This window comes from Nitrosomonas eutropha (assembly GCF_900116685.1).
GTDB lineage: Bacteria > Pseudomonadota > Gammaproteobacteria > Burkholderiales > Nitrosomonadaceae > Nitrosomonas > Nitrosomonas eutropha_A.
Map to the genome: position 1 here is coordinate 1 of NZ_FPBL01000004.1, position 57,384 is coordinate 57,384.

The window sequence follows — 57,384 nt, forward strand, 5'->3', positions numbered from 1 at the left end:
CGATCGTCAACATTACCAGCAGTAAGTTGCAGACGGATCAGTTCACCTTTGGAGTTGATGATAGCGTGGAGCTTGAATCCATAGAACCAGCCCATCGAAGTCTTGCCATGTCTGGCGCTGTCGGCGAAGATCCGATGGCGGGCAATGCGCCGGTTATCGCAAACGGCGATTGCAGTAGCATCAGCGATGGAAATCCCGTCACATTGGTCTTTGAGCATCTCGAACAAGGCTGTCAGAGGAGCTACACAACGAGGCAGAAGTTCCACACAGCGTTGATAACTTGGCAGCTTCGGAAACTCAGCCTGCAAGTGACGGCACACATAAACCAGGTAAAAACTCTTGAACTGGCGAAAGCGCAATTGATGGAATAAAACAGTTAAGGTCATTAACTCCGATAAACTCAACTTGCTGCGGCGTTTGCGCTTTTTTACTCCTGTTTCCAGAAGATGACGCTCTAAAGCAGGCTCGAACTAGTGGCAAAAATCATCTATGAGGCAAAAAAGTTCGGTTAAACTGTCCATGAGCGTCTCCCGGATGCGATTGATTTGTTTGTGGAAACATAATCTTACGCAAAAAGGCAGGCGCTCACCTCCTCTTTCCTTATCCCGAACTCAGGTTACCTTAGTGTGGTGATGTACTCAGATACCGCCTTCATCTCTTGCTCGCTCATGCGCGAAACAATCATCTGCATGGCACTGTTCGTATCATTATTGCGCGTTCCCAGACGAAATGCTTGTAGTTGGGACAGAGTATAGGCGGCATGCTGACCATCTATTCTTGGATAATGCGGTGGAATACCTTGCCCATTGGGAGAATGGCAGCTGGAGCATGCAGGAATAAAGTTTTCTAGATTTCCACCCTGATAAAGTTTTTTTCCTTCCTCTATCAGAGAAGTGTCACCAACTGTTCCAGGCTGTGGCTTTTGTTGTGAATAGTAAGCAGCAAGGTTTTCGATGTCACTCTCGCTTAATGTTGCCACCATGGGAGCCATAATCATATTGTCACGTGCGGCAGTTTTTCCTTCTGCTGCCTTGAAATCATGCAATTGCTTGGCAGTATATCCCGGCTCTTGCCCCGCAAGAACGGGGTAAATAGGAATAGTACTGTTACCATCAGCATTGTGACAGCCTGCACATATTCCGGCTGCAATTTCTTTGCCTTTCTCAACATCGCCCGCAGCTGGGGATTCGGCAAATACAAAGCTGGAAAATGTGAGTGCGATTGCTGCTACAGTAGTTCCAATGAGTTTCATGATCGTTATAGGCTATAAAGGTTAGTTGCTGATAAAAGAGACAAATATATATGTATTCTAACAAGATTTGTTGACTGCAGTAAACGCTGCTGTTGTTTACTTATAAATATATAAGATGAAAAAACTTTTTCTTATTTTATTGCTGGCAAATATAGGTGCTGCTTTTTATTTTTACAGTCTGCCGAATAGTAATTTCTCTGCACAGAAGTCATTGATTCATCCAGAAAAAATAGAGCTATTGCCAACCAGGGTTGCATGTCTTAAATGGGGAAGCCTGCCAGAACCTGTTGCTAGATTGGCCAGAGTGGAAATTTCTAAATGGGAAGCGGGGAAAGATCTTGTCACTGAGATTTCCCAAGGGGAAATTACTATTCATTGGATGCATATTCCACCATTACGAAACGCACGTGAGACTGCGAAGCAGATCGAACAACTGGAAAAATTGGAGGTTCCTCATTTGCATATTCAGGAAAATACAGATAACCCGTGGCATAATGCAATTTCATTGGCAATCCTGACGGATAACTCCGATGCGGTGGCGTTGACAGAAGACATGAAAAACAAGGGTGTGGAACATGTATTGGATAGTGAACAAACTCTGGAACAATTTGAGTTTGTAATTCGCAGTCCAACTAAACAGATCACTGAAAATATTCAGCAGTTGATTCGTCAGTTCCCGGGTACACAGCTTGAAGTTACCGAATGTGATCGCTTATGAAAGCTGGCAGCATAGTCATAGTATTTCTCAAGCAGCAAAATCAATGAATTGTTTATCTGCGGCTTTTTTCAGATTTCCTCAATATTTATCATGATTATCGGAGCAAGTTGGAGTGGGTGTGGTAGTTCATATTAAAACAGCGCAGGAAATTGAAACCATGCGTATTGCCGGGCGACTGGCATCAGAGGTGCTGGATTATATCGAACCCTATGTGGTACCCGGTGTAACGACAAGTGAGCTGGATAAGCTTTGCCATCATTATATGGTCGATGTACAGAAAACGATACCGGCTCCCCTTAATTACGCACCGCCTGGTTACAGTCCTTATCCGAAATCTATCTGTACCTCTGTGAATCACCAGGTTTGTCACGGTGTGCCGGGAGATAAAAAGCTTAAGGACGGAGATATTGTCAATCTCGACATAACGGTCATTTATGAAGGCTACCATGGTGATACCAGCCGTATGTATTACGCAGGTGAGCCTCCCATTCAGGCCAGGCGGTTATGCGAGTTCACCTATGAGGCAATGTGGCGTGGAATCGAGGAGGTGCGTCCGGGCAAGCATTTAGGAGATATTGGCCACGCGATCCAGCGTTTGGCAGAAAAAACTGGTTACGGCATCGTCAGAGAATTTTGTGGGCATGGCATTGGTGCAAAATTTCATGAAGATCCCCAAGTATTGCACTATGGCCGTGCGGGTACGGGAATCGAACTTAAACCTGGCATGATTTTTACAATCGAACCCATGATCAATGCAGGAAAAGCCGCCATCAAGCAACTTCCGGATGGATGGACAGTGATTACCAAGGATCGCAGCCTGTCTGCGCAATGGGAGCATACGATACTGGTTACCGACAATGGTTACGAAGTGCTGACCGTATCAGCGGGATCCCCCGCCAAACCTGACTACCATTTTTCAGTCTGATGACATTATCCGATAGCATGCTGAAATTACATTATTTCAGTGTGAAAAATAAGTGATTGATATGCCACGATACAATCATCGTACGCCTGCACAAATGCGCCCGGTCAAAATAACTCGCCGCTATATCCGGCATGCCGAGGGTTCGGTATTGATCGAATATGGCGAAACCATGGTCATTTGTACTGCCAGCGTCATTGAAAAAATCCCACCTTTTCTCAAGGGAGCCGGGCAGGGCTGGTTGACGGCAGAATACGGCATGTTGCCGCGTTCTACAGGTGAAAGAATGCAGCGTGAAGCGGCTAGAGGCAAGCAATCCGGACGCACCATGGAAATTCAGCGCCTGATCGGGAGAGCATTGCGTTCTGTACTGGATCTGGAAGAACTTGGCGAACGCACAATTCAGATTGACTGTGATGTGATCCAGGCCGATGGAGGGACTCGTACCGCCAGCATTACCGGGGCATTTGTTGCGTTGTGCGATGCAGTTGGATATTTGCGTGCAGAAAAAATGATTTCAAAAAATCCAATCCAGGATCACGTTGCCGCTGTTTCAGTTGGCATACTGAAAGGCCAACCCCTGCTGGATCTGGATTATGCGGAAGATTCCAGTTGCGATACTGATCTGAATATCGTCATGACCGGCAATCTGGGGTTAGTGGAAGTTCAAGGTACTGCGGAGAAGGTCGTTTTCAGTCGTCAGGAACTGGATGTCATGCTTGATATGGCACAACAGGGGCTGCAAGAGCTGTTTGACCTGCAACGTAAAGCACTTGAAACCGCTGCTTCCTGACAATAAAAGTAACTGCACCATGCAGCCATCCCTGAACAGGATTGTTATCGCCAGCAATAATACCGGGAAGCTTGCTGAAATCAGAAAACTGCTGGCTCCTCTTGGTGTTGAAGTGGTTACACAAGCATCGCTCGGCGTAACTGAAGCGGATGAGCCTCATATGACGTTCGTGGAAAATGCGCTGGCCAAAGCACGGCATGCGAGTTTGGCAACCGGATTACCCGCGCTGGCAGATGATTCCGGGATATGTGTTAATGCTTTGCAAGGTGCGCCCGGTGTATTGTCTGCTCGTTATGCGGGTGAACCTCGCTCGGATGAACGTAACAATCGTAAACTGGTTGAAGCGCTGCATGGCCAATTCGATCACCGAGCCTATTATTACTGTGTGATTATCCTGCTGCGTCATGGGAGAGATCCGCAACCTGTCATTATCGAGGATACCTGGCATGGAGAAATCACTGCTGAGCCGAGAGGTCAGGGTGGATTTGGTTATGATCCCCATTTTTTTCTGCCCGAACTGGGTAAAACTGCCGCCGAGCTTCCCATGGAAGAGAAAAACCGGATCAGTCATCGTGGCAAGGCGCTTGCCAGGCTGGTGCAAATATTGGCTACTGGCGGAGAATGAAAAAACACCAGTTTAGTTGATATAACGTGTTTGCGATCGATTCGATCGACATGAAAAAAACAATCCCGATTTTATCCCTGCCTGATTCAAAATCACCTCATCTGGCTGAGCTTCCTCCTTTGGGGCTGTACATTCATCTGCCCTGGTGCGTCAGAAAATGCCCTTATTGTGACTTCAATTCGCACGCAATCAATCCGGATAGCACGCCGCTCCCGGAGGTTGAATATGTTGCAGCGCTCAAGCGTGATCTGGAGCTGTCACTGCCACAGATCTGGGGGCGGCCTGTTACCAGTGTATTTTTAGGTGGCGGAACCCCAAGCCTGTTCAGTGGTGCCTCGATCGATGCGATTCTTTCGTATGCGCGTATGCTGTTGTCTTTTACTCCCGAGACTGAAATTACACTGGAAGCTAATCCGGGAACGCTGGAAGCACAAAAGTTTGCAGATTTCCGATCTGCCGGCATTAATCGACTGTCCATCGGCATTCAAAGTTTCAATCCCAAGCATTTGCAGGCATTGGGGCGTATCCATGATGATGCCGAAGCTTCTCGTGCGGTTGAACAAGCACTACAGCATTTCAGCAATATCAATCTGGATTTAATGTATGCACTGCCGGATCAGACCTGGGATGAAGCATTGCAGGATATTGAAACAGCTTGCGGCTGGGGCGTGCCGCATATCTCTGCTTATCACCTGACGCTTGAACCCAATACTCTGTTTTATCGCCAACCACCGAAACTGCCAGATGATGATACATCAGCTGATATGCAGATTATGGTCGAGCGTGTGCTTGCAGAAAAAGGCTACCAGCATTACGAGACTTCCGCATTTGCACAGCCCGGGAGGATGTGTGTGCATAACATGAACTACTGGCAATATGGCGATTATCTGGGGATCGGGGCCGGGGCGCATAGCAAAATCAGCTTTCGTGAAAAAATTATCCGGCAGATGCGCCACAAGCATCCTCGTCGTTATCTGGAGGGGACCGCATCCGGCAATGCCTGTCTTGAAAATATGCTCGCCACAGAACAGGAAGTTGGGCCGCAAGACCGGATTTTTGAGTTCATGATGAATGCACTGCGATTGACAGACGGTTTTGATCCCGGATTGTTTCATACTCGCACTGGCTTGACAGTTGCCTCAATTCAGCAGCAACTGACCACTGCCGAGCAACGAGGGTTGATTGAATGGCAGCACGATTGCATCCGGCCGACGGCTGACGGACAACGATTTTTGAATGATTTGCTGGAGATTTTTCTACCAGAATCCAGGCAAACGACAACTTCCTGAACTTGAAATAATGGAAGGCAAATCGGAATGAAGGATTCAATTTCAAGACGTGCCTTTCTGAAAAAATCAGGTGCACTGGGGACACTTACTGCTCTGGACTGGATGCTGCCGACTTATGTCCGATCTAATTCCTTAAGTGTTGTTACGCCCGTTACGCAGCTGAGTGGAGATGTAATTAATCTCACTATCGCCAGAACGCCATTTCGTATCGACAATCGCATCGCAACCGCTACGGCTATCAATGGTACCGTTCCAGGGCCTTTACTTCGTTTGCACGAAGGGCAGGATGTTACCCTGAATGTAACTAATCACTTGGACGAAACCTCTTCAATACATTGGCACGGCATTCTCCTGCCACCTGAAATGGATGGCGTGCCTGGTGTCAGTTTTCCGGGTATTGAGCCGGGAACAACCTTTTCCTATCGCTTCACAATCAGGCAGTACGGCACGTACTGGTTTCACAGTCATTCAGGTGGCCAGGAGCAGGCAGGCGTGTATGCACCGATGATTATTGATCCGCTTGAACCGGACCCGATCCAGTACGATCGCGAATATGTGATTATGCTTTCGGACTGGAGCTTTTCTTCAGTGGATGCAATGATTGAAAAGCTCAAAAAGCGACCCGGCTACTTCAATTTTCAGAAACGCACAGTGGGTGATTTTATCCAGGACGTCATGCAGGATGGCTGGCTTCCAGCACTGGATAATTACTTGATGTGGGCCCGGATGCGAATGGATCCAACGGATCTGGCAGATGTAACCGGCCATGCCTACACCTACCTCATGAATGGGTTGACTCCGGCAGCAAACTGGACAGGGCTTTTTCATCCTGGGGAACGCATACGGCTACGTTTTATTCAGGTAGGGGTGATGACTTTTCAGGACATCCGTATCCCCGGACTTGGGATGACCGTAGTGCAAGCGGATGGCCAGAATATACAGCCTGTCGAAGTGGATGAATTCCGCATTGGCCCGGCTGAAACCTATGATGTCATCGTTGAACCCAAAGAAGATCACGCTTATACGATCTTTGCAGAAACACTGGATCGCAGCGGTTTCGCGCGCGGCACCCTGGCTCCACATCCTGGAATGACTGCGGAAATTCCACCGCAACGTCCCCGCCCGCTTCGCACCATGGCAGATATGGGCATGCAGCACATAAACGGCATGGATCATGACAACCACGCGCCTAGCCATACAACCAGAAATGTGCCGAAAACAGGAATACAACACGACCCGAACATGCGTGGAGAGCATGATGGGCATGATCAGCTCGCATACCTTGATACCAGACCAGTCAGGCATGGTGCTGACGATCATGGTTCTGGTAACCAGTCCATTCCAGATTTCACACAGGACCGCTTGGACGAACCAGGTATCGGGTTGGGAAATGATGGCCGCCGGGTGCTGGTCTACACCGACTTGAAGAGCCTCAAGCCCTATCCTGACCAGCGCGAGCCGGAGCGTGAACTGGAAATTCACCTGACCGGCCATATGGAACGCTTTATGTGGTCATTCGATGGCGAAAAATATTCTGATGCAAAAGAATCAATCCTCTTTCGCTATGGGGAGCGGCTGCGCTGGATTTTTGTTAACGATACGATGATGGAGCATACGATGCATCTGCATGGTACGTGGATGTATCTGGAAAATGGTGCTGGCGCATATCTGCCACGCAAGCACACGGTTCTTGTCAAACCTGCCGAACGTGTTTCCGTTGCCATTACTGCCGATGCACCCGGCCCCTGGGCTTTTCATTGTCACTTGCTCTTGCATATGGAAACGGGAATGTTCCGTGTGGTTGAGATCCTGGATGCAGTTCCCGGAACAGAACCGTGAAATTCTTTCTGCAACTTACGGTTGGCATTGTTGCGATCCTGTTCTCAGGTGCGGACAGCAGCCTGCCGGCAGCGCGTGCAGAAATGCTGTCAGATAAAGAAAAACAGACCTTATCCAGTCATCTGCTCCGATCCCAGGGTGAGTACCATCACCCGACCCATAGTGAGCAGAACTATGCGTTCCTGCGTGCTGATGTGCTTGAATACCGCCCGGGAGAGGATGGCAGCGATTTCCGCTGGGATGTACAGGGTTGGTACGGAGGAGACTTCAACCGTCTTTGGTTCAAAAGTGAAGGTGAACGAAATACGGCTTTCAAGGCGGATTACGACATCGACATGCAGCTTCTGTATAGTAGATTTGTCGGGAAATATTATGATTTCCAGGTTGGTGTGCGCGGGGAAGCGCAAACCTTCAGAGGAGGAAACGTAGCCCGTGCGCATGCAGTTATCGGATTTCAAGGGCTCGCTCCATACCGTTACGAAGTGGAATCCGCACTTTTTATCAGCCAAGCTGGAGATGTATCTGTGCGCTTTCAGACATCTCGTGATTTTTTGCTGACACAACGGTTGATTTTGCAAGGACGTTTTGAGACTCATGCAGCCGTGCAAAAGGTGGAGAAATTTACCACCGGCCGGGGGCTTAATAATATTGAACTGGGGTTGCGGCTGCGTTATGAAATCAGGCGAGAAATCGCACCTTATATCGGAATTTCATACGACCGCAGTTTTTTCAAGACGGCTGATCTTGTACGAGAAGAAGGGGGTGATTCCAGTCAGGTTCGCTTTATGGTCGGCGTGCAGTTGTGGTTCTAGTTATAGTTTTTATCAAATACCGTCAGAAAATACCGGTTTAACCTACCCATGTACCCGCAATAGCCAGACAGCGCAGCTCATCATTCCCAGGCTGACTGTCAGCATGAAGAGCGCGTGGCGGCGATATTTGTGGATCAGCGCTGTTTGCGGGTGAACCGATATGATAAACGGGCGCCTGCCATCTTCCGGGCTGGAAACCTGATGGATTTCCGGTTCGTGCAATAACTGTTGATGAAGGGTGCGAGCTTATGATCGGGCAGTCTCGCGCGCGATCTCCCATTCTGCCTGATCTATCTCGCCATCCCGATTGCTGTCAAAGCGTTCCAGTAATTGCTGTCTGTCCTGTTTCCAGTCACGGAGCAGATCACGCGCAATATTCTGCACCGATTGCTCGGTTGCCGGTGATCGCGTTTGCAGATGGCCGAGGATATACAATTGTTGCCCGGGCAGGATCAATCGCTCACTGTAGCGGTAACGGCTGGTCAGCGCGACAATGGCTGAAGCGCTATCCAGCACTCGGGTTCGCGTTGGCCATTCGGTATTACCGTGCCAGATCAGTTTCTCATTGCTGGTGATTTCTGCCCCTTCCGGATTAACCAGGCAGGTACCGGTACCATCATCCAGCATAAACGACTGGTCGCTGGTGTGCTGATACAGGATTTTCCATTCGGTGCGGGTGCGTTTCTGTTCCAGTATGGTCTCTTTGCGCTCGACCAGACTGTGATACCAGATACATTGATGGTTGGGTAGCGGAGCAAAAATGGGCTGGTTAGACGGAGATTTTCCCTTGCCTTCCAGTTCGATATAACCCTGATGTGCGGAACGCAAACATGCTGTGGGTGTATCTTTGATCAGATGCCAGCGCTTCCAGTCGCGTGCAAAATAGTAAAAACTGATTAACGCTGCCAGTACCAGGAAAAACAGCATGAATCTATATTCTTCCGGCGAAAGATTGGATAACAGGCCTTCCACGGCATTGTCAGATCAATTGAACAGCTTGTTCAGATCATGATCCTGTTTATCGATTTCAGCAAATTCCAGTAATAACCGTTCCTTAAACCCGAACCAGTGAGCAATAATGATTTCGGGAAATTGTTCGATGCGGATATTGTTGTTCTTAACCGCTTCATTGTAGTACTCACGCCGATCGGCGATACTATTTTCCAGGCTGGTGATGCGGGTTTGCAGATGCTGAAATTTCTCGCTGGCTCTGAGTTCAGGATAAGCTTCCGCCACGGCATACAGATTACCCAATCCCATTCTCAGCATTCCTTCCGCCGCACCCAGAGCAGGCAGATTACCTGCTTCACGCGCACTTGCAATGCTTGTACGTGCTTCCATTACCCGACTGAGAGTTTCCTGCTCAAATTGCATATAACGCTTGCAGGTTTCAACCAGCTTGGGCAGCTCATCATGGCGCTGCTTCAGCAGAACATCGATATTTGACCATGCTTGTGAAACCGTATGTTTCACATCCACCAGGCTGTTATAGATCATGACCCCGATCACCAGCAGAGTGGCGATAATTGCAAGAAGAATGTAGAGAAAAAGTACAAGATCCATGGATATTCCTTTGGCTGTCTCAAAGGATATATCAACGGCAGTTATTACAGGGATTGGAGTATTTGTCCTACCCGAGAAATTTATATTCGGGCCGGCAGCTAATAGCCTTTGTCAGTGGTCATGATCTTCTGCTTCGGGAACAGGCTCTACAAATTCTGTTCGTCCGCCAAATTCCCGACGTATTTCCTGTTCTTTGAAATCTTCTCGATTGGATTCATCTCCAAATTCCCTACGCGCGGCTTCCTCTTCAAATTCCATACGCTCATCTTGCATTTCGTTTCCTTGGATTGCCGATTGCGAAGCTGATTTGTTGTCAGCTTCTGTTCCAGAGGCTGCAATATGCGTTGATTGGGAAAGATTTGAATGTTGGGAAATGGGGAGGACATTTGTTGTACTTCCTTTGTTTGCTGGTATTTTCCAGTCAAATTCTGATGTATCAGCCGTGGCGGCAGCAGGAAATGAAAATACTGATGTCGATAAACCGGCTAAGCCAGCAATACAAATGATGGTAGCGATCTGTTTCATGATATATCCCCTTGACAAGTTGTTATGAAAAACAGTGTATACCTGTTACATAAATACAATATATGGGTATCACTAAAAGTATTTACTGCCTTGGAAATATTCCGAAAAGGATTGTTTAAACAGTTCTGGTGAATATCAGGTCGCGGATGGTGTGGCCGAGCTTTATGCCACGTTGCTCGAATTTGGTCAGTGGCCGGTATGCAGGGCGGGGGGCATAGTCAGTGGCGGCAGTATTGATGAGCCGCTGCTCGCTGCTTAAGACCTGCAGGCTATGAATGGCGTAGTCTTCCCAGTCGGTAGCGATATGCAGATAACCACCGGGTTTCAGCCGGTCACACAGCAGTGCGACAAAATCCGGCTGGATCAGGCGGCGCTTATGGTGACGTGCCTTGGGCCATGGATCCGGGAAAAAAATGTGGATCCCGTCCAATGATTCACCAGTAAGCATGTGTTGCAGAACCAGTTTGGCATCATGCGGAATAATCCGCAGATTGGTCAGGCTGCGTTTCTCGATACGATCGAGCAGGCTGCCAATTCCGGGCGCGTGAACTTCGATGGCCACAAAATCTTTTTCCGGATGCTGTGCAGCAATCTCGGCAGTGGTTTCCCCCATGCCTGATCCGATTTCCAGAATTTTTGGTGCGGTACGTCCAAAAATCGAATCGGGATCAATCGAATTTTCCGAGAACGAAATGCCGTAACGCGGCAGCAGGGATTCGTAGGCGTGCCGCTGTGCATGGGAAAAATACCCCTGGCGGAGCACATAGCTGCGAATAGGAGGGTGGGAAGGCAAAAATAGATTTCCTGAAGAAGCGTTGCTGCTGCTTAATTGTTAGTAGCAGAATGCGGCGATCCGGTAATCATGCCTTCTGACGGAGAGCTTGGCGTGGCCTGATAAATTTTCTTCGGCATACGCCCGGCCAACCAGGCTTCACGTCCTGCTTCAACCGCTTTGCGCATGGCTGAAGCCATCAGTATCGGGTTGCGGGCGCTGGCTACAGCCGTATTCATCAGTACACCATCACAGCCAAGCTCCATGGCAATGGCGGCATCCGATGCAGTGCCGACGCCGGCATCGACGATAACCGGTACTTTGGCCTTATCAATGATGATCTGCAAATTCCAGGGATTAAGGATGCCCATGCCAGAACCAATCAACGAAGCTAGCGGCATGATAGCGGCACAGCCGATGTCTTCCAGTTGCCTGGCAACGATGGGGTCATCCGATGTATAGACCATGACCTGGAAACCATCCTTGACTAGAATTCTGGCTGCTTCGAGCGTTGCCACCACATCTGGAAACAGCGTTTTTTGATCGCCCAGCACTTCCAGTTTGACTAACGCATGTCCATCAAGCAGCTCGCGCGCCAGGCGCAGCGTGCGAACAGCGTCTGCTGCCGTGTAACAGCCAGCAGTATTAGGCAGGAGCGTAAATTGTGAGGGGGGCAGTACATCCAGCAGATTGGGTTCATCGGGATTCTGCCCGATATTGGTACGACGTATGGCTACGGTAATAATTTGTGTGCCACTGGCATCAACTGCAGCACGAGTTTCGGTGAAATCCTTGTATTTTCCCGTTCCCAGCAGTAAACGGGAAGTATAATTTTTACCAGCAATGACGAGCGTGTCCATAAGTGTGTCAGTGGTTGTTTTGTATCAGTTGGGGACAGGATCAAAGCAAATTCTAATAATCAGCCTCCACCAACTGCCACAATAATTTCCAGTTGATCCCCATCATTGAGGATTTGTTCAGGAAAGCTGCTGCGGGGGATGATTTCACCGTTGCGTTCAATGGCTATGCGCTTGTTCTGCAGCGACAGGTATTCAACCAGTTGCTGTATATTCAGCGGGCCATCATAACTTTGTTGCTGTCCGTTGATTATGAGTTGCATAATATTTAAAAAGTACCCAAGGTAAGGTAGACTTTAAACCAAGCAATCCATTCTAGCATGCGGGTGTAGCTCAATGGTAGAGCAGAGGCTTCCCAAGCCTACGACGAGGGTTCGATTCCCTTCACCCGCTCATCCAGAGACTGACAGCGCACGTTAATTTTATCTGCCGGAATTATCCGATTACCGAGAGTGATTCTTTAACTATTACAAAAATTCAGAAAACCTGATGACTATTCGTTTAATCAGACAGATCCTGTACATTCTGTCTGCAGTTTTACTGCTGTTGCTTTATGGTACCGCCTGGGCGGAAAAATCTGCCGCCCCCCCGGATTCCCTGAAAATTCTTGGCTGGGTTGAGTTTATTCGCCTGGAACCTTGGGGAATCAAGATGCCTGCACGAGTCGATACCGGCGCTAATACTTCTTCCATGAGCGCTCGCGATATTGAGGTATTCAGAAAAAATGGCAAGCCATGGGTTAAATTTACCTTTGATTTCAGGAAGGGTTCCGGGAAACGCTCTGTCGAGATTGAGCGCCCACTGACCCGGATGCTTAAAATCAAACAGCACGATGGACCTTCTCAAGAACGCCCGGTGATTTCTATGGAAATCTGTCTGGCAGATGAGGTCCGGGAAGCCGAGTTTGATCTGATTGATCGTCGTGCCCTGAATTATCCGGTATTGCTCGGACGCAAGGCGCTGGCCGGTTATGCACTGGTTGATCCCGCGCGTGCCTATCTCACCAAGGCGGTGTGTGGTCACGTCAAGAAGAAAAAAAAGAGTGATGAACCAACTGATTCCAGGCAGCCTGAATGAGAAAACTGCATCTGTACTTGCTGGCCTTCATACTATGTTCCATAGGGCTGGGACTGGCCTATTACAAGGTTACTGTAATTGGTCTGCCTTTAACTGCTTCCGCACAGGCAGAGGTATGGGATATTGAAGCGCGTATCAGCTTTCGCGCCAAATCTGACAACGCGATCAAGGTAACCTTGCCACTACCGCTTAACCCTCCCGGTTATTCCATTCTTGATGAGGATTTTGTCAGTGCGGATTACGGGCTGGCAATCGAACAGGATAATACCGGTCGCGTTGCGCACTGGGCCAAACGAAGGGCACAGGGTAAGCAGTTACTGTTTTATCGGGTTGTATTATTTGAAAACGAGGATGCTGTACAAAAGCCGGATGTAGCGCCGGTTTATCCGAAGGCGCCGGAGTATCCGGAAAACCTGGCCCCGGTGATTCAAGGACTGTTGGATAAGGCGCGTCAGCAATCTGCTGATACCGTTTCTTTTTCGCAGCGTGTGATTGAACAGCTGAATGCAGTAGCTTCCATACCGGAGCTGAAATTGCTGTTGAAGCATATCAACCGGACACGTAACCTGGCAAAGAATCTGAGCTGGATACTGGCCGGTGCCCGTATTCCTTCCCGTATCGTTCGTGGTCTGCGCCTGCAGGACAACAAAGAATATTCGGAGTTGGAGCATTTCCTGCAGGTTTATGATGGCAAACAGTGGCGTTCACTGAATATCAAGGATGGACAGGAAGGATTGCCGCCAAATTTCATTGTGTGGCAGATTGACGATGACCGGGTTTTCTCAATTGAAGGCGCTACAGAATTGAGCATTCAATATACCGTTGCCAGTGCATTACAGGAAACCATCAATATTGCTGGCTCCCGTTCGGCGGAAAGAGGTTTCCATCTGATGGACTTTTCACTGTACTCGCTGCCTGTGCATGTTCAGAATGTGTACAAAGTGTTGTTGATGATACCGCTGGGCGCTTTGGTAGTGGTATTCATGCGCAATATCATCGGAATCCGGACGTTTGGCACATTTATGCCGGTCCTGATCGCACTGGCTTTCCGCGAAACAGAATTGTTATGGGGCGTGATTCTGTTCTGCCTGATTGTCGGTCTCGGATTGTTGCTGCGCGCCTATGTTGAGCAGTTGAAGCTGCTGCTGGTGCCTCGCCTTGCAGCGGTGCTGACCATGGTGGTGTTGCTGGTCGCTGGTGTTAGCGTAGTGATGCACAAGCTCGGGCTGGAAACCGGGTTATCCGTGGCCTTGTTCCCGATCGTTATCATGACGATGACAATCGAACGCATGTCACTGACCTGGGAAGAAGCCGGGCCGGCTGAAGCATTCAAGCAGGTGTCAGGTAGCCTGTTGGTGGCGATAATGGGTTATCTGGCCATGAATATCAATGAATTCCAGTACATGTTCTTTGCCTTTCCCGAACTGTTGCTGGTGGTGTTGGCTACAATCCTGCTGCTGGGGCGCTACTCGGGTTACCGGCTGATGGAACTCTGGCGTTTCCGTGCATTTGCGCGGAACAAGCCGTAATATCATGTTTGGAATCTGGGAAAGGCTCAAGCAGAGCGGAGTCGTTGGTATGAATCAGCGCAATGCTGATTTCATTCTGCGTTATAACAAGCGCTCGCTTTATCCGCTGGTGGATGACAAGTTGCGGACCAAATATCTGGCGGCAGCTTCCGGTATTGCGGTACCCGAGCTGTATGGCGTGATTGAAATCCAATATGATGTCAGCCGTGTTCCAGAGATCGTTAAAGGTCATGAAGACTTCGTGATCAAACCGGCGCATGGTTCGGGAGGCAGCGGTATTTGCGTTATTACCGGGCGTCTCAACAATCGTTACCGGCAGAATAATGGTGACCTGCTGACTGAGGAGGATATCGAATATCATATTTCCAATATACTCAGCGGCTTGTACAGCCTGGGTGGTCAGCCCGATCAGGCACTGATTGAATACCGGGTCAAGTTTGATCCGCTGTTTGAGGAAGTTTCCTATCGTGGCGTGCCGGATATTCGCACTATCGTCTTCAGAGGAATTCCGGTCGCCTCCATGGTACGTCTACCAACCCGTATGTCGGACGGCAAGGCCAATCTTCACCAGGGTGCAGTGGGTGCTGGTATCGATATGATGACCGGCCGTACCACCTATGCTATCTGGCAAAATTATCCGATTGAACAACACCCGGATACCGGCGTTGCCATCAGCGGACTCGAAATTCCTCACTGGCATAAATTGCTGACATTAGCAGCGCAATGCCATGAACTGGTCGGATTGGGCTATCTGGGGGTGGACGTTGTGCTCGATCGGGAATTGGGTCCGCTGGTACTGGAACTCAATGCACGCCCTGGTTTATCCATCCAGATTGCTAACCGCAGAGGTATGAGTCAGTTGCTGGAAAAAATCGCTAAATTGAAAGAAATTCCTGCCTTGGCATCAGATCGCGCCACACTGGGGCAACAATTGTTTCTAGAAAATCAGACCTGATCCTGTGAAGATTTGTCTTTACCCATTGAACATGTCTTGTTTCAGTAATTTGTTAGGGCTTTAAACACATATAACATAGCAATTAATGCCAAAGCGCCCCATATAAATACGGGCATAACAGGCAGCACTGTTTGCATTATCAGCGCTAACCGAAATTACAATACCGGACTAAACAATCTGGCGACAATGGTTCCGACACGAATGTACCATGGCCGCAGTCGGCCATGGCTCGAATTCATATTGTCGGAAACCGCAAAATCTTGTTCCAGCATTTGCGCTGCCTCCTGAACAAGATCGGGGTCTGCTACTGCCAGCATCAATTCGAAATTTAGGTGCAAAGAGCGATTGTCCAGATTAGTTGATCCGATCAGTACTAGATTGTCATCCGCCAGAACGCATTTCTGGTGCATAAACCCTTCGGAATAATAACGGTACACTGGAATACCCAGTGATTCGAGTTGTTGTTCATAGTAGAAACCAGCAAGGAACACGAGCCAAGCGTCAGCCTTTTCGGGAATCAGAATTCTCACATCGATGCCTCTTGCCCGAGCCATTGACAACGCCGTAATGCAGGAATCATCCGGAACCAAGTACGGAGAACTGATCCACAGCCGCTTTCGAGCACAGCTGGCAATGGTGGCGAACATCATGGTAGCGCGCATACGGTCATCTGCCGGGCCGGTCGCACACACTGCTGCCATTCCATACTGATCGCCCGAAATGACTCGTGCTTCGGCAGTCGTGCTCCAAACAGCTTCTGGCAGATTTTGTCGAGTGGCCCAGTAGTAGTCACTGGCGAATACGGCCTGAATTTTTCGGGCAACTGCTCCGTCAACATGAATTGCTGTGTCCCGCCAGCGAGGAGCCCAGGAGATACGACCAAGATATTCATCACCGACATTCAGGCCACCTACGATCGCTCGCTGTCCATCAATCACGACGAGTTTACGGTGGTTGCGAAAGTTCAACTGAAAACGATTGGCCCAACCCTGACGTGTATTGAAAGCCAATACGTCCACACCGGCATCGTGGACCCGCCGTAACCATGTTTTTGTCAGTTTCGCGCAGCCGATTTCGTCGTACAGCAGACGTACAGTGACTCCAGCTTGAGCACGCTTGCACAAAGCCTCCGCAAACTCACGGCCAATATCGTCATCTCGGATAATATAAAATTCGATATAGATATAGTTTCTTGCACTGCGGATTTGTTCAAGCAACGTGCTAAAAAACGCCTCACCATTAATCAGTAATTGAAAAGTGTTGTTATAGCTCAACGGTGTATCAAGAACGTCTGCCAGAATGTCCAACGGCGACTCGTCTGTTGCACTGCCAATGTTTCTTTCCGTCATTAATTCACGATGGACCGCTTCGACGGAGGCTTGATGCTGTTCACCCACTTGCCGAATGGCGTCTCGATAACCTGCAAACCGTTTCTGTCCGAACACCCAGTACAGCGGCAGCACCAGAATCGGCATCGCGACGAGCCCAACCGCCCACGCGACAGCTGCCTGGGATGTTCGAACTTTGTTTATCGCATGCCAGGCTGACGCAATGCCAAGCAGCTCAGTGGTTGTGACAAAGATCATAACCACGATAGTCTGCGATTCACTTAGCAGATTCAGGATGGCATCCATTCAGATTTAGTTCCTTACCTTTTATTGATTAGCGCCTGAAAGATTTCTGTTTACTCGGCAAATGTGTACTTATTGTGGGTATCACAATTGTTTTAATACAGAAAGATAAATGGCGATGGAGGTGTTCGGTTTATCGAGGTTGTGTTGTATAGCTCCAGAAGCAAGTTGATCTGTTTTTTGTACTGTACTCTGATTGGTCAAAAAGCAGTATTTATTAATCTTGCTCAGTCGACCATTACCAAATTTTGGGACTGATCCAGCTGTGTGAGGATAACCGTGACGGCCTGACTGAAGTTCTTCCCGTAGGCGACACAGCCAGTAAACTCATGTTCCTGACCTTGTGCGATATCGAGAAAAATGGAAGATATTATCTGTAACCTGGAAAAATTTATTTAGTTTCTTTATCAACTAGCTGCGATCTGCAGTGGCCACCAGTTGCCGAATGGCCAGTAACCGTATAGATAAATCCAGCCAGTTATCGCGACTTCGATACCGACAAAGTATGTCATCACGATAGTCATCCCCATGAGTTTAGTGTTGTCCTTGGTCATCTTCTGGTAGAACAGGTACCAGAGAATGCCGTATGTGACCCATTCAAAGGCCCATCCCAGGTCTCCATCTATAAAAGCCTTGATGGCATAAAGCACGGTCGTGAACGCAACCAGCAGACAGTAATACCCCAGGGCACGCTGGTCTTCAGCGCCACGAAGCGCGTTGATGCCGACCCACAGATAGGTCATGGCGAACAGTAAACCACTGGCAGACAGTGGGAAGTTGTTCTGCACCAGGCCAAAATAAAGTGCGCCAATGGCGGCGAGAATTCCAACCAGCAGGTTGAAAATCCCAACATCCTTGGTGTCCACCTTGCCCTGTAACCATATGGCGTTAACAATCAGAATAAATCCTATGAATAGCAGTGGTACGCCTAAAAAATGGCCGGTCATCTTTAATCCTTTTTAAGTTGAATTTCCTTACTGTTCTCGTTATTCCACCAGCCTGGCAGTGCCCAAGGTCTGGCCAAATTCGTTTGGCAGGGCGTCGTTGCCGCCGCAAATCATGAATCTACCACCCTGACGGGTCATATACACGATCTCCAATCTGTCGATCATTGTCAACAGTGATAAAACTGATACACCACCATTACATTTATATATTACTTATACGCTTGGTGCGATCCCTGCTTGTTCTTTACGATTCTTGCTGCCCATTGATTGTTGAGATGGCAGCTCTCACCGTTGATCGTCGCCACTGTTATTTTATTTCTACTATCCCTCCTTCCCGTGCCATTCCACTGATAACCCGCCCGGTAGGGTTGCGTACTTGTACCACTTCTCCTTCAGCAGCAGCGGTGAGTGCTTCGCCTTCTGTGCTGACGGCAAATCCTGCTCCGGTTGCGGTGAGTCGTACTTTCTGTCCACGTGTGATGACGTGTGGAGCGCGTAGCTGGTGTGTGCGTATCGGCTGGCCGGAAGCAAGAAAGGTTGCCGCGACCTTGCCGATTGCCTGATCGGGATCCGTGACTGCCCCGGCAGGAATGCGCACGAGATCGACTTCCTTGCTCACAATATCCTGTGCATCCACTAATTTGCCCATGTTGATGGGCTGTGCGGCGTGTATGGCACTGGCAATCACTTCGATTTCAACCGGCACATAAAGCGTCCAGGTAGCTTCATCCTGACAACGCACGCCAACTGAAAATTTTCCCCATAAGCGTCCGCCTGGTGGCAGAAAAGGCTGAAGCTGGTTACACGGATGCAATGCCTGGCGTGCATCTGGCTGGTTTGTCTTGATGATGACCTTGCCGGGCAGGTGAAGGGTTTCCATGCGTACAAAATCATTGACTAGCTTGAGTATTGCTTCTCCAGGTGAATTTCCGCTGGCGATTGCCGTTGTAGAGAGCAGAAGGCTGCATACAAGTATGATCAATAAGGGTTTTTTGTTCATGTCCGGTATGGTTGGCTATCGGGATAGATGATCAGGGCGGGCAGCTTTTGCCGTTGGCGGCAATTTTTGCCGCTTGTTCAACATGGTATCGCCGCAATCCCCTGGCTAACCTGGAAACTAAAAGGTGATCATGGATCAGTTTGATTGATTGGCCGAAAATAATGGCTTATTCAGTCTGGCACGGTTCCTGCTTATAATAATTATGACTACTTTGCAGGAGGAAAACATGATCAACAAACTGGATAATCTGCTCGGCTTTAATCAGAAGGCACTCGGGTTACGAGCGGCCCGGCAGGAGCTGTTATCGGGAAATATTGCTAATGCGGATACCCCAAGTTTTAAGGCGAAAGATTTCGATTTTTCCAAGGCAATGCAAAACGTTCAGTCGCCAAGGCAGGTACAAAATTCGCTGGCGACGACTTCATCAAGACATATTGGTTTGTCCGATTTCAGATCGATTACGTCCGTGCCGGAGCAGTATCGTGTTCCGCAGCAACCCAGCATAGACGGCAATACCGTTGATATGGATACCGAGCGTATGCAGTTTATGGATAACGCCATGCGCTATGACGCCGGACTGACATTTATCAGCGGCCAGTTCCGGACCCTGTTATCCGCTATCAGAGAAGGAAATTAACAGCCATGTCCCTGTTCAGTGTATTCAATGTCGCCGGTTCAGCCATGGCCGCCCAGTCACAGCGGCTGAATGTGGTGGCCAGTAATCTCGCCAATGCAGACAGTGCCACCAGTTCAACGGGCGAAGCCTATCGTTCCCGGCAAGTTGTGTTTCGTACCGTTGATGTCTCTGCGGATAAGGCAAAGGGCGTCAAAGTGGCGGGTGTTGTGCATGATCCCTCCCCCATGCGGGTGGTTCATGACCCGAAACATCCGATGGCGGATGAAAAGGGTTATGTCACCTTGCCCAATGTCAACGTGGTGGATGAAATGGTCAACATGATGTCGGCATCGCGCTCTTATCAGAACAGTGTTGACATGATGAACGTCACCAAGACGCTGCTGCAAAAAACACTATCAATTGGTCAATAAGGAGAGATGGACATGAGTCAGGTACAAAATAATTCCAGCGTATCCGAGCTGCTGGCTTCAAATGGCGGCAGTATCAAGACTGCCCGCAAGGGTGATGAGGATATGCAGGAGCGGTTTCTCAAGTTGCTGGTGACACAAATGCAGAATCAGGATCCGCTCAGCCCAATGGATAACGCGGAAGTGACCAGCCAGATGGCGCAGATCAGTACCGTGAGCGGTATCGACAAACTCAATAGTACGCTGGAAAAGCTGGTATCGGATTCCGATGCACGGCGTTCATTTGAAGCAGCCAACATGATTGGCCGCAGTGTGCTGATTCCGGGTGCTGATATGCAACTGGAGAACCATACCGGGATCGGCGGATTTGAGCTGACCGAACCGGCAGATAAGCTGGTCGTCACCATCAAGGATAGCGCCGGTATTGCCGTGCGCGACATTGATCTGGGCGCACAACCAGCGGGCGTTGGCACATTTGCCTGGGATGGCCTGGCAAACAATGGTAACGAAGCTGCCGGGGGGCAATACAGTTTCGCCCTGAAAGCCGTGCGCAGTAACCAGGAAGTAGCTGCTTCCACCTTGGCATTTGGTTCGGTCAGCAGTGCGCAGGCTGGCAAGGACGGCGCCCTGCTGGAAGTGGGCAGGCTGGGTTATGTCGGAATGGATGATATTAAAAAAATATTTTGATCGGGAGGTAAATCATGGGTTTTCAACATGGATTGAGTGGATTAAGAGCAGCTTCAGCCAAGCTGGACGTCACCGGTAACAATATCGCCAATGCCAACACGGTTGGCTTCAAGCAATCACAAGCGCAGTTTGCTGATGTTTACGCCAATGCGCTGGGAGGCGGCAGGAATCAGATCGGGATTGGTACTCAATTGATAGCCGTTGCACAGGAGCTTAGCCAAGGAAACGTGACCCCGACCGATAACCCACTGGATGTGGCGATTACCGGGAATGGTTTTTTCCGGATGAACAACAACGGTACGACCAGCTATACCCGGAACGGCCAGTTTCATCTGGACAAGGGTGGCTTTCTGGTCAATGCGAGCAATTACAATGTCACCGGTTTTGGGGCGGATGCGGCTGGCACAATCATTCCCAATGTTCCGGTTAATTTACGGTTGCCTACAGCAGATTTGACGCCCAAGCCGACTACCAGTTTTATGGCGGGAGTGAACCTAGATGCGCGCACCGACGTACCGTCATCGCTGCCTACTTTTGATGCAGCTAATCCATCGACTTATACCCACTCCACTTCAGGTGAGGTTTTTGACAGTTTCGGTAATGCTCATATATTGAATTTATATTTCCAGAAAACAGCCTCATCCAATTGGGGAGTATATGCAACTGTGGAGGGATCAGCAAGCGGAGTGGATTTCAGTGGCTCATCTTCTCTCCCACTGACTTTTGATTCTTCCGGAATCATGACAATACCCACCGGATCGGTTTCAGCCACCGTGAATTTTACTGACCCCACCATCCAGCCACTTGCGTTATCCATTGATCTGTCCCGCTCTACCCAGTTTGGCAGCAAATTCGGGGTGAATGCAATGAATCAGGATGGGTTTGCTTCCGGGCGTCTGGCCGGGTACAGCATTGCTGATAATGGTGAGATCAGAGCCAGTTACACCAATAATGTCACGCGCACAGTCGGGCAGCTTGCGCTGGCGGGTTTTTCCAATCCGAATGGCCTCAAGCCGATGGGCAATAATCAATGGGTAGAGACCGCTGAATCCGGATTGCCGCTGATAGGCACTCCGGAGACCGGTGTGCTGGGTTCATTACAATCTTCAGCAGTAGAAGAATCCAATGTCGATCTGACGACTGAACTGGTCAGTCTAATCATGACACAACGTGTCTATCAGGCCAATGCCAAGACCATTCAGACGCAGGATGCGGTCATGCAGTCCATCATGAATATCTGAGGATTTTCTGTTTAACCCTAATCTGGTGAGTATCTGAAATGGATAGACTGATTTATACCGCGATGACCGGCGCATTGCATACCCTGACGCAGCAGGCAACGGTTTCCCATAATCTGGCCAACGCCTCGACCACAGGTTTTCGCGCACAGGCTGATGCTTTCCGGGCCGTGCCGGTTTATGGGGAATCGCTACCTACCCGTGCATTCGTGCTGGATTCGACGACGGGTGCGGATTTCACACCGGGTACGATCCAGCAGACCAACCGTCCGCTGGATGTGGCGATACAAGGTTCCGGCTGGATTACGGTACAACTTGAAAACGGTGAAGAGGCCTATACCCGGCATGGCAATCTCAAGACGGATGCCAACGGTGTACTGCAAACACAGCAGGGATTCAATATCAAGGGAGAAACGGGGCCGATTGCCATTCCACCGGATAGTCGAGTGGCGATTGGTAAGGATGGCAGCGTCTCGGTATTGCCGTCGGATTCCCGAATCACAGCGGTGTCGATTATCGGGCGCATCAAACTGGTAGATCCGCCTGCGGAACAGCTTGTCAGGGGAGATGATGGTCTGTTCCGGTTGAAACAAGGGGGTGAAGCACCTGCCAGCGGTAAAGTGGCCCTGATTGATGGAGCGCTTGAGAGCAGTAATGTTAATGCAGTCAGTGAGATGGTGAAGATGATTACGCTTGCCAGGCAGTTCGATATGCAAATGAAGATGCTCGAAAATGCCAAGCAGAATGCCCAGCAAGCCAGTGAAATTATGACACTGAGAGGCTGAGTTCCACCCGTTTTTAACTTTCCAAAAAGGATAACGCTATGGTTCGCTCGTTGTGGATCTCAAAAACCGGTCTGGATGCCCAGCAGACCAAAATGGATGTGATTGCCAATAACCTGGCTAACATCAGTACCAATGGCTTCAAGCGCATGCGTCCGGTGTTTGAAGATTTGCTGTACCAGACCATCCGTCAGCCAGGTGCCCAGTCATCCGAACGCACGCGTCTACCTTCCGGTTTGCAGCTGGGAACCGGAGTACGGCCGGTGGCGACCGAAAATATCTTTTTGCAGGGAAATTTACAGCAGACCGGCAATACACGTGATGTAGCGATTCAAGGGGAAGGATTTTTCCAGATTTTGCTGCCGGATGGCACGCTGGCTTATACCCGCGATGGTGCATTCCAATCTGATCAGGATGGACAGTTGGTGACTTCCAGTGGCTTTCCGCTGCAGCCGTCCATTACCATTCCACCGAATACGCTGAGTATCACGATCGGACGGGACGGTACGGTATCCGTGCTGACACCGGGTTCGACTGCACCGTTGCCGGTGGGCAATATTCAATTAACCTCTTTCATTAACCCTGCCGGACTACAGCGCTTTGGTGAAAACCTTTATCTGGAGACGATGAGCAGCGGCGTGCCCAATCCCGGTATCCCGGGGACCAACGGCATCGGACTGCTGAATCAGGGATTTGTGGAAACTTCCAATGTGAATGTGGTGGAAGAGCTGGTTGAAATGATCCAGACCCAGCGCGCGTATGAAATCAATTCCCGGTCGATCCAGACTTCCGACCAGATGTTGAGCAGATTGACTCAACTTTGATCCAGCTTTAATGAATATGTTTTTTACACATTGCTTTGACGCAATAAATCAGCGTCTTCTTGGCACGCTGATTTCTCCCGTATTAATTGTCCTGGTTAGTATGGTGACAGGGTGTTCGATGATGACGCCTGCACCGAAAGTGCAGCAGCCGATGACGATTCGACCGCCCGAGTCGCTGATTATTTCTGCCAGTCAGAGCAATGGCGGTATTTATCAGGCTGCATTCAACTATCAGGGCAGTGGGCGTTATACACCGTTGTTTGAAGATCGGCGCGCGCGCGGTATCGGTGACACCATCATCGTCATGCTCAACGAGAAGACCAATGCGAGTAAGAAAAGTGGCAGCAACGCTCAGCGTGATGGGGGGATTGATCTTTCAGTGCCGTCATTCCTCGGTTTGCCGTTCAAATCTATTTTTCAGGATCTTGATCTGGAAGCCAAATCAAGCAACAAGTTTGATGGCAAAGGAGAGAGTTCCAGCAACAATAATTTCACCGGCACGATTACTGTGACGGTGATCGACATTCTGCCCAACGGCAATCTGCTGGTGAGCGGCGAAAAGCAGATCGGAATCAATCAGGGGCATGAATTCATCCGGCTTTCCGGGGTGATCAATCCGATTAATGTCATGAACAACACCGTGTCATCGGTGCAGGTGGCCGATGCGCGTATCGAATACCGGGGCACCGGTTATCTGGATGAAGCGCAAACCATGGGCTGGCTGTCACGTTTCTTTTTGTCGATTTCACCTTTTTGAGCATACCAGAGGCATATCGCTATGACTTTATCCAAATGGATTCGGAGTTTCGGGCTGCTGAGTCTCGGATTATTGAGTTGCCTGATCATTTCTGCTCCAGCTTTTGCCGAGCGCATTAAGGATCTGGTCAATATCCAGGGCGTGCGTGCTAACCAGTTGATTGGTTATGGATTGGTAGTTGGCTTAGATGGTACGGGTGATCAGACCCAGCAGACACCCTTTACCGTACAAAGTATCCTCAGCATGTTGGGGCAATTGGGTGTGAATCTGCCGCCAGGAGTCAATTTACAGTTACGCAACGTTGCTTCTGTCATGGTAACGGCCACCTTGCCGGCCTTCGCCAAACCGGGGCAGCAGATTGATGTGACGGTTTCATCCATGGGTAATGCCAAGAGTCTGCGTGGTGGCACCTTGCTGATGACGCCGTTAAAAGGGATTGATAACCAGGTGTATGCCGTTGCACAAGGCAGTCTGGTGATTGGCGGGGCAGGTGCCAGTTCAGCCGGCAGCAGCGTTCAGATCAATCATCTGGGCGCAGGGCGGATCAGTGCAGGTGCAATCGTGGAACGCGCTGTGCCGACGCTGCTCGGCCAGGGAGAGTACATCAACCTGGAATTACATGACACTGATTTCACGACTGCACGGCGTATCGTGGAGACGATCAACGGCCGCTTTTCGTATGGAACGGCTACCGCACTGGATGGGCGCGTTATCCAGCTGCGGGCACCCGTGGATAACAATCAGCGTGTCACATTTATTTCACAAATTGAAGGTCTTGATGTCATGCCGGCACAGGGTGCGGCCAAGGTCATCATCAATGCGCGTACCGGTTCGGTCGTCATGAACCAGATGGTGACGCTTGAACCCAGTGCAGTGGCGCATGGCAATCTCTCGGTGATCATCAATACCCAGCCGATTGTCAGCCAGCCCGGACCCTTCTCACAGCGTGGTGAAACGGTGGTGGTGCCGCAATCACAAATCGAAGTGCGTTCGGAAGAAGGTAATCTGATGTTGTTGCCGGGATCAGCCAGTCTGGCTGATGTGGTGAAAGCGCTGAATGCCATTGGTGCCACTCCGCAGGATTTGCTGGCAATTTTGCAGGCACTCAAGGCGGCAGGGTCATTACGGGCAGAGTTGGAAATTATTTGATTGGGTTGGCAACATGATCAATTCATCTGATATTTCCGGCCAGCTGGCTATTGATGCGCAAGCAGTTGATCAATTGCGCGATCAGGCTCGGCGCGATCCGCAGGAAGGGCTGAAGCAGACAGCAAAACAGTTTGAGGCGCTGTTTCTCAACATGATGATGAAAAGTATGCGTGAAGCTACGCCCAAAGAAGGATTGTTTGATAGTGATCAATCACGTTTTTATACCCAGATGCTTGATCAGCAACTGGTACAGAATCTTTCTGACAAGGGAATTGGCCTGGCAGACATGATCGTGCGGCAACTGTCACAAGCTATTGACAAGGAACAGGCTAATGCCATAGACGGAGCAGAATCTCTCCTGACAGCTATTGTCGGAAATGATGAGAAACCGCTGGTTTCACTGGCGCCGGGGCAAACAAAGGATCTGCCTTCTCAACTCTGGGCGAATCTCAATCGAGCTACCGCTAAACCAAATTTTTCAGCTGTCTCGCCTGCATTGCAGCCGAACCGGATGGGAATTGCTTCCAGCTCTGGGAATGATGGCCCTGAGATGTCTGTGATTGATCAACCCAGAGAATTTGTGCTGGATGTATTGCCGCATGCCCGCAAGATAGCGCGTGAAACCGGCATCCCGGAACATTTCATGATTGCCCAGGCCGCACTGGAAACCGGCTGGGGCAGGCATCAGATCCGCCGGGCGGACAATCAGCCAAGCTTCAATCTGTTTGGCATCAAGGCAAGTGGGAACTGGCGCGGACAAGTGGTGGAAACCATGACCACCGAATATGTGGATGGTACACCGCAGAAGATCAGGGAAAAATTCCGGGCTTACAGTTCCTACGAGGAAGCCTTCCGAGACTATGCGCGGTTACTGCAGAACAACCCCCGTTATGCAGCTGTGCTGAAAAGCCGCAGTGCCACAGCGTTTGCCTGGGGGTTGCAGCAGGCTGGTTATGCGACTGATCCATCCTACGCGGAAAAGCTGCTGAAGATTATTAATAGTGATGCATTGAACATATAAAGAATTATCGAATATCTGCCACTTTTTTGCGAATGCCAGCATCCAGTAGCAGTGGCTCCAAAGGTGTTGAGTTGCTCGCTATCTGTTTTACTACATTCACAGTCACGGCTAAATCTTAAAGCGGATCTCGTAAAGATAGAGAGAGGGGTGCGGGATTCATAACGAAATGAGCAAATATGCTGAATTATTGCTTTAATCCCACCGGAATTTTGCCGTAAACAAATAGAAGTAATTCACGACTATCGAGGATAGGACAATGGCAAATAGTATTATGAATGTAGGCATTTCCGGGCTGCAGGCTGCACAAACTGCCTTACTAACGACCAGCCACAATATCAGCAATGCGACAACACCCGGTTATAACCGCCAGCAAGCTATTCAGAGTACGAATACACCACTGCCGCACAGTAATGGGTTTATTGGTCGAGGCGTGCAGGTGTCAACCGTACAGCGTATCTACAATCAGTATCTGGTCAGTCAGTCGTTGCAGGCGCAGGGCCAGAGCAGTCAGTTAGATAGTCATTACAACGAGATCAAGCAGATCGATAATTTGTTGGCGGATACCACTTCCGGGCTGACGCCGGCGCTGCACAATTTTTTTAATGCGGTACAGGATGTTGCCTCCAGCCCGACCTCGATCCCTTCTCGCCAGGCAATGTTGAGCAATGCTGAAGCGCTGGTTTCCCGCTTCCAGTCAATGGATCAGCGTTTATCAGAAATGAGAGAGGGAGTGAACAGCCAGATTGCCAGTAGCGTGAATGAGATCAATTCACTGGCGCAGCAGGTTGTGCGGCTGAATACCAATATCCAGGCAGTAGAAGGCTCAGCGAATGGTCAGCCGGCCAATGATCTGTATGATCAGCGCGATGCGCTCATCCGTGATCTCAGCAAACTGGCCAATGTGGATGTCGTGCGTCAGAGTAATGGCCATTACAACGTCTTCATCGGTAATGGTCAGTCGCTGGTGGTCGGCACCAGTGCTATGGCACTCAAGGCGGTGCCCTCTTCAAGTGATCCACAACGTCTGGTAGTGGCAATGGATCAACAAGGTGGAGAAATAGTGCTGCCAGAACACCAGTTGCAGGGGGGTAGCCTGGGCGGATTGCTGGCTTTTCGCAGCGAAACACTGGATCCCATTCAAGATGGATTCAATCAACTGGCGCTGGGATTTGCCAATACGTTTAATGCTCAGCATATTCAGGGGAAGAATCTGTCGGGTGCACCGGGTGTAAATTTTTTTACGGTAACGGGCCCTGCTGCCGCCCGGAATATTCGAGTGGCAATCACTGATCCTGCCCTCATTGCTGCGGCAGATAGTGTTGGTGAGGTGGCTAATAACCGTAATGCTTTGCAGCTTGCCGAGTTGCAAACGAAAAATATGTTGCAAGGGGGAACAGTCTCCTATCAGTCGGCGTATTCAAGTCTGGTCAGCCTGGTGGGTAACAAAACCCGTGAACTGGAAGTGACCAGTCAGGCGCAGGAGAGTCTGCTTGCGCAGACAGATCAGGCCATACAGTCATTATCCGGGGTCAATCTGGAGGAAGAAGCCGCTAATCTGCTGCGTTATCAGCGGATGTTCCAGGCTTCCAGCAAGGTGATCGAAATCAGTAATTCGCTGTTTGATTCGTTGCTCAGAATCTGATCAATTTTTGACAGAAAAGGAATTTATCATGCGCGTCAGTACCAATACCTTATATGACCAGGGAACAAGATCCATGCTGCAACAGCAAAGTTCATTGCTCAAGCTGCAGCAACAGCTTTCAAGCGGCAAGCGCATCATGACCCCATCGGATGATCCGATCGGAGCGGCGCGCGCCCATGAGTTATCCCAATCACTGGCATTAAATACGCAATATGCTGATAACCGTTACCGGGCAATGGACAGCCTGCAGCAAGTGGATAGCACACTCGGCAGTGTTTCCAGCGTGATCCAGAGTGCCAGAACCATGGCAGTGGCGGCCGGTAATCCGGCATTTTCAGACAGTGAGCGCAAGATGATGGCCATTGAACTGCGCGGTCATTTCGGGCACTTGTTGGGGCTGGCAAATACCAAGGATGAACAGGGCAATTATCTATTCTCCGGCTTTAAGGGCAATACCCAACCGTTCGTCGAACAGTCTGCCGGCGTTGTGACGTATGAAGGTGATTCGGTGCAGCGTCTGATACAGGTTTCCGGTTCCCGTCAGCTTGAGGTGAGTGAAACGGGGAAGGATGTTTTTGGAGCGGATGGTTCGAATCTGTTTAACACTGTTGAAGATTTTATTGGCGCACTGGAAACGCCCGGTGGTGGCGCTACACTGAATAACGCAGTAAGTACCGCTTTGCAGGATCTCGATGTTGCATTGGATAATGTACTGACCAAACGGGCGGCAGTTGGATCACGGCTGCAGGAAGTCGATGCGCTGCAGCAGATTGGTGAGGATACTGCCGTTCAGTATCAACAATCACTCTCGCGCCTGCAGGATCTGGATTTTGCGCAAGCTATCTCTGACCTGATGCGTCAGCAGGCTTCACTGGAAGCAGCACAAAAGACTTTTACGCGCGTTTCCGGGCTGTCACTGTTTAATATGATTTAGCCTGTTTCACTTACCCGTGTTCAGCAGATTGCCGGTATTCAGGTAAACTCGTGACGATCTGCTTTTTGGGGAATGATATGAACCGGGAAGAATTATATTTGAAGATTGCAGAACTGCATCTCAAGCGTGTAGAAGTACTGCAAACGGTTGAATGGAGACTCACATTAAGCATCTGGACATTTGTAGCGGGTGTTGCGATGGTGAGTCTGGCCAATGCCGATAAAGTGAAGCAGGCAGCTGTAGCTATGGGAAGCTTTCTCGGACCTCTTGTCATATTGTTTCTGATCAGTGCCATTTATGGGGTGCTCTGGTACTCGTATACCATCAGATTTTGCAAGAAGAATTACAACAGCCTCGTAACGGAACGTAACCGTTATCAGCGCATGCAGAATGAAGCGATAAAACTCGTTTTGAAAGCCAAGTCCAGGGATTTTCTGATCAAAGCTGAAGCCGAAGACAAACAGATTTCTGAAACAGATTTTCAGGAACCATCCTTTGAGCATCTTGCGGGTGATGGTTTTAAAAAATCAGGTATATGGCAGTTCAAAGCGGTTGTGACAGCGACATTGATGTTGTTTTCATGGCTGCTTATTGCAATGATTGTTGTTCCTGCTATCCAGTAAAAACCTGAATGATGCCGTAGCGGCCACAGGTGAGCCAGTCTGGTTGAAGCGTGGTGGTTTTAGCGGCAACTTCAGGGGTGAGGCTAGCCAGTACTTCTGATTTGAGTGTGCGTAAAAACAGGGCTGATCGGCCAAAACGCTGCAAAAAATAATCTTTTTCTGTAGTGTGCGGCCAGCGTCGATCACCAGCAAAATAGCGGTAATTCAAATCTCCCTTGAAAATAACCAGTTCTGTATTCTCAAAAGTTTCGCAGGTAAGTGTTTCATCCGCATAAAAACTGGCAGGTAATCCCAATGCAGGACTGGTGCGCAGTGTCAGCTGATTTTGACGTAACAACTGCGTAATATCTTCTCCCAGTTTGCGTGCCGCCGGAACAGATGAAATTCTCAGTTTTTCAATCAGATTTTCCATATTGATCATGGTCATGTCCGAAACAAACATTGGATAGGGTCTGACATGCGCAACGATGTGTGAGCAGTAGCTGCTGATCCTGCGAATCAGCAGCAAGTCTGTCAGTACATCCATTCCGGCATTATCAAACACCAGATCAATCCGCTGCATTCCGGAAACAATTAACTTTGTTGCCGTCTCACTCTCATCCACCAGCAGCGAAACCTGATCAATTTCTGGAATGATGTGTTGACTGAGATCCGCTGTGTTGCCAATGACTGACCAGTGCAGCAGCTTGCGGATATCACAGTCGGGATCACAATATTCAGCCAGCGTGGCAAGCGATTCGATAGCCTGTAAGTTGGCCGCTTCCTTAGCTGGCTGGAAAGGATCAACCGGTGTGGCCGTGCTATAACCGAAAGCCAGCAAAATTCGTGCGTAGAAATAGAGCTCAACGGTAAGAAACGGCATGTTTGCCCAGCGCCGCCCGCTATACGGCTTGATTACCTGATCAAGTGTGCCAAAAATTACCGGCGGCAAGGGGGTGATTTTTCCTTCTCGCATCTCTGTTGCCAATTGCTGTAAAGCATGTGCAACGGATGTGTCAGCGTTATCTATAAGCTTGCCAAGAATGACAGGTAAGCGCTTTTCCAGTGAAAAGGCAGCGAAGGAGCCGGGTTCTTCAGTAGTCAGGCGAGGGGGCGGCAGAATTGACTGATGAGAGGGCATGAGTGGTATTCTTGAATCTTGTGACTGAATTGGACATTGTACCGGGAGGGTTGCAGAACAGCTATTTCCCGCAGACGGGATGTATGGGGCGTAACAGGAGAGATGAATATGAGATGGTGGATAAAGAGGCACGACAGACTGTTGTGGGTACTTGTCATACTGATCGTTTTTCCTGGCACAAGTTTTTCTGAACCTGGTTTCGATCGACCATCACTTCACAGCAGGCAATCCCTGATTCTTCCGGAAATCTGGGTGGGGGGTGGTTTGTCATATTTCCCTTTTTATATGCAACCGCTTCCGATCTACCCGGATGTGCAATGGTTGTATCCTTGTTTTCCTTTTGCCAGTTGCATGGCATTGCAACAGTACCGGAGTGATGAAAGACGTAAGAAACGATCACAACCCAAACCAGTATTTAGACAAGGAGCGTCTCCGGCGGATGAGGCCATGGAAGCCTGGCGAGCGGGATTGCGTCCGGCGACAGAGCCGTTTCGTACTGACGAGCAGTTAATTGTGCCGGCATTCCGGGGGCACAGCCTGATCCGGCTGGAATATCAGAAGGCTGGCAGCCTTCTCCCCGAATTTTCAGCCAATGAGCGGAATGAGAATGCTGAGCACGATGAAAATGAGTGACCAGATGAACAGTAAAATCCGGATACGAACCTGCTCATCTGGTGATGAAGCAGTACTGGCACTGATTGGCCAGGCGACATTTCTCGAAGCGTTTGCGGGCGTTCTGGATGGACAAAATATTCTTGCGCATTGTGCCAGCGCCCATTCTGTTGAATGTTATCGCAGCTGGTTGGCCGACAGCCGCTATCAACTCTGGCTGGCTGAAATCAGCCCGGGTCACGCCCCCGTTGGCTACATGGCTGTCGCACCATCGCCGCTTCTGCTGTCGGACAATTCTTCGCGTGATCTTGAGTTGAAACGAATTTATGTCTTCAGCAAATTTCAGGGGCAGGGCCTTGGCAAAAGGCTGTTACAGGAAGCCATTGCTGAATCGCGCGCTCGCCTGGCAGAGCGGTTGTTACTCGGTGTGTATGAACATAACGATGCCGCTATCGGGTTTTATACCCGCATGGGGTTCCGCAAGGTAGGGACGCGTAAATTCAACATGGGCGGGCTGGAATGTGATGATTATATTATGGGGCTAACAGTAGCTGCTTCCGAATCTATTCATTCGGAAAATATATTGTAAACTGCCCATTAGCATTACGTGTATTCATCTTTCATAAAAATAATCGTGTAATCAATCTGAATGGATAACAATAATATGGCCAGAAATGTGAACTGTATCAAACTCGGGTGTGAAGCAGAGGGGCTGGATTTTCCACCTTACCCCGGGGAATTGGGCAAACGGATTTTTGAAAATGTCTCCAGGGAAGCATGGGGGCAATGGATCAAACACCAGACGATGCTGGTGAATGAAATGCGGCTGAGCATGGCAGATATCAAGGCGCGCAAATATCTCGCCACCCAGATGGAAGCCTATTTCTTTGGTGAAGGGGCTGAGCAGCCGGTTGGCTACGTTCCTCCCGAGAAATAAACTATTGCAACCGTCATCTATATTCCGGAAATATTGGACAGTGATTGATCGTGGTAAATAATGAACCGGACAAGGTATCGGCAATCAGGCCGGATATCCCGCTTGCCAAACAGTTTTTGAACCGCGAGCTTAGCCAGATCGAATTTAATCGCCGCGTGCTGGCTCAGGCGGAAAATGAAGCAATCCCGTTGCTGGAGCGTTTGCGCTTTATCTGTATTGTCAGCAGCAATCTTGATGAGTTCTTTGAAGTGCGCATTGCCGGGCTGAAAGAACAGATCAAGTTGGATTCCCCAGGTTTTGGTTCGGATGGCATGTCGCCGGGGCAGACGTTTGAGCGCGTATCCGGGCAGGTGCATGAACTGATTTCCCGGCAATATCAGTTGCTCAATGATGACGTTCTTCCCGCGCTGGCGGAGCAGGGCATCTGTTTTTTGCGCCGTAATGTCTGGAGTGATAGCCAGCGTGAATGGATCCGGGATTTTTTCTTTCGTGAACTGATGCCGATGCTGACTCCCATCGGTCTTGATCCTTTACATCCTTTTCCGCGCGTGTTGAATAAAAGCCTGAATTTTGCGGTCGGACTGGAAGGAAAAGATGCATTTGGCCGTAACTCTGGTGTTGCAATCGTACAGGCACCCCGTATCCTGCCGCGTCTGATACGGTTGCCGAAAGAAGTCAGTAGTTGTCCCTATAGTTTCGTGTTTTTGTCCTCCATTATTCACGCGCATGTCGGCGAACTTTTCGCCGGGATGCATGTCACGGGTTGTTACCAGTTCCGCGTTACCCGCGATAGTGATTTGTATGTGGATGAAGAAGAAATCAAGAATCTGCGGGTCGCATTGCAGGGCGAGTTATCGCAGCGCCATCTGGGGGATGCAGTCAGGCTCGAGGTAGCAGATAACTGCTCACAGCAAATGGCGGAATTTCTGCTGGAACAGTTTGCACTCAAAAATGAGGATTTGTTTCAGGTAAACGGTCCGGTCAATCTGGCCAGGTTGATGCAGGTGTTTGATCTGATCGACCGGCCTGATCTCAAATTTCCACGCTTCGTTCCCGGTCTTCCTTTTTTGCCCCGGAAAAAGAAGGGGCATAATATTTTTGAGGTGATCAGTAAGGGCGATATCTTGTTGCACCATCCTTACCAGTCGTTTCAGCCGGTTGTTGAATTCATCCAGCAAGCCAGCGCTGATCCGGATGTGATGGCGATCAAGCAGACGGTTTATCGTACCGGATCAGATTCGACCTTGATGGAGGCGCTTGTAGCAGCCGCCAGTCTGGGCAAGGAAGTGACAGTAGTGGTGGAACTGCTCGCCCGCTTCGATGAAGAAGCCAATATCAACTGGGCTAAGCGGCTCGAAGAGGTGGGCGCGCACGTTATTTATGGTGTCTTTGGCCACAAAACACACTGCAAAATGGCCATGGTGGTGCGGCGTGAAGCAGGCCAGCTAAAGCGCTATGTACACCTGGGAACAGGCAATTATCATACGGGAACAGCACGGGTTTATACCGATTTCGGCTTGCTGACCTGCCATGAAGAAATCTGTACTGATGTCAGCGAGGTGTTTTTGCAATTAACCGGGCTGGGCAAGGCAAGCAAGCTGCGACATCTCTGGCAGTCGCCTTTTAATTTGCATGGCCAGATTCTGAACAGCATCCAGCAGGAAGTAAAACATGCTACTGCAGGCAAGTCAGCTGCCATCATTGCCAAAATGAATGCCTTGCTGGAACCGGCTGTCATTCAGGCGTTGTATGCCGCTTCTGCAGCCGGGGTGAAAATTAATCTGATTGTACGAGGTGCCTGTGCATTACGCCCTGGTGTACCGGGGTTATCGGAGAATATCCGGGTGCGTTCCATTGTCGGGCGGTTTCTGGAGCATTCCCGTATTTTTTATTTTCTCAACGGTAAGCAGCACAACGTCTATCTGGCAAGCGCTGACTGGATGGGCCGGAATTTCTTCCGGCGCGTGGAAATTTGTTTCCCGGTACTTGACCCGCGATTGAAGAAGCGAGTGATCGTGGAAGGATTAAAACCGTATCTGCGTGATAACGTGCAAGCCTGGGAAATGGATGGAGACGGGTATTACAAACGCAAATCAGCCAGAAGAAACAGCAGATTCAGTGCACAGGAAGTTTTGCTTGAAAAGCTTGCAGCAGTTAAACAGGAGCCAATCGAATAATTTGCTGTACACTACACTGGCGGGTGAGTGCTGTAATCTTTGACAATCTCCTGGCCTATGCCGTCAAAACTTTCTGTGATTTCCTTTGCACGCAGCAATGCCGCTTCGACATGCGGCAGAGCATTTTCTCGTCCGATGCAAGTAATAAGGGATGAACGCTCCAGCAGCCGTGCCGGCTGATCACGCACGCTACACAATAGCAATGTTTTACCCGCTTGCTGCAGGCGTTCGGGCAGACTTTCCAGTGCATGCAGTCCTGTTGTGCAGGTGCAAAATCACAATGGGTGCAAACTGGGTAAGATCAGCAGTCTTTTCTATCAGTTTATCGGTCACGCCAAATAAAAACGGCCCATGAATGCGCAGTATTGAAACGTAAGGCGAGAGTCCTCTGTCTTGTAAACCGTGAGCACGTCCGCTCTGAATGTATTCAGGTTACCGTGTATACGGAGGTAGTTTGTGATACACGGTAGATGTACAGCAGCACAGCCAGCACGATTCCAACTGCAACTGCAACTGCAACTGCAACTGCAACTGCAACTGCAACTGCAACTGCAACTGCAACTGCAACTGTTAAGTCAGCCAGCACAGTCAGGCTGAACGTGGTGATCCATGCCGCCTGATCAGTTCTGGAAAGACGCATGATGACACGGATTTCTTTCCATTCCCCCATGTTGTAGGCAACCACAAATAACACTGCTGCCAGTACTGCCAGTGGGATAAAACGTACCAGGGGCACTGCGACCAGCAAAATGAGTAACAGTGTCAGGGCATGGATAATGCCCGCGATCAGCGTTTTTGCGCCGGAGCGAATGTTTGTTGCCGTGCGTGCGATTGCACCAGTTGCAGGAATTCTGCCTGCCAAGGGTGTTGCCAGGTTTGCTACACCTTGAGCAATTAGCTCCGCATTAGAATTGTGTTTATCACCACTCATGCCATCAGCAACTACTGCTGAGAGCAGACCTTCTACTGCTGCCAGCAGCGCAACAGTCAGTGCAGAAGGCAGTAACGGTATGATCAGATCCGACTGAAAAGCGGGCGTCGCCAGTGTGGGCAAGCCAGTTGGGATGTCACCAAATTTGCTGCCAATGGTTTCAATCGGCAAGTTGAAAGCTGTAGCAAGAGCAGTGCTCAGAAACAGCGCCACAATTAAACCGGGAATACGTTTATTAAGGTGTGGAAACAGCAAAATAACTGCAAGGGAGGCACTTGCCATCAGCACAGTCGGTAGATTAATGGTGTCGATATAGGCCCAAAGCATGGCAATGTGTTCTGCAAATTCGCTGGGAGCGTCGAGTGTTTCCAGTCCTAGAAAACCCTTGATTTGCGTCGAGGCAATCAGCAACGCAATCCCGTTGGTAAAACCGATAATTACCGGGCGTGGAATGAACTTGACTGCTGTACCCAGGCCCGTTACTTCCATAATGACTAAAATTACGCCAGCCATCATCGTAACCATCAATAAACCGGAGAAACCAAATTTGATGATAATGTCTGCAACAATCACCACAAACGCACCGGTTGGGCCGCCGATTTGAGTGCGCGAGCTACCCAGTGCCAAGATAATGAAGCCAGCCATAACCGCTGTATAAATCCCAGACTGTGGCGTGGCGCCTGAAGTGATACCGAAGGCCATTACCAACGGTAGTGCGACCAGACCAACAGTTAATCCGGCAATCAGATCAGCCAGAAAATCCTGCCTGGAGTAGTTGCGCAGACATACAACAAGTTTCGGTAGCCACTTATTGCTATTAGAAATGTGTTGGCTCATTGTTCAGTAGATTCCGTTCTGTCCATCCGCTCAAGCTCCTGAAACATCGTTACGGATTCCTCAATGTGCGCCTGAAAGTAGCAACGCAGGATATCCAGAACTTCAATAAGAAGTGGATCACGCACCGTATAAAAAACCTGATTGCCTTCTTTGCGCGCAACGACAACATGTTTGGTGCGCAAAACGGCTAGATGCTGTGAAGCATTGGCTTGCTCCAGTGCTAATTTTTCGATAATAGCACCGGCAGATAACTCACCTTCTCGTAACACTTCTACGATAGCGATGCGTGTTGGGTGTGCCAGTGCCTGAAAAACACTGGCCTTGAATTGTCGCAACACATCTGACATTGAAACACCTGCTGTTGAAATAGAAGGATGAAAGTGTAATGTTGTATTTGTATATTCGCAATATAGAATATATTTATGAATTCTATATGTGGATGAAACAGACAAAAGATAGTGAGGATTGCTGGTAAATACACGATATGCTGCCGCGCCATCCTGCAATCTTCCCGCAGTGACTGGATTTTACAGAAGTGACATCAGATGGATAAAGAGAAGATCAGTTGCGGGGTGTGATAATCGTATTTCCAGGTGTTCAATCCGGTATCTTGATCGCCTCAATCCGGATCCTGATTCCGACTAATCTGTATTTTTTCCTTTGTAATTTCCTGGATGCTGGTGGTGCCGGTCAGCGCCATGGTCAGTTCCAGTTCATCGCGCAGCAGGCGAATGACATGCGCCACACCGATGGCGCCTGCTGTGGCCAACCCCCAGATGTAGGGGCGGCCAATCATGACTGCATCCGCGCCCAAGGCGAGTGCCTTGTAAATATCTCGTCCATTGCGAATGCCGCTGTCGAACAGTACCTTTCCCCGGCCGGAGATGGTGCGGACGATTGGCGGCAGGTGGGCAAGGCTTGCCGGTGCGCCATCCAGGACACGTCCACCGTGGTTGGAGACTACCAGCCCATCGCATCCCAGATTGATCACTTTTTCGGCATCCTCCGGGTGCAGCATGCCTTTGACTAGCAATGGTAGCGAGATCTGATCCCGCAACCAGGCGAGATCCTCCCAACGTGGAGCTTGCGCCATCCAGCCGTCGAATACCTGGCTTTGTTGCGGTGATAGCGTTGGAAAGGGTGTGGGAAAATCCAGGTTTACTGGTCGGATGGCGGCTGGTAGCTGGATGGTTGCCTGTTTGATCGGGGCATCCACTGTGAACACGATAGTGCTGTAACCTGCTGCAATGGCTCGCTGCAGCAATTTCAGTGTTCGCTCACGATTTTCCTGCCAGTACAGCTGAAACCATAAGGGTTGTCCGGCTGCGCTGATAATGTCTTCCAGCGTTTGACTCGCCAGGCTGCTGACGCAGAACTGCCCTTCCTGCGCACTGGCTGCCATAGCACTGGCAGATTCTCCGTGTGGGTGGTACAGGCGCTGGTAAGCTAATGGCGCCAGAATGACGGGGTGGGTGAGCGTTTGCCCAAACAGGGTGATTTGCGTATGACCGCTGCGCACATCGGACAGTGGCCGTGGAATGAGATGAATTGAATCGAATACGTGAAGGTTAGCTTGCAGGCTGACATTATTAGCACTGCCTTCTTCCAGATAGCGCCAGATTTCAGGTGGCAGGCGTTCTTTGGCATAAGAGAGGTAATCGGATGGGCTGTGTATGCCTTCCGGGACAGTTGAGAGTTTAGGTAACAGCTCGTTCATTTTGAAAGTGCTGACTTATTTTGTTATCCTGCGGTCATCAGATTGCGGTGATTCAGATATCCCTGGTAGTGATGTTTCCGGATCATTTTCTACTTTGTTATATCCGTAAAGACCGTCACTTTCTTCGTCATTGCAAAAATCTGCAGGATTGAAGCAATCCGGCAAACATTAGCAGATTGTACAGGAATGCCCTTATCTTCATTCTGGATTGCTTCCTGCTTCCTTCGCAGTCGCAATGAACTGTACTTTGTGTCAAGCGAATTCTGGTGAAAACACCACATTTTTCGTAGCAACTATAAAAGCAAAAGCCTGACGCAATAATTTATGCGTAATTGCGATACCAATTCCCCTTGGGTGGTTTACCTGCGAACTGCAACCACCTTCTCCGTCTTCGCGAGCAGCGAAGCTGCGTGGCGATCCAGTTCTTCTGTTGCGATCGTTGCTGGATTGCTTCGGCGCTGCGCTTTTCGCAATGACGGGGTGGGGTGTCGTTGCAAAACCTAAGGGGTTGAGGCAACCCGGTTGGTGTGCTTTATCAGCTTTCAGCCCATTGCCGCAGCAGGTTGTGGTAGGTACCGGTGAGACTGACAACCGCTTCGGTTTCGCCAATGTTTTGGCGCAATTGCAGCAATGCCATATCCATTTCATACAACAGGCGACGTTGATCGGGATCACGCACCATGCTTTGAATGAACATGAAGCAGGCAATCCGTTCGCCACGTGTGACCGGCGTGACCTGATGAACAGAAGAAGAGGGGTATATCACCATGCTTCCCGCCTGCAGTTTCACACTTTGCTGACCAAAGGTATCGTTAATCACCAGTTCACCACCATCGTAGGTTTGTGGGTCGGACAGGAACAGGGTGGCGGATACATCCGCGCGCACGTAGCCGCCGCCATCCGGCAACATACGCATGGCGTTGTCCACATGGAAGCCGTAATGATTGGTTTTTCCGCTGTAGCGGTTGAAAAATGGCGGCATGATTTTCTTTGGCAGGGTTGCCGTGAAGAACAGGGCATTACGGTTCAATGCCCCTAACACCAGTCTGCGCAGCACTGCCATTTGTGGGGAATCTTCCGGTAATTGCTGATTATTTTTGACCTTGGCAGCCTGGGTGCCGGCGGTTACCAGGCCACTCACCCAGGCAGATTCAGCTAACAGAGCGTTTGCTGCTGCGAGCTCCTCTTCAGTTAATACATTGTCGATTGCCAGCAGCACTTGATTATATTTCCGGTCAGGACTAAATCAGAATTTGTATTCAGCCGTCATGATAACTCTGCGACGCTGGCCAGGGATGGTAAATGGGCCGTTGTCATAGATGGCATCATAGTAGGTTGTGTTGAACACGTTCTGTACATTCAGCCGCATGGCCCATCTCGGTTGTTCGTAAGCCACCATCGCATCCCAGCGCATGTAAGCAGGTGCAGTGTTCGGATGGAATTTGGTTTCACCCGGCAAGGTGGGGATTGGGCCGGTGCCGCTTGGATTGTAACCGTAACGCTTGCCTTTAACCTCAACACCACCGCCAATTTTCCAGCCGTAGGGCAGCTTGTAGGTAGTCCACAGGTTGAATGTGTAAGGCGGAGTATTGCGCGGACGTCTGCCTTTATAGTCAGGGTTGGCTGAAGTCAGAACGCCTGTTGTGGCGTTGACGTTTTCAGCAACTTCCAGAATCTCCGGATCCATCAGAGCAAGTCCGGAGAAGACTTCCCAGTTGGGTGTAATACGGCCTGCCAGCTCCAGTTCAATGCCGTTTGTACGGCGCTTTTTGGTAAGAATTGCCGCAGTGGATTCCAGGTCAGTATTGCGCTCCCATTTCTTTTCCGCATGATAAAGCGCTGTACGCAATGCCAGATCACCATCGAACAATAGCCATTTGGCACCAATTTCTTTGACATTACTGCGTTCCGGTGGCAAAGGTTGAACGGTGAGTTGGTACAAATCGGCTGTCGGGCTGAATGAACTGCTGGACGCCATATAGATATGGGATTGATCCGAAAAGTGGTAGGACAGTGCTGCGCGCGTACTCCATTGACCATAATTCAGCTTGGGAGAGGTTGCGCTGGAATATGTTGCCCGCATTTCATCGCGTCTTCCTCCCAGTGTGAGTTTCCACTTGGGGATGAATTCAACCGTATTCTGTACATATACTGCGTAAGTATCGGAATTAAATTCGACTGGAATTCCTGCTGAGTTGGCTTTGTAAGGCCGGAACAGAGGCGGATTAGCTGACGTGGTTCCACCGAAATTCTGCAGGGAATGGCGGAAGCTGTCTTCATTGAGATATTCTCCACCCAGCAGGAAGTCGTGGTTCATGCCAAACAAGTGAAACCGATGGTTATAGTCTGTCTGTACCGTTATGGTCTTGTAATTCATGGAGCGAGTTGGGCCACCACTACACGATGTGGGTGTGTTACATATCTTGCCTTCGGCGTTGGGTGCAATAGTCAGGCTGGGGGTACGTGCCCAGTAACTGCGTTCATAGTCTGCATAACGTACTTGCGTGCGCCATTCACTGGCGGGTGAGAAGCGGTGGGTAAAGCTGGCAGTTGAAATGTTAACCGTACCTTTATCGAACGTGCTGTTGGTACCCCAGTAATATTTTACCGGGAATTTTTCCTGTGGTTTGCGTGTTGTGCTGTCAAAACTTACGCCATAATCAGGCTTGTCATCTACTGTGGTGTAGATATGGCTCAGAATAAGTTCGTTGTCGGTGTTAAGCCCGATTCCCAGGCTGGCGGCGACCCCATCCCGTTCCAGTGTCGGTCTGTCATTGGCTGCCGGGTTTTTACGCCAGCCGCCGTCAAACCGTTTCATCCCATTGAAGCGGAAGGCGATGGTATCAGTGATTTGTTTGTTGAAATCACCGGTCATCTCATAATAGCCATACATACCCACACTACCGGTAATTTTCCCTCTGTCTCCCAGATGCGGCACCTTGCTGACCTGGTTGATAACACCACCGGCCTGACCACGCCCAAACATCATTGCTCCGGCACCACGCAATACGTCTATTTGTTCCAGATAGAAAGTTTCACGGTTGTACTGTGCCGTATCGCGAATACCATCCAGATAAATATCACCAAAGGTGTAGAAGCCACGCAACATCATGTTATCACCGGAACGGCCGCCCTCGGCAGCGTTGAAAGTCAGGCCAGCCACGTTGCGCAGCGCATCCTTGAGTGAGCTGACCTGCTGGTCTTGCATCAATTGGTTGGTGACGGTCGTCACTGCCTGGGGGATGTCGTGTGGATCCTGCAATGTTTTGCCGACACGGGTAGTGGTGGCACGGTATCCGTCCTTTTCAGCTTCGGCACCTGCTTCTACTTTGATGGTAGGGAGAACAGGCGTTTTTTTGGGGTAATCATCTCCTTCTGCCGCAAAAGCACTGATTGACAGCCCGCCGACCATCAGGGCAGCGCCGAGGGGGAGCAATGTTTTTGGTGGTTGTGGCATTTAATTTCCTTTTGACAAAATTATTGGCTGGCTTGCAGCTAGCAGCTGAAAAATACAAACAGAGATCATTTGTGTTCAGGGATTAATCCTTGATTACAGTATTATCGTGACGAAACGGTTGGGTATTACAGGTATGCACATGGCATCAATCGAGCGGGGATTACGCACCCGGAAACGGTGAGCCTGTATGCATCAAAATATCTTTCTTATAAACTCGTTAATGAGAATAATTATAGTTAATGTTAACATTAGTATCAATATTTTTATGCTTTATGGGAACTATTTGAAATAGATACTTTGCCGGATGGGAAAAAATGATAGTGGTTGAATCATTGCAATAGAGATAGTTTGATAAAAGCGAATATTCTTTCCGGGTGCAATGATTAAAACCGGGATGCCGCCAGGTTCGTTTTGATGCAGAAAATCGATTTATTCAAGGCTGATTAATGTTATTGAAGATAGCGTTGCTTTTTCCTGGCATAGTTTTAACTTTCTGGGTCAGTGCTATATGTGGAGGGGGAGCCAGCCTGATTCTGATCCCACTGCTTAGCTTGCTTCTTCCTGCTTCGCTGATCCCTTTTTCGCTGACGCTGGGTACATTTGCCAGTGCAGCATCACGTATCGTTGTTTTCAGAAAACACGTCAATACCCGGATATTTTTCTGGTTTATTCCGTTCTCCATTCCGGCGGTGCTTCTGGGGGCGTGGTTAATCAAGTTTATCAATCCCCTATATCTTCAATTTGGGGTAGCTTTGTTTCTCTTGTTTAATATTCCGCAGCTATTGCAGTCGGGGAAAGAACTACAAAAAGGTGAAAAACCTTACCCCAATTACATGCTGGCTCTGGTTGGCTTCCTGTGTGGTTTTGTTTCAGGGGTGATCGGGGCGGTGGGGTTGCTTTTTAATCGTTTTTATTTGAGATATGGATTAAGCAAGGAAGAGATTATCGCAACCCGAGCTGCCAATGAGGTATACCTGCATGTGATAAAACTGGTTGTTTATACTTCACTTGATCTGTATTCGGAAGCGGCCTTGAGCTTGGGGTTGTTGATAGCGCTGGCAGCCGTCGTATCTTCTTTTTCCATAAAGTTTATCTTGCCTCTGATCAGCAATTTTGTTTTTAGAAAAGCTGGATATGGCGCGATGGTAGCCTCGGGTTTTATCATGCTGTTCAGTACGTCGTCCCATATCATCGAGCAAGATAATCTGAACTTTATTTCACAAAATAAAGGATATGAAAATGAGGTTGCGATTTCATGGCGCAACAGTCATTTTGTACTCGAATATGACGTCAAGGATGGTAAGTTTGGAATTGAATGGCCGGTTGGTTATGAGGATTTGCCTCAGGATCTGAAGCGGTACTTTGATGAATTGAAGGATCAGTATGACAAAATACTGCTTGAAAAAGTTTTCAGGTTTCAAGGAGTATCCAGCTATGAGTTTTATTGCTATAAGAATGACGCACTTACCAGGATAGATTTTAAATCCGTTCTGACAGCGAGATGAAATACGGTTAGTAAATCATGTGGCAATATGTCATCAAAATTTTTATTACAGTTGTTCTGGTTGTGGCTGTTTCCGAGATCAGTCAGCGCAGCTCGTTTTGGGGTGCAATTATTGCATCCTTGCCGATCACTTCGCTGCTTGCGTTCATATGGCTCTACACCGGCACTGGCGATATTGAAGTTGTGGTGAAGCTTTCATACAGCATTTTCTGGCTTGTCCTGGCATCGTTACCGTTGTTCCTGGTGTTGCCCGCCCTGCTCAGCCACGGCATCATGTTCTGGCCTGCGCTTGCAATCGCGTGTGGTGTTACGGTCGTCGTATATCTCAGTTTGATCTGGGTACTGGGGCGTTTTAATGTGCAGCTGTAAATATTTGCTATATATGCCACTTCACTCAAGATCCTGTCCGGCCAGGTAGATGCTGACCGGACTTTACTTGACTCGGTTATTTTTGTTCACCCGTAGATTTTTTGTGATCTTTCTGTGAGGTGCGGATGGCTTCCAGATTTTTTATGGCTTCTTCATTTCCCTGTTTGGCAGCTTTTTCAAACCATTCGATTGCTTTATCGGTATTTTGCTCAACGCCTTCCCCCAGCAGGTAAATCACACCCAGATTATTTTGTGCGTCAATATTTCCCTGTTCGGCAGATTTAGTGAACAGTTCTACCGCCTTGGCCTTGTCTTGGGGAACGCCTTCGCCGGTGAAATACAGTAACCCGAGGTTAAATTGTGCATCAGCATGACCTTGCTCGGCTGCCCGATAGAACCATCCTGCCGCAGCTTCCGGATCTTTACTTAGAGGGTTTCCATGGGCATCGTGTGAAACGGCTTCTCCTGAGAAATACATGGAGCCCAAGCCGTTTTGTGCTTCTGCATCGCCAGCTTCTGCTTTTTTACGCAGATTCAGGAAACGTTGCTCGGGAGTTAGGCCATCATCCAGTGTTGGCATGATTTTTTTCTTCAATTCATCTTGTTCTTTTTCAGACAAACCTTCTTTCAGAAATGATGGAAGTTCACCAGCAGTGGTGGATTCACCCATCAGTGCGATTTCCGATTCGTCAGTTGTCGTTTTTTCGGAGGAGTTCTTGTTTCCACAGCCAGTAGCCAACAGGAGCGCTGCGAAAAGAACTGCGATAGTTTTCATGCTGTTTTCCTTTTTCTCTGATTAATTGGATAAAGATCAACCGGATGGCTCCGGTGTTGTTTCATTGGCTGATTTTTTGTATTTCGTTGAATAGTAATGCGATTAGTTCAATCTTCAATGATGGCGAACATGCGCCGGTATTCCTTGATTGCATAGCGATCGGTCATGCCGGCAATATAGTCGGCGATTGCCTGATGTCCATAGTCGCGAAATTTGTGCTGGTATTCAGGAGGCAATAATGCAGATTCGGCTGCAAATGCTGAAAACAGTTTTTCAACGATATGGTGTGCTTTGTTGCTCATACGCATCACCTGATAATGCTTGTAGAGATTTTTATGCAGAAAACGTTTCAGCTCCTGTTGCTGCTGTTTGATCGTATCGCTGAAACCAACCAGAGCCGGCATTTCCCGCACGTTGTCCGGGCTGTTCGGGCTGGCCGCTTCAATGTGAGCTTTGCTTTGTGTCGTCAGATCAGTCGCTAAAGTATTGATCATGCCACGTACAGTTTCATGAACCAGGCGTCGCCCGGTAATAGCCGGGTGGTGTTGTTTTACCTGGTGTAAATGCTGGGCGAATATTTCGATTTCTTCCAGTTGTGCCTGTGTAATGAGGCCGGAACGTACCCCGTCATCCACGTCATGATTGTTGTAGGCGATTTCGTCCGCTAGGTTAGCCAGCTGCGCTTCTAGTGATGCGCTGCGGCCATGCAGGAAACGCTCGCCCAATTCCCCCAGCGCTTGGGCCTTGGATTTTGTAGCTCTTTTCAGAATCCCTTCGCGTGTCTCAAAACATAAATTCAACCCATCGAATCGGGCATAACGTTCTTCCAGCACATCCACCACCCGGAGTGACTGCAGGTTGTGCTCAAATCCACCGTAGGCTTTCATACAGGCATCCAGTGCATCCTGCCCGGCATGGCCAAACGGGGTGTGGCCCAAGTCATGTGCTAGTGAGATGGCTTCCACCAGCTCTTCGTTGAGTTGTAAATTGCGCGCGATGGAGCGGCCGATCTGGGCGACTTCCAAGCTGTGTGTCAGGCGTGTGCGAAACAGGTCGCCTTCATGGTTGACGAATACCTGGGTTTTATATTCCAATCGACGGAATGCAGTGGAATGGATGACACGATCCCGATCGCGCTGAAATTGGCTGCGCCCGGTTGGTGCATCCTCATGAATACGGCGACCACGCGAATTGGTATCGGATACGGCGTAGGGGGGCAGATTATTATGCATCGGCAATGCAGGCTGACAATGTTTCAAGCAGCAATGGGGCGGGAACAGTGTTGTCCAGCGAAGCCTTGCCGATCCGATCCAGCAGGATGAAGCGGATTGCACCATCCTTCACTTTTTTATCGAGCTGCATTGATTCCAGGTAGCGTTCGGGTGCGATGCGCGGGCCTTTTACCGGCAGCCCGGCATTTTCAAACAAGCGCTGGATACGATCGGTATCCTGTGAAGTGGTGCGTTGCAGACGCTTGGAGAGATCGGCCGCCATGAGAGTGCCGGCAGCAACGGCTTCACCATGTAACCATGTGCCATAGCCCATAGTGTTTTCAATGGCATGGCCAAATGTATGCCCAAGATTGAGCAGTGCGCGCACGCCACTTTCACGTTCGTCCAGCGAAACAATTTCTGCCTTGATTTCGCAGCTGCGGCGGATGGCATAATTCATTGCTGCAGAATCACGCGCCAGCAACTGTTCGATATGGTGCTCCAGCCAGTCAAAGAATATCGCATCATAAATCAGGCCGTATTTGATGACTTCTGCAATCCCGGCGCGTAATTCTCTGTCCGGCAGGGTAGTGAGCGTGGCGGAGTCGGCTAAAACCAGGCGTGGCTGGTAAAAAGCGCCGATCATGTTTTTACCCAGCGGATGATTAATGCCAGTTTTTCCGCCTACGGACGAATCTACCTGGGCAAGCAGTGTGGTGGGAATCTGGATAAAGGGTACGCCACGCAAATAGCTGGCGGCTGCAAAACCGGTCAGATCACCGATTACCCCGCCACCGAGCGCAATCAGCGGCGTCTTGCGTTCGCAGCGATGCTCCAGTAGTGCATCAAAAATCAGATTCAGTGTTTCCCAGTTTTTATATTGCTCCCCGTCCGGCAGGATGACCGCAAAGGTTTCCACCTGGTGTTCAGCCAGCGCGCTGCGCAGTTTTTCCAGATAAAGCGGTGCGATGGTGGTGTTGGTAACAATTGCAGCTTTCTTGCCGGGCAGATGAGGGAGCAACAGGTCAATCCTGGTGAGCAGTTCTTGTCCGATATGAATGGTGTAACTGCGATTTTCCGGGAGAGTATCAAGTGCGACTTCAACTGATTCCATGGCATTCATCTGGTGTTCTTCAAAGGTTGGTTTGCTTGGTATAAAGCAGTCTGCTGTTATTCCGGCTGTTTAACGGAGGGATGACTTTTCAGCTCAGCGCCGGTTGATTCCTGATTGAGCTGATGCAATCTCTGCAGCAGTTTCTGCACGAAGGCACGGGCACTTTGTTTGCCGCTGTCCATGATGATGTGTGCTGTTTCACGATACAGCGGGTCGCGTTGTGCAAACAGCCTGGCCAGTTTGGCATGTGCATTTCCCGTTTGCAGCAGAGGACGGTTTTTATCCTGATGCGTACGGCGACGCAACTCGGAGACAGGTGCGCATAGATAAATCACAGTGCCGTGTTGTCGCAACAAAGTGCGATTATCCGGATGTAATATTGCACCGCCCCCTGTTGCCAGGACGATATTCTGCTGCTGGACGACTTCCCGCAGAACTTCGCTTTCGCGTTTGCGAAACCCGGCTTCTCCCTCTATTTCGAAAATCACGGGAATCCCCACTCCCGTGCGTTGCTGGATTTCATGATCGACATCGATGAAAGTTTTACCGACAAGATTGGCCAGCAATTTTCCAACCGTTGTTTTACCAGCGCCCATCATCCCGATCAGAATGATATTGCCCGGTATCAACTCGGCATCAGAATTTCTTGTGGTTGGCGTTTTGCTGCGTTGCATAATGCAATTGTACTGTAAATCCACGGCCAGCCTGCGATTTCCCTTGGTGTGAATCTTGATTTAATGGAGTAATAAACAGGACTGACACCAATATAAGTGTTCATAAAAACCTGGCAACGAATGCTTTTTCGACATTTCCGGTGAGTGGAATTTTGACGCGATAGCCGCTGCCGGGGGCAACATTGACGGTGTTGCCGTCAAGATCCTGCATGTGTTCGATCTGGATGATGCGATTGCCGGAGGGATGGACGATTTCCAGGCGATCGCCGATTTGAAAGCGGTTTTTGACCAGGATTTCGGCCATACCGGAAGCGGTATCGATCTGTTCGATATCTCCGACATACTGGCTGCGGGAAGATTCGGAATGGCCACGCAGATAATTCTGTGTTTCCTGGCTGTGGTGGCGCTGATAGAAGCCGTCGGTATAGCCGCGATTGGCCAACCCTTCCAGCTGACCCAGCAAGGAGGGATCAAAGGGTCGCTGATGGACGGCATCATCAATTGCCTGGCGATAAACCTGTGCAGTGCGCGCGACATAATAAGCTGATTTGGTTCTCCCTTCGACCTTGAGTGAATCGATACCGATTTCAGTCAGTTGTGCAACATGCTCAACAGCGCGCAAATCCTTGGAATTCATGATGTAGGTGCCGTGCTCGTCTTCCATGACGGGCATCAGTTGCTCCGGTCGCTGACTCTCTTCAATCAGATAGACCTGATCAGCAGCAGGGTGGCGCTGTATGGCGGTATTACTGAAAGAAATAGATTCAGTTGATTGAAGCGCTTCGTTGAAATCGAAGTCTATTTTTTGCGGTAATTCAATATCTCCACTGGCATTTTCCGCCGCTGCCTTGACTTTGTAGTCCCAGCGGCAGGAGTTGGTGCAGGTGCCCTGATTGGGGTCGCGATGATTGAAATAACCGGATAATAGGCACCTACCGGAATAGGCAATGCAGAGGGCGCCGTGCACAAATACTTCCAGTTCCATATCCGGGCAGAGTTCGCGGATTTCGGCAATTTCTTCCAGCGACAGTTCACGCGAGAGGATCACGCGCGTCAGACCAAGCGATTGCCAGAATTTAACAGCAGCATAGTTGACGGTATTAGCCTGGACGGACAGATGAATTGCCACATCCGGCCATTTTTCCCGAACCAGCATGATCAGGCCCGGGTCAGCCATGATCAGCGCATCGGGTTGCAACTCAATGACCGGTTCCATATCACGCAGATAGGTTTTGACCTTGGCGTTATGGGGCATCAGGTTACTGGCTACGAAAAATTTTTTGCCAAGTTGACGCGCTTCGATAATCCCGGCACGCAGTTGTGGCAGTGTAAATTCGTTGTTGCGGGCACGCAATGAGTAGCGTGGCTGGCCGGCGTAGACTGCATCTGCGCCAAAGGCATAGGCAGCACGCATTTTTTCCAGGGAGCCGGCAGGCAGGAGTAATTCGGGGGCTTTCAGCATGATGTAAAATGAGGTGATGTGTCAGCAATAATTTCCGCCACACTGGTTATCTTTCAAAATTTCACTTGGTTTTTATTGTATCACCATGCCGATTAACCCTGTTTTCGTTCATTTGCGGTTGCACAGTGAATATTCCGTTGTAGACGGTATTGTGCGGGTTGAAGAAGCGGTTGCCAAAGCGCGCGATACCGGTATGCCGGCGTTGGCGCTGACCGATCTGTCCAACCTTTTCGGGTTGGTCAAGTTTTATCAGCATGCTTGCAAGGCCGGAATCAAGCCGATTGCCGGTTGTGATGTTTGGATCAGTAATGAAAATGATGTGGATCGGCCGTTTCGCTTGCTGCTGTTGTGTCAGTCATTTTCCGGTTATTTACTGCTGAGCCGTCTGCTGTCGCGCGCTTATCGGGAGAACATGCAGCGTGGTCGTGCGGAACTGAAGAAAGATTGGTTTCGGGAGGAGGGAGCCGGGACAGAAGGATTGATCGCCCTGTCCGGAGGGGAGCAGGGCGAAGTGGAGCGATTGCTGCTGGCGGATCCAGTCGCCGCAGCAACAGCTGCGCAGGAATGGGCGGCGTTATTCCCTGAAAGGTTTTATCTGGAAATTCAGCGCTGTGGCCGGCCTAATGAGGAGGTGACAAATCATGCCATGCTGGAGCTGGTTTCTAATCTAAAACTGCCTGTGGTAGCAACACATCCGGTGCAGTTTATGCAGCCGGAGGATTTCAGGGCACATGAGGCGCGGGTATGTATCGCACAGGGTTATGTGCTGGGAGATCGTCGACGTCCCCGGGAATTTACCGAGCAGCAGTATTTCAAGACAGCGGCAGAAATGAGTGAGCTGTTTGGTGATGTGCCGGAAGCGCTGGCTAATAGCGTGGAAATTGCCCGGCGCTGTTCACTGATGCTGGAATTGGGAGTCAATCGGCTGCCAGATTTCCCGACACCAGCGGGAATCAGTGTCGAGCAGCATTTGCGTGACCAAGCACAAACAGGATTGGTTGTGCGGATGGCACAACTATTTCCAGAAGCAGCACAGCGTGATGAAAGATATCCGGTTTATCAGGCGCGCCTGGATTTTGAAGTAGAAACCATCATTCAGATGGGATTTGCCGGTTATTTCCTGATTGTGTCTGACTTTATCAGCTGGGCGAAGCAGCACAATGTACCAGTCGGGCCGGGACGTGGTTCTGGAGCAGGTTCGCTGGTAGCCTATTCGCTGGATATTACTGATCTGGATCCGCTGCGCTATGATTTACTGTTCGAGCGTTTCCTTAATCCAGAGCGGGTTTCCATGCCGGATTTTGATATTGATTTCTGTCAGGATAGGCGTGAGCAGGTGATTGAATATGTGCGTGATCGTTACGGTGCGGAGAGTGTGGCGCAGATCGCAACGTTTGGCACGATGGCGGCCAAGGCAGTGGTGCGTGATGTCGGTCGCGTGCTTGACCTGCCGTATAACTTTGTCGATCAACTGGCCAAGTTGGTGCCATTCGAACTGGGTATGACCCTGTACAAGGCGCGTAAAATTGAGCCATTACTTAATCAACGTGCAGAAGCGGAAGAGGATGTGCGCAATCTGCTGGAACTGGCTGAGCGTCTGGAGGGATTGACGCGCAATGTGGGGATGCACGCTGGTGGAGTGTTAATTGCACCGGGCAAGATTACCGATTTTTGCCCGATTTACTGCGCGGATGCGGGTGATGCAGTCGTCAGTCAGTATGACAAGGACGATGTTGAGAAAGTCGGGTTGGTGAAGTTTGATTTTCTCGGGTTGCGCACATTAACCATTCTTGATCGAGCAGTTGCTGATATTCGGCAGTACCGTTCGGCCGCATCAAGTGAGAAAGATGCTGGCGCACAATCTGTGGAAGAAAGTCGTTTTTTACTGGGCGATATTTCACTTGAAGATATGGCCACCTTTGCTTTGATGGCGAAAGGCAATACTGTTGGAATTTTTCAGTTTGAATCACGCGGCATGAAAGATCTGCTGCAGAAGGCGAAGCCGGATTGTTTTGAAGATCTGATTGCGCTGGTGGCGCTTTATCGGCCGGGGCCGATGGATCTGATTCCCGATTTTATCGAGCGTAAACATGGCAAGCGGGTGGAGTATCTTGATCCTCGCTTGCAGCCAATCCTCGGGCCGACTTACGGCATCATGATTTATCAGGAACAGGTAATGCAGATTGCCCAGGTGATTGGCGGTTACAGCCTGGGGGGAGCTGATTTACTGCGGCGTGCCATGGGTAAAAAGAAAGTGGAGGAAATGGCGCAACAGCGCGCTGTTTTCGTTGAAGGTGCGATCAAAAACAGCATGGCTGAAGCAGATGCCGTAACGTTGTTCAGCCTGATGGAAAAATTCGCCGGCTACGGTTTCAATAAATCCCATGCGGCAGCGTATGCGTTGATTGCTTACCAGACTGCCTATCTCAAGGCACATTATCCTGCGGAATTCATGGCAGCCTGTATGTCATCAGATATGGATGACACTGACAAGGTGAATGTGTTTTACGAGGATTGTAAGCTGAATGGCATTGCCATTTTGCCGCCGGATATTAATCAGTCTGCCTATTACTTTGTTCCGGTTGATCGCAAAACTATCCGCTATGGACTGGGCGCTATCAAGGGAACGGGGGAGGCGGCCATTTCGGCGATCGTGCGGGCACGGGAGCAGGGAGTAGCATTTACCGGTCTGTTAGATTTCTGTCAGCGAGTTGATCGGCGCATTGTTAATCGCCGTACCATTGAGGCGCTGATCCGTGCAGGGGCATTTGATACGGTTGAAGCTAATCGTGCTGCACTTATGGCATCCGTCGGGATGGCACTCGAATATGCGGAACATTGCAGCCTGACTGCCAGTCAGGTTAGTCTGTTTGATGACAATTCTGATCTGTTGCAGCAGCCGGTTATAACGGAGACCACACAATGGCCGGAGAAAGAAAAGCTGCAATATGAAAAAATGTCATTGGGATTTTATCTGAGTGGCCATCCGTATGATAGTTATGCTAAAGAACTAAGCCGTTTTATCCCGGTGCGCCTTGGACGGATTGCTCCCGGGCGCGAGCCGCAGCTGATCGCCGGTGTGATCTACGCGATCCGGACACAAATGTCCCGACGCGGGAAGATGGCGATCGTTACACTGGATGATGGTATGGCGAGAGTTGAACTCGTGGTTTACAGTGATTTGCTGAGTACGAATTCACAGTGTTTGAAGGCGGATCAGCTGCTGGTAGTAAGCGCTGTGGTCAGCCATGGCTATGGAGAAAATGCTGAAAAACGTATTGTGGCGAAAGAGGTTTTTGATTATGCAACTGCTCGTTCAATGTATGCCAGAAAACTGAGAATTGTGATTGATAGCCCGGAGCTTCTTACTCCCGTGCAACTCAAGGAATTATTGGTTGCCTATCTTCCGGGAAGTGGTGTGCATAATGTGCTGCCTTCAGCAGTTTGTCCGGTATCAATTGATTTTCGCAATGAGGGTGCCGGATGTGAAATTGACTTGAGCAGTCGCTGGCGTGTTCATTTACATGAAAGGCTAATCGAGTCGCTTATGGATAGCCTTGGTCATGACAAGGTGGAAATAATTTATTGATAACCGATCTGCCTCATGTTCCGTGAATGTACTCCACATAAACCCATAACATCATGATCGCAAACAATGTCAGAGATAGTATGACGCGCGCGGTGAGAGCCTTGACCATCCGCGTGCTGTCGCCCTTGTCTTTGATCATGTAATACACTGCAGAGCCGAGGGTATACAGAATGGATAGTAAAAGCAGGATGGCGAGTATTTTCAAGGATTTTTCCAGTGGATAGTGGTGGTATCAGTAAACCATTTCAATATTCCTTGTTGTCATTTGGAAACTTCAGCTGACAACATTAAAAATTATGATTCGGACATCGATCGGTTGTTCATATCTTTTTATTGTAACTGATAACAGTTGACCGTGAATCCTCCTGATACAGAATCTCCAGCAGCCATTTTTCTGATGGGACCCACTGCCAGTGGTAAGTCTGGCATGGCAATGGAAATCGCGCGCCATTTCCCGGTAGAGATTATCAGTGTTGATTCAGCACAGGTTTATCGGTACATGGATATCGGCAGCGCCAAGCCGGACAAATCAATTCAGGCAGAAATTCCACATCATTTGATTGATTTGATCAATCCTGATGAAAGTTATTCTGCTGCGCAATTCAGAGAGGATGCCTTGTCTACCATGCATAGGATTACAGCACGCGGCAAAGTGCCGCTGCTGGCTGGTGGCACCATGCTTTATTTCAAGGTATTGCGACAAGGATTGGCTACATTGCCTGCAGCTGATGAGGCCATGCGCAAGGAGCTGGAACAATCAGCCTGCGAACGAGGGTGGCCTGCTATGCATGTTGTTCTGAGCCGACTTGATCCTGTCACAGCAGAACGCATCAAACCGAATGACAGTCAGCGTATCCAGCGCGCACTGGAAGTCTATTACCTGACTGGCAGGCCCATGTCGGAAATGCTGAAACAACAGCAAAATCGTGATTTTCCTTATCGTGTTTTTAATATCGCTTTGCTTCCGGGTGATCGCAGTGTTTTACATGCTCGCATCAGTCAGCGGTTTGACAAGATGCTGGAAATAGGGCTGGTGGATGAAGTGCACATGATCCGTGATCAATGCCAGGTGACCGCTGATATGCCGGCAATGCGCTGCGTCGGCTATCGTCAGGTATATATGTATTTGGAGAATGAAATCAGCCTGACTGAAATGCGAGAGAGAGGTGTTTTTGCGACCAGACAGCTGGCCAAGCGCCAATTAACCTGGCTGAGAGCAATGCATGAACTGCAGAGCTTTGACTGCCTGGATAATCAGTTAACTCAACAGATTATTGGCTTTATACAGAAGCAGCGTATTTTTGCCTGACTGAGCGCTGAGCAATATTTTAGCGATGGTGGTTTGTCTGTGCCTGCAACTGGAATGATGTTATGCATTCTACAGCTACGCTCATGTCGGGGTTGTATGATCTGGCTGATCAATCACACAACTATATCAAGGAAGAATACGCAGAGATTGCGCGTAGAACATATCGATTTACCACCCGGTGCGCTGGGCAGATTACATGGATATTGATGACGCCAGGATTTGTTGATGGCGTCCCCAAGGGGATTCGAACCCCTGTACCCACCGTGAAAGGGTGGTGTCCTAGGCCTCTAGACGATGGGGACTAGTGTTGCGGATAAAGTAAAAAGCTGGTGGAGATAAGCGGGATCGAACCGCTGACCTCTTGCATGCCATGCAAGCGCTCTCCCAGCTGAGCTATACCCCCGGTTAAGACAAGTCGGCAATTATACTGATCACCCTATTTATTGTAAAGCTGCCTGTTGGAATTGCTGATTTTCATATTGTCTCGTATTCAGTTGGCATTGAAGATTTTTCTCCAGTTCCGTGTTCTTTTAATAATTCTGGCTGCGTGGCTTGATACCCAATGTTTTGATTTTCCGGTAAAGATGAGTGCGTTCCAGGCCTGCACGTTCAGCAACACGAGTCATATTGCCGTTTTCCTGTTCGATCAGCTTCTCAAAATAATTCTTTTCGAAAATATCTCGTGCTTCGCGCAGCGATATGTTGAGCGGGATATCTGAAACATCAGATACTGCTTCGCGTGAGGAGAATGCCAGGGCCTGTTGTACAGCATCGATAGAGATTTCATCATCCGCACAGGTTAATGCCAGTGAATGCACGATACTTGTCAGCTGTGCAAGATTACCCGGCCAGTCATAATTGCGCAGTGCATTAAGTGTAGCTGTACTGAAATGCATGAGGGGTACTTCTCCGGATTCAATCCAGCTTGAAAGCAGTTGATTGGCTATTTCCGGTACATCTTCGCGGTGAGCACGCAAGGGAGGGATATTGATACAGAGATTACTCAGTATTTCAAACAATTTTGGGTGATAGGCTCCCTGCGCCGTCAGCTCTGCCAGAGAGCGTGTTGTTGCGCAAACCAGTCGCACACCATATTGCTCCAGCTTACCGAGCAGCAGCAGCAAGCCTTTCTGTTCCAGTTTGCTGAGATCTCCAACTTCTCCGAGGAAAAGTAATCCGCCTTTTGCCTGTTCCAATTGTGCCAAAGGGCTTTCTGCAAGGAATGAACAGGATTCCGGAGCAATCCAGGCCGTGTTGGGGCGATGCAGGAATCGTGCGCAGTGTTCCACGCCAACCCCCGGCTCACCGGTTAACAAGATGGGAATTTTAAGGTTTTCCACCTGCTCCAGTTTTTTTCGCAGCTCTGTGATTAATCCGCTGTGTCCCAGATGGGATAGGGAAATGGCCGGAGAAGATTTATGTTGTCTGCCACCGCGCATGACCTGTCCGACCGTATTGAGTAATTTCTGCAGCGGAATCGGTTTTTCCAGATAACCAACTGCACCGACACGAGTTGCTTCTACTGCTGTATCAATTGTGCCATGGCCGGACATCATGACGACCGGCATGGTCAGGAGGCCGTTATTTGCCCAATCTTTCAGCAGTGTGATGCCATCTGTATCCGGCATCCAGATATCCAGCAATACCAGATCGGGGCGTGTCTGGCTGCGGTAGTTTCTCGCCTGTTCTGCATTTTCCGCCAGTGCAACGCTGTAACCCTCATCCCCCAGTATCTCGGATAACAATTCGCGTATTCCTAGTTCATCGTCCACAATGAGAATAGTATTATTGGCCATGTGTTCCATATCCTTTCATGTGACTGAGGTACGAGAATGTGTTTCTTTGGGTAGTATCCATCCCTGTTTGCGATTGGATTGTTGTGGCGTAGATTCAGATTTGATTCCAGTCTTATAGTCGGGTGTTATCCCGGGGCTTCGTTGTTAACAGTTTTCGATTCTGTAAATAGCGACCAACTGCTTTGGGCAGAGAGTAGTTGTCTCTATCATTGTGCCTTGCATGTTTTCCATGTGCAAAATTTTGTAAAATGCCAACCGATTTATTTTGCAATCTGCAATGGGATTATTGAGTATCTCAGGCATGCGTTGCCTCAGATGAAACACGCGGACTGTTGTGGAGGAATGCGGGCAGAATGATTGAAATCTGTGCACCATGTGGCTGAATATTTTGTATTTTGACAGTACCACCGTGCTCATCCACAATTTTTTTGACAATCGGTAACCCAAGCCCGGTACCTCTTGGCTTGGTTGTAACGTAAGGCTCAAATACATGTGTTTTGACCTGTTCCGGGAATCCTTTGCCATTATCAGTCACACTCAGTTCAATTCCGTTATTAACGGATCTTGTCCGAACAGTAATAGCAGCTTCTTTTATATTGACCAGTGCATCTTGTGCGTTCTGCAGCAAGTTGTGAATGACTTGACGCAGCCTCGCCGGATCTCCTCTGACGGGGGAAAGCTCTCCTGCCAATTCTATAGTGATTGGCGGCAGTGGCGATTCGTTTTCTGTGTTGTCAGTTGTCTGATAAAGCGCCAGTATTTCCCGTACCAGCCGGTTGATATCTACCTGGTATAACTCGGGTTCAGGTACCCGTGCGTATTCCCGGAATTCGTCCACCATTTTTTTCAGGGCTTCAACCTGGTTCACGATTGTTTCTGTAGAACGCTTTAGAATTCTGGCATCAGCTTCGTCGAGTTTGTTGATCAGCTTATGTTGCAAACGCTCGGCGGATAACTGGATTGGGGTAAGCGGATTTTTAATTTCGTGAGCCAAGCGTCGCGCTACTTCTCCCCATGCTACAGTACGCTGGACTTGTAACAGGCTGGTGATGTCGTCGAATACTACAACACCACCGCCACCGGATGCCTGGGGTAGGCGCGAACCTCGCAGAAGCAGTACCTGCTCCTTATCTGCATTGAAGTGCAATACTTGTCGTTGCCATTCACCAACCTCTTCAGAATCAAAACCGCTTCTTATTTCTCCGGCTAATAATCGCAATCCCGCTTCCTGTTTGGCGCATTCTTCTATGGTTAATCCCTCGAAATTGGTCAGCGGAATTTGCAGTATTTGCTCTGCACTCTGATTGACTGCACGTATTCTCAATACTTTATCAAAGACGATAACACCTGATGACAGATTGGCCAGAATATTTTCGAGATAGGCACGCGCATTTTCAATTTCCTGTTGATGCTGCTGTGCGATGGTGCGTGCGGCCTCCAGTTGTTCAGTCATGAGATTGAATGATTCAGTCAAGATACCGAATTCATCGGTACTGTGAATCTGGTGTCGCCGGCTGAAATCACCCTGAGCTACGGCGCGTGTTCCTTCTGCCAATGATCCCAGTGGCGCGCTTAATTTTTCGCTGATCAGAAATGCACCGGCCAGTGCGGAAAACAGAGCAAGCAACAAGGCCAGGGTCAATGTTACGCTGTACAGCCGAGTTAATCCCTGACGAGACAGCATTAATTCCTGATAATCACTAAAGCCAGCCTGGACAATTTCCGCGTTGTGTGCGATGGATTGCGGCACCCGTTGCAGTACCTGTAGCACCCGGATGTCTTCGTTGGCACTTAGTATGTTGACTGGAACAAGCACTCGCAGATACAGCGTGTTATTCGCAAGTGTTTCGACCGCGCTGTAATCCTTTTGCATCCGGATGCGCCGCATCGCTTCTGTATTGGGGATTTCGGGAAACAATACGGTATCATCCAGGCCGGTAAAGGCAATGACCTTTCCATCCTGATTGAACAGGGTAGCTTCCTGTA

General features: G+C 49.5%; 56 protein-coding genes, 3 tRNA genes and 2 pseudogenes (1 of these 61 only partly in view). 31 read left to right on the forward strand and 30 right to left on the reverse strand.

The annotated features are described in order from the left end of the window. Together BM331_RS05645 and BM331_RS05650 are read right to left on the reverse strand one after the other, a co-directional pair. A pseudogene (locus BM331_RS05645) lies at positions 1–521 on the reverse strand (IS982 family transposase); the annotation flags it as partial. A gap of 95 nt (positions 522–616) precedes the next feature. Further along, on the reverse strand, positions 617–1,252 hold the full coding sequence (locus BM331_RS05650) for a c-type cytochrome (RefSeq protein ID WP_074927859.1): 636 nt from the start codon (positions 1,250–1,252) through the stop codon (positions 617–619). Between the two features lie 115 nt (positions 1,253–1,367). Here BM331_RS05650 and BM331_RS05655 point away from each other — a divergent pair, with 115 nt between their 5' ends. The 7 genes from BM331_RS05655 (at position 1,368) to BM331_RS05685 (ending at position 8,250) form a co-directional block, all read left to right on the forward strand. After that, positions 1,368–1,970 (forward strand): hypothetical protein, encoded by a 603-nt coding sequence (locus BM331_RS05655; RefSeq protein WP_074927860.1) that lies wholly within the window; start codon positions 1,368–1,370, stop codon positions 1,968–1,970. A 118-nt stretch (positions 1,971–2,088) separates the two neighbouring features. Continuing rightward, a complete protein-coding gene (map, locus tag BM331_RS05660) occupies positions 2,089–2,895 on the forward strand; it encodes a type I methionyl aminopeptidase (RefSeq protein ID WP_074928156.1) in 807 nt (268 codons plus the stop codon). 61 nt (positions 2,896–2,956) lie between these two features. Continuing rightward, the gene (gene rph / locus BM331_RS05665; RefSeq protein WP_074928158.1) at positions 2,957–3,685 is read left to right on the forward strand and encodes a ribonuclease PH; all 729 of its coding nucleotides are present in this window, start codon (positions 2,957–2,959) and stop codon (positions 3,683–3,685) included. A gap of 19 nt (positions 3,686–3,704) precedes the next feature. Next, entirely contained in the window at positions 3,705–4,310 is a 606-nt protein-coding gene (gene rdgB, locus BM331_RS05670) for an RdgB/HAM1 family non-canonical purine NTP pyrophosphatase (RefSeq protein WP_074928160.1), read from the forward strand. A gap of 50 nt (positions 4,311–4,360) precedes the next feature. Next, positions 4,361–5,599, forward strand: coding sequence for a radical SAM family heme chaperone HemW (hemW, locus tag BM331_RS05675; protein WP_074928162.1), 1,239 nt, complete (start codon positions 4,361–4,363; stop codon positions 5,597–5,599). A 27-nt stretch (positions 5,600–5,626) separates the two neighbouring features. After that, a complete protein-coding gene (locus BM331_RS05680) occupies positions 5,627–7,438 on the forward strand; it encodes a copper resistance system multicopper oxidase (RefSeq protein ID WP_074927862.1) in 1,812 nt (603 codons plus the stop codon). Beyond that, on the forward strand, positions 7,435–8,250 hold the full coding sequence (locus BM331_RS05685; RefSeq protein ID WP_074927863.1) for a copper resistance protein B: 816 nt from the start codon (positions 7,435–7,437) through the stop codon (positions 8,248–8,250). Before BM331_RS05680 ends, BM331_RS05685 begins: the two co-directional genes overlap by 4 nt. Positions 8,251–8,292: 42 nt before the next feature. On the opposite strand, the gene BM331_RS11610 is transcribed toward BM331_RS05685, so the two are convergent. The 7 genes from BM331_RS11610 to thiS form a co-directional block, all read right to left on the reverse strand. Next, positions 8,293–8,472, reverse strand: coding sequence for a hypothetical protein (locus BM331_RS11610; protein WP_143100931.1), 180 nt, complete (start codon positions 8,470–8,472; stop codon positions 8,293–8,295). A gap of 24 nt (positions 8,473–8,496) precedes the next feature. Beyond that, positions 8,497–9,177: a GIDE domain-containing protein gene (locus BM331_RS05690; protein WP_143100932.1), complete on the reverse strand. Its 681-nt coding sequence runs from the start codon at positions 9,175–9,177 to the stop codon at positions 8,497–8,499. A gap of 57 nt (positions 9,178–9,234) precedes the next feature. Then, positions 9,235–9,813, reverse strand: a complete 579-nt coding sequence (locus BM331_RS05695) for a LemA family protein (protein ID WP_074927865.1) — start codon at positions 9,811–9,813, stop codon at positions 9,235–9,237. 111 nt (positions 9,814–9,924) lie between these two features. Next, entirely contained in the window at positions 9,925–10,338 is a 414-nt protein-coding gene (locus BM331_RS05700) for a hypothetical protein (protein ID WP_074927866.1), read from the reverse strand. A 115-nt stretch (positions 10,339–10,453) separates the two neighbouring features. Further along, the gene (trmB, locus tag BM331_RS05705) at positions 10,454–11,131 is read right to left on the reverse strand and encodes a tRNA (guanosine(46)-N7)-methyltransferase TrmB (protein WP_074927868.1); all 678 of its coding nucleotides are present in this window, start codon (positions 11,129–11,131) and stop codon (positions 10,454–10,456) included. 32 nt (positions 11,132–11,163) lie between these two features. Beyond that, positions 11,164–11,970 (reverse strand): thiazole synthase, encoded by an 807-nt coding sequence (locus tag BM331_RS05710; protein WP_074927869.1) that lies wholly within the window; start codon positions 11,968–11,970, stop codon positions 11,164–11,166. 59 nt (positions 11,971–12,029) lie between these two features. Then, the gene (thiS, locus tag BM331_RS05715) at positions 12,030–12,230 is read right to left on the reverse strand and encodes a sulfur carrier protein ThiS (protein ID WP_074927871.1); all 201 of its coding nucleotides are present in this window, start codon (positions 12,228–12,230) and stop codon (positions 12,030–12,032) included. Between the two features lie 59 nt (positions 12,231–12,289). Here thiS and BM331_RS05720 point away from each other — a divergent pair. The 4 genes from BM331_RS05720 to BM331_RS05735 all read left to right on the forward strand — a co-directional run bounded on the left by BM331_RS05720 (position 12,290) and on the right by BM331_RS05735 (position 15,528). Continuing rightward, positions 12,290–12,360, forward strand: a tRNA-Gly gene (locus BM331_RS05720). Positions 12,361–12,456: 96 nt separating this feature from the next. Continuing rightward, positions 12,457–13,044: an ATP-dependent zinc protease family protein gene (locus BM331_RS05725; protein ID WP_074927872.1), complete on the forward strand. Its 588-nt coding sequence runs from the start codon at positions 12,457–12,459 to the stop codon at positions 13,042–13,044. Further along, on the forward strand, positions 13,041–14,573 hold the full coding sequence (locus BM331_RS05730) for an inactive transglutaminase family protein (protein WP_074927874.1): 1,533 nt from the start codon (positions 13,041–13,043) through the stop codon (positions 14,571–14,573). The genes BM331_RS05725 and BM331_RS05730 overlap by 4 nt, the downstream gene beginning before the upstream one ends. 4 nt (positions 14,574–14,577) lie before the next feature. After that, a complete protein-coding gene (locus tag BM331_RS05735; protein ID WP_074927875.1) occupies positions 14,578–15,528 on the forward strand; it encodes an alpha-L-glutamate ligase-like protein in 951 nt (316 codons plus the stop codon). A 155-nt stretch (positions 15,529–15,683) separates the two neighbouring features. Here BM331_RS05735 and cls read toward each other — a convergent pair whose 3' ends face one another. From cls to flgA, 3 genes are all read right to left on the reverse strand, one after another. After that, on the reverse strand, positions 15,684–17,162 hold the full coding sequence (cls, locus tag BM331_RS05740; protein ID WP_074927877.1) for a cardiolipin synthase: 1,479 nt from the start codon (positions 17,160–17,162) through the stop codon (positions 15,684–15,686). A gap of 404 nt (positions 17,163–17,566) precedes the next feature. Further along, a complete protein-coding gene (locus BM331_RS05745; RefSeq protein WP_074927878.1) occupies positions 17,567–18,106 on the reverse strand; it encodes an AmiS/UreI family transporter in 540 nt (179 codons plus the stop codon). 307 nt (positions 18,107–18,413) lie between these two features. After that, complete coding sequence (gene flgA, locus BM331_RS05750) at positions 18,414–19,106, reverse strand: flagellar basal body P-ring formation chaperone FlgA (RefSeq protein WP_074927880.1); 693 nt, start codon at positions 19,104–19,106, stop codon at positions 18,414–18,416. A gap of 226 nt (positions 19,107–19,332) precedes the next feature. Here flgA and flgB point away from each other — a divergent pair, with 226 nt between their 5' ends. The 12 genes from flgB to BM331_RS05810 all read left to right on the forward strand — a co-directional run bounded on the left by flgB (position 19,333) and on the right by BM331_RS05810 (position 29,807). After that, positions 19,333–19,743: a flagellar basal body rod protein FlgB gene (gene flgB / locus BM331_RS05755; protein WP_074928163.1), complete on the forward strand. Its 411-nt coding sequence runs from the start codon at positions 19,333–19,335 to the stop codon at positions 19,741–19,743. Positions 19,744–19,748: 5 nt separating this feature from the next. Next, positions 19,749–20,153 carry a flagellar basal body rod protein FlgC gene (gene flgC / locus BM331_RS05760; protein WP_074927882.1) on the forward strand — a complete coding sequence of 135 codons (405 nt, stop codon included), beginning with the start codon at positions 19,749–19,751 and terminating at the stop codon, positions 20,151–20,153. Positions 20,154–20,165: 12 nt separating this feature from the next. Further along, entirely contained in the window at positions 20,166–20,837 is a 672-nt protein-coding gene (locus tag BM331_RS05765; protein ID WP_074927883.1) for a flagellar hook assembly protein FlgD, read from the forward strand. 14 nt (positions 20,838–20,851) lie between these two features. After that, positions 20,852–22,078 carry a flagellar hook protein FlgE gene (gene flgE / locus BM331_RS05770; RefSeq protein WP_074927885.1) on the forward strand — a complete coding sequence of 409 codons (1,227 nt, stop codon included), beginning with the start codon at positions 20,852–20,854 and terminating at the stop codon, positions 22,076–22,078. 38 nt (positions 22,079–22,116) lie between these two features. After that, positions 22,117–22,860 (forward strand): flagellar basal-body rod protein FlgF, encoded by a 744-nt coding sequence (gene flgF, locus BM331_RS05775; RefSeq protein ID WP_074927886.1) that lies wholly within the window; start codon positions 22,117–22,119, stop codon positions 22,858–22,860. A gap of 38 nt (positions 22,861–22,898) precedes the next feature. Then, the gene (gene flgG, locus BM331_RS05780) at positions 22,899–23,681 is read left to right on the forward strand and encodes a flagellar basal-body rod protein FlgG (RefSeq protein WP_074927888.1); all 783 of its coding nucleotides are present in this window, start codon (positions 22,899–22,901) and stop codon (positions 23,679–23,681) included. A gap of 10 nt (positions 23,682–23,691) precedes the next feature. Next, positions 23,692–24,438, forward strand: a complete 747-nt coding sequence (locus BM331_RS05785) for a flagellar basal body L-ring protein FlgH (RefSeq protein ID WP_371265340.1) — start codon at positions 23,692–23,694, stop codon at positions 24,436–24,438. Positions 24,439–24,459: 21 nt separating this feature from the next. Next, entirely contained in the window at positions 24,460–25,587 is a 1,128-nt protein-coding gene (locus BM331_RS05790; RefSeq protein WP_143100933.1) for a flagellar basal body P-ring protein FlgI, read from the forward strand. Positions 25,588–25,600: 13 nt separating this feature from the next. Further along, positions 25,601–26,608, forward strand: coding sequence for a flagellar assembly peptidoglycan hydrolase FlgJ (gene flgJ, locus BM331_RS05795; RefSeq protein ID WP_074927891.1), 1,008 nt, complete (start codon positions 25,601–25,603; stop codon positions 26,606–26,608). Between the two features lie 256 nt (positions 26,609–26,864). Next, positions 26,865–28,250 (forward strand): flagellar hook-associated protein FlgK, encoded by a 1,386-nt coding sequence (gene flgK / locus BM331_RS05800; protein WP_074927893.1) that lies wholly within the window; start codon positions 26,865–26,867, stop codon positions 28,248–28,250. Between the two features lie 28 nt (positions 28,251–28,278). Further along, the gene (flgL, locus tag BM331_RS05805; protein ID WP_074927894.1) at positions 28,279–29,184 is read left to right on the forward strand and encodes a flagellar hook-associated protein FlgL; all 906 of its coding nucleotides are present in this window, start codon (positions 28,279–28,281) and stop codon (positions 29,182–29,184) included. Positions 29,185–29,261: 77 nt separating this feature from the next. Continuing rightward, positions 29,262–29,807 carry a hypothetical protein gene (locus tag BM331_RS05810; RefSeq protein WP_074927896.1) on the forward strand — a complete coding sequence of 182 codons (546 nt, stop codon included), beginning with the start codon at positions 29,262–29,264 and terminating at the stop codon, positions 29,805–29,807. On the opposite strand, the gene BM331_RS05815 is transcribed toward BM331_RS05810, so the two are convergent. Next, on the reverse strand, positions 29,797–30,927 hold the full coding sequence (locus BM331_RS05815; protein WP_074927898.1) for a damage-control phosphatase ARMT1 family protein: 1,131 nt from the start codon (positions 30,925–30,927) through the stop codon (positions 29,797–29,799). The genes BM331_RS05810 and BM331_RS05815 overlap by 11 nt on opposite strands. Positions 30,928–31,035: 108 nt before the next feature. Here BM331_RS05815 and BM331_RS05820 point away from each other — a divergent pair, with 108 nt between their 5' ends. The 4 genes from BM331_RS05820 (at position 31,036) to ppk1 (ending at position 34,653) form a co-directional block, all read left to right on the forward strand. Next, positions 31,036–31,560 carry a hypothetical protein gene (locus tag BM331_RS05820; protein WP_256214831.1) on the forward strand — a complete coding sequence of 175 codons (525 nt, stop codon included), beginning with the start codon at positions 31,036–31,038 and terminating at the stop codon, positions 31,558–31,560. A gap of 4 nt (positions 31,561–31,564) precedes the next feature. Next, the gene (locus BM331_RS05825; protein WP_083414703.1) at positions 31,565–32,128 is read left to right on the forward strand and encodes a GNAT family N-acetyltransferase; all 564 of its coding nucleotides are present in this window, start codon (positions 31,565–31,567) and stop codon (positions 32,126–32,128) included. Between the two features lie 75 nt (positions 32,129–32,203). Beyond that, the gene (locus BM331_RS05830; RefSeq protein WP_074927901.1) at positions 32,204–32,476 is read left to right on the forward strand and encodes an oxidative damage protection protein; all 273 of its coding nucleotides are present in this window, start codon (positions 32,204–32,206) and stop codon (positions 32,474–32,476) included. 50 nt (positions 32,477–32,526) lie between these two features. Further along, positions 32,527–34,653: a polyphosphate kinase 1 gene (gene ppk1, locus BM331_RS05835; protein ID WP_256214832.1), complete on the forward strand. Its 2,127-nt coding sequence runs from the start codon at positions 32,527–32,529 to the stop codon at positions 34,651–34,653. An 11-nt stretch (positions 34,654–34,664) separates the two neighbouring features. On the opposite strand, the gene BM331_RS12005 is transcribed toward ppk1, so the two are convergent. The 7 genes and pseudogenes from BM331_RS12005 to BM331_RS05865 all read right to left on the reverse strand — a co-directional run bounded on the left by BM331_RS12005 (position 34,665) and on the right by BM331_RS05865 (position 41,595). After that, the gene (locus BM331_RS12005; RefSeq protein ID WP_256214833.1) at positions 34,665–34,841 is read right to left on the reverse strand and encodes a hypothetical protein; all 177 of its coding nucleotides are present in this window, start codon (positions 34,839–34,841) and stop codon (positions 34,665–34,667) included. 9 nt (positions 34,842–34,850) lie between these two features. Continuing rightward, positions 34,851–34,907, reverse strand: a pseudogene (locus tag BM331_RS12370) (hypothetical protein); the annotation flags it as partial. A 173-nt stretch (positions 34,908–35,080) separates the two neighbouring features. Beyond that, the gene (locus tag BM331_RS05840; RefSeq protein WP_218154551.1) at positions 35,081–36,421 is read right to left on the reverse strand and encodes a SulP family inorganic anion transporter; all 1,341 of its coding nucleotides are present in this window, start codon (positions 36,419–36,421) and stop codon (positions 35,081–35,083) included. Next, positions 36,418–36,768 (reverse strand): ArsR/SmtB family transcription factor, encoded by a 351-nt coding sequence (locus BM331_RS05845; protein ID WP_074927902.1) that lies wholly within the window; start codon positions 36,766–36,768, stop codon positions 36,418–36,420. Before BM331_RS05845 ends, BM331_RS05840 begins: the two co-directional genes overlap by 4 nt. A 272-nt stretch (positions 36,769–37,040) precedes the next feature. Further along, positions 37,041–38,138 carry an alpha-hydroxy acid oxidase gene (locus BM331_RS05850; protein WP_177217841.1) on the reverse strand — a complete coding sequence of 366 codons (1,098 nt, stop codon included), beginning with the start codon at positions 38,136–38,138 and terminating at the stop codon, positions 37,041–37,043. 535 nt (positions 38,139–38,673) lie between these two features. Then, the gene (locus BM331_RS05860; RefSeq protein WP_074927906.1) at positions 38,674–39,357 is read right to left on the reverse strand and encodes a Fe2+-dependent dioxygenase; all 684 of its coding nucleotides are present in this window, start codon (positions 39,355–39,357) and stop codon (positions 38,674–38,676) included. Positions 39,358–39,384: 27 nt separating this feature from the next. Continuing rightward, positions 39,385–41,595, reverse strand: coding sequence for a TonB-dependent receptor (locus BM331_RS05865; RefSeq protein WP_074927908.1), 2,211 nt, complete (start codon positions 41,593–41,595; stop codon positions 39,385–39,387). A gap of 446 nt (positions 41,596–42,041) precedes the next feature. Here BM331_RS05865 and BM331_RS05870 point away from each other — a divergent pair, with 446 nt between their 5' ends. Together BM331_RS05870 and BM331_RS05875 are read left to right on the forward strand one after the other, a co-directional pair. Then, on the forward strand, positions 42,042–43,100 hold the full coding sequence (locus BM331_RS05870) for a sulfite exporter TauE/SafE family protein (protein WP_074927910.1): 1,059 nt from the start codon (positions 42,042–42,044) through the stop codon (positions 43,098–43,100). A 17-nt stretch (positions 43,101–43,117) separates the two neighbouring features. Beyond that, positions 43,118–43,468, forward strand: coding sequence for a DUF3147 family protein (locus BM331_RS05875; RefSeq protein WP_074927912.1), 351 nt, complete (start codon positions 43,118–43,120; stop codon positions 43,466–43,468). Positions 43,469–43,544: 76 nt separating this feature from the next. Here BM331_RS05875 and BM331_RS05880 read toward each other — a convergent pair whose 3' ends face one another. The 5 genes from BM331_RS05880 to trhP all read right to left on the reverse strand — a co-directional run bounded on the left by BM331_RS05880 (position 43,545) and on the right by trhP (position 48,704). After that, positions 43,545–44,243, reverse strand: a complete 699-nt coding sequence (locus BM331_RS05880) for a tetratricopeptide repeat protein (RefSeq protein ID WP_074927913.1) — start codon at positions 44,241–44,243, stop codon at positions 43,545–43,547. A gap of 107 nt (positions 44,244–44,350) precedes the next feature. Further along, a complete protein-coding gene (locus tag BM331_RS05885; protein WP_074927915.1) occupies positions 44,351–45,475 on the reverse strand; it encodes a deoxyguanosinetriphosphate triphosphohydrolase in 1,125 nt (374 codons plus the stop codon). After that, on the reverse strand, positions 45,468–46,577 hold the full coding sequence (aroB, locus tag BM331_RS05890; RefSeq protein WP_074927916.1) for a 3-dehydroquinate synthase: 1,110 nt from the start codon (positions 46,575–46,577) through the stop codon (positions 45,468–45,470). The genes BM331_RS05885 and aroB overlap by 8 nt, the downstream gene beginning before the upstream one ends. A 47-nt stretch (positions 46,578–46,624) precedes the next feature. Then, entirely contained in the window at positions 46,625–47,242 is a 618-nt protein-coding gene (locus BM331_RS05895; protein WP_074927918.1) for a shikimate kinase, read from the reverse strand. A gap of 100 nt (positions 47,243–47,342) precedes the next feature. Then, the gene (gene trhP / locus BM331_RS05900) at positions 47,343–48,704 is read right to left on the reverse strand and encodes a prephenate-dependent tRNA uridine(34) hydroxylase TrhP (RefSeq protein WP_074927920.1); all 1,362 of its coding nucleotides are present in this window, start codon (positions 48,702–48,704) and stop codon (positions 47,343–47,345) included. A gap of 85 nt (positions 48,705–48,789) precedes the next feature. Between trhP and dnaE the strand changes: the two genes are divergently transcribed. Continuing rightward, on the forward strand, positions 48,790–52,293 hold the full coding sequence (gene dnaE, locus BM331_RS05905) for a DNA polymerase III subunit alpha (RefSeq protein WP_074927921.1): 3,504 nt from the start codon (positions 48,790–48,792) through the stop codon (positions 52,291–52,293). Between the two features lie 13 nt (positions 52,294–52,306). On the opposite strand, the gene BM331_RS05910 is transcribed toward dnaE, so the two are convergent. Continuing rightward, complete coding sequence (locus tag BM331_RS05910; RefSeq protein WP_074927923.1) at positions 52,307–52,498, reverse strand: twin transmembrane helix small protein; 192 nt, start codon at positions 52,496–52,498, stop codon at positions 52,307–52,309. A gap of 150 nt (positions 52,499–52,648) precedes the next feature. On the opposite strand from BM331_RS05910, the gene miaA reads away from it, so the two are divergent. Then, on the forward strand, positions 52,649–53,602 hold the full coding sequence (gene miaA / locus BM331_RS05915; protein WP_074927925.1) for a tRNA (adenosine(37)-N6)-dimethylallyltransferase MiaA: 954 nt from the start codon (positions 52,649–52,651) through the stop codon (positions 53,600–53,602). A 226-nt stretch (positions 53,603–53,828) separates the two neighbouring features. On the opposite strand, the gene BM331_RS05920 is transcribed toward miaA, so the two are convergent. The 4 genes from BM331_RS05920 to BM331_RS05935 form a co-directional block, all read right to left on the reverse strand. Continuing rightward, positions 53,829–53,904 (reverse strand) — tRNA-Glu (locus tag BM331_RS05920). Positions 53,905–53,929: 25 nt separating this feature from the next. Continuing rightward, a tRNA-Ala gene (locus tag BM331_RS05925) sits at positions 53,930–54,005 on the reverse strand. Between the two features lie 127 nt (positions 54,006–54,132). Next, positions 54,133–55,398 carry a sigma-54-dependent transcriptional regulator gene (locus BM331_RS05930; RefSeq protein ID WP_074927927.1) on the reverse strand — a complete coding sequence of 422 codons (1,266 nt, stop codon included), beginning with the start codon at positions 55,396–55,398 and terminating at the stop codon, positions 54,133–54,135. A gap of 295 nt (positions 55,399–55,693) precedes the next feature. After that, positions 55,694–57,384, reverse strand: partial view of a sensor histidine kinase gene (locus BM331_RS05935; RefSeq protein WP_074927929.1) — the 3' portion only. Its footprint extends 487 nt past the window's final position; the window shows 1,691 of its 2,178 coding nt (coding positions 488–2,178); the start codon falls outside the window, past its right edge; it ends in the stop codon at positions 55,694–55,696.

Excerpts from the sequence above, each read along its gene's own strand:
- BM331_RS05650 (WP_074927859.1), bottom strand. The coding sequence starts at position 1,252 with ATGAAACTCATTGGAACTACTGTAGCAGCAATCGCACTCACATTTTCC.
- BM331_RS05655 (WP_074927860.1), top strand. The coding sequence starts at position 1,368 with ATGAAAAAACTTTTTCTTATTTTATTGCTGGCAAATATAGGTGCTGCT.
- rph (WP_074928158.1), top strand. The coding sequence starts at position 2,957 with ATGCCACGATACAATCATCGTACGCCTGCACAAATGCGCCCGGTCAAA.
- rdgB (WP_074928160.1), top strand. The coding sequence starts at position 3,705 with ATGCAGCCATCCCTGAACAGGATTGTTATCGCCAGCAATAATACCGGG.
- hemW (WP_074928162.1), top strand. The coding sequence starts at position 4,361 with ATGAAAAAAACAATCCCGATTTTATCCCTGCCTGATTCAAAATCACCT.
- BM331_RS05680 (WP_074927862.1), top strand. The coding sequence starts at position 5,627 with ATGAAGGATTCAATTTCAAGACGTGCCTTTCTGAAAAAATCAGGTGCA.
- BM331_RS05690 (WP_143100932.1), bottom strand. The coding sequence starts at position 9,177 with ATGCTGTTTTTCCTGGTACTGGCAGCGTTAATCAGTTTTTACTATTTT.
- BM331_RS05695 (WP_074927865.1), bottom strand. The coding sequence starts at position 9,813 with ATGGATCTTGTACTTTTTCTCTACATTCTTCTTGCAATTATCGCCACT.
- BM331_RS05700 (WP_074927866.1), bottom strand. The coding sequence starts at position 10,338 with ATGAAACAGATCGCTACCATCATTTGTATTGCTGGCTTAGCCGGTTTA.
- BM331_RS05710 (WP_074927869.1), bottom strand. The coding sequence starts at position 11,970 with ATGGACACGCTCGTCATTGCTGGTAAAAATTATACTTCCCGTTTACTG.
- thiS (WP_074927871.1), bottom strand. The coding sequence starts at position 12,230 with ATGCAACTCATAATCAACGGACAGCAACAAAGTTATGATGGCCCGCTG.
- BM331_RS05725 (WP_074927872.1), top strand. The coding sequence starts at position 12,457 with ATGACTATTCGTTTAATCAGACAGATCCTGTACATTCTGTCTGCAGTT.
- BM331_RS05730 (WP_074927874.1), top strand. The coding sequence starts at position 13,041 with ATGAGAAAACTGCATCTGTACTTGCTGGCCTTCATACTATGTTCCATA.
- BM331_RS05735 (WP_074927875.1), top strand. The coding sequence starts at position 14,578 with ATGTTTGGAATCTGGGAAAGGCTCAAGCAGAGCGGAGTCGTTGGTATG.
- cls (WP_074927877.1), bottom strand. The coding sequence starts at position 17,162 with ATGGATGCCATCCTGAATCTGCTAAGTGAATCGCAGACTATCGTGGTT.
- BM331_RS05745 (WP_074927878.1), bottom strand. The coding sequence starts at position 18,106 with ATGACCGGCCATTTTTTAGGCGTACCACTGCTATTCATAGGATTTATT.
- flgA (WP_074927880.1), bottom strand. The coding sequence starts at position 19,106 with ATGAACAAAAAACCCTTATTGATCATACTTGTATGCAGCCTTCTGCTC.
- flgB (WP_074928163.1), top strand. The coding sequence starts at position 19,333 with ATGATCAACAAACTGGATAATCTGCTCGGCTTTAATCAGAAGGCACTC.
- flgC (WP_074927882.1), top strand. The coding sequence starts at position 19,749 with ATGTCCCTGTTCAGTGTATTCAATGTCGCCGGTTCAGCCATGGCCGCC.
- BM331_RS05765 (WP_074927883.1), top strand. The coding sequence starts at position 20,166 with ATGAGTCAGGTACAAAATAATTCCAGCGTATCCGAGCTGCTGGCTTCA.
- flgE (WP_074927885.1), top strand. The coding sequence starts at position 20,852 with ATGGGTTTTCAACATGGATTGAGTGGATTAAGAGCAGCTTCAGCCAAG.
- flgF (WP_074927886.1), top strand. The coding sequence starts at position 22,117 with ATGGATAGACTGATTTATACCGCGATGACCGGCGCATTGCATACCCTG.
- flgG (WP_074927888.1), top strand. The coding sequence starts at position 22,899 with ATGGTTCGCTCGTTGTGGATCTCAAAAACCGGTCTGGATGCCCAGCAG.
- BM331_RS05785 (WP_371265340.1), top strand. The coding sequence starts at position 23,692 with ATGAATATGTTTTTTACACATTGCTTTGACGCAATAAATCAGCGTCTT.
- BM331_RS05790 (WP_143100933.1), top strand. The coding sequence starts at position 24,460 with ATGACTTTATCCAAATGGATTCGGAGTTTCGGGCTGCTGAGTCTCGGA.
- flgJ (WP_074927891.1), top strand. The coding sequence starts at position 25,601 with ATGATCAATTCATCTGATATTTCCGGCCAGCTGGCTATTGATGCGCAA.
- flgK (WP_074927893.1), top strand. The coding sequence starts at position 26,865 with ATGGCAAATAGTATTATGAATGTAGGCATTTCCGGGCTGCAGGCTGCA.
- flgL (WP_074927894.1), top strand. The coding sequence starts at position 28,279 with ATGCGCGTCAGTACCAATACCTTATATGACCAGGGAACAAGATCCATG.
- BM331_RS05810 (WP_074927896.1), top strand. The coding sequence starts at position 29,262 with ATGAACCGGGAAGAATTATATTTGAAGATTGCAGAACTGCATCTCAAG.
- BM331_RS05815 (WP_074927898.1), bottom strand. The coding sequence starts at position 30,927 with ATGCCCTCTCATCAGTCAATTCTGCCGCCCCCTCGCCTGACTACTGAA.
- BM331_RS05820 (WP_256214831.1), top strand. The coding sequence starts at position 31,036 with ATGAGATGGTGGATAAAGAGGCACGACAGACTGTTGTGGGTACTTGTC.
- BM331_RS05825 (WP_083414703.1), top strand. The coding sequence starts at position 31,565 with ATGAACAGTAAAATCCGGATACGAACCTGCTCATCTGGTGATGAAGCA.
- BM331_RS05830 (WP_074927901.1), top strand. The coding sequence starts at position 32,204 with ATGGCCAGAAATGTGAACTGTATCAAACTCGGGTGTGAAGCAGAGGGG.
- BM331_RS05840 (WP_218154551.1), bottom strand. The coding sequence starts at position 36,421 with ATGAGCCAACACATTTCTAATAGCAATAAGTGGCTACCGAAACTTGTT.
- BM331_RS05845 (WP_074927902.1), bottom strand. The coding sequence starts at position 36,768 with ATGTCAGATGTGTTGCGACAATTCAAGGCCAGTGTTTTTCAGGCACTG.
- BM331_RS05850 (WP_177217841.1), bottom strand. The coding sequence starts at position 38,138 with ATGAACGAGCTGTTACCTAAACTCTCAACTGTCCCGGAAGGCATACAC.
- BM331_RS05865 (WP_074927908.1), bottom strand. The coding sequence starts at position 41,595 with ATGCCACAACCACCAAAAACATTGCTCCCCCTCGGCGCTGCCCTGATG.
- BM331_RS05870 (WP_074927910.1), top strand. The coding sequence starts at position 42,042 with ATGTTATTGAAGATAGCGTTGCTTTTTCCTGGCATAGTTTTAACTTTC.
- BM331_RS05875 (WP_074927912.1), top strand. The coding sequence starts at position 43,118 with ATGTGGCAATATGTCATCAAAATTTTTATTACAGTTGTTCTGGTTGTG.
- BM331_RS05880 (WP_074927913.1), bottom strand. The coding sequence starts at position 44,243 with ATGAAAACTATCGCAGTTCTTTTCGCAGCGCTCCTGTTGGCTACTGGC.
- BM331_RS05885 (WP_074927915.1), bottom strand. The coding sequence starts at position 45,475 with ATGCATAATAATCTGCCCCCCTACGCCGTATCCGATACCAATTCGCGT.
- aroB (WP_074927916.1), bottom strand. The coding sequence starts at position 46,577 with ATGAATGCCATGGAATCAGTTGAAGTCGCACTTGATACTCTCCCGGAA.
- BM331_RS05895 (WP_074927918.1), bottom strand. The coding sequence starts at position 47,242 with ATGCAACGCAGCAAAACGCCAACCACAAGAAATTCTGATGCCGAGTTG.
- trhP (WP_074927920.1), bottom strand. The coding sequence starts at position 48,704 with ATGCTGAAAGCCCCCGAATTACTCCTGCCTGCCGGCTCCCTGGAAAAA.
- dnaE (WP_074927921.1), top strand. The coding sequence starts at position 48,790 with ATGCCGATTAACCCTGTTTTCGTTCATTTGCGGTTGCACAGTGAATAT.
- BM331_RS05930 (WP_074927927.1), bottom strand. The coding sequence starts at position 55,398 with ATGGCCAATAATACTATTCTCATTGTGGACGATGAACTAGGAATACGC.